Raw genomic sequence first — 57,286 nt, forward strand, 5'->3', positions numbered from 1 at the left:
GCCCGGTTACATTTCGAACCCGGAAGCTAAGCCTTACAGCGCCGATGGTACTGCAGGGGGGACCCTGTGGGAGAGTAGGACGCCGCCGAACAATCTTTGGAAAGGACCCCTGGTCCCCAGCGTTCAGCTGGGGACCAGGGGTCCTTTCGTTTTTTCAGGGCGCACCGGGTACCCGGTTGCGCGAGAATGACTTGCAGTACCGAAGACAGGAGTCACCGATGTCCACCAACTCTCCCGACGACCGACCGGAGCGCGACCAGCGGCGACGGGACAGCGGTGACCGCGGTGACCGTAGCGGTCAGCGCGGAGATCGCGGTGGGTTCCGCCGTGACAATCGTGGTGATGACCGCGGTGGGCAGCGTGGTGGTTTCCGTCGTGACGACCGGCGGGATGACCGTCGTGACGACCGGCGTGATGACAATCGCGGTGGTGGCGGGTACGGGCGTCGTGATGACCGTGACCGTGGGCCGCGTCGTGATGACCGTGACCGTGGTGGGGACCGTGGGCCGCGTCGTGATGAGCGGGGCGGCGGTGACCGTCCGCCCTTCCGCCGTGACGACCGGGGCGAGCGTCCGCCCTTCCGGCGTGATGACCGTGGTGACCGTCCCTCGTTCCGGCGTGATGACCGTGGCGATCGTCCCTCGTACCGTCGCGATGACCGGGGCGGCGACCGGGGTGGTGACCGTCCGCCCTTCCGCCGTGACGACCGGGGAGACCGGGGCGGTTTCGGCCGGCGCGAGGACAATCGTGGTGATGACCGCGGTGGGCAGCGTGGTGGTTTCCGTCGTGACGACCGGCGGGATGACCGTCGTGATGACCGGCGTGATGACAGTCGCGGTGGTGGCGGGTACGGGCGTCGTGATGACCGTGACCGTGGGCCGCGTCGTGATGACCGTGACCGTGGTGGGGACCGTGGGCCGCGTCGTGATGAGCGGGGCGGCGGTGACCGTCCGCCCTTCCGCCGTGACGACCGGGGCGAGCGTCCGCCCTTCCGGCGTGATGACCGTGGTGACCGTCCCTCGTTCCGGCGTGATGACCGTGGTGACCGTCCCTCGTACCGTCGCGATGACCGGAGCAGCGACCGGGGCGGTGACCGTCCGCCCTTCCGCCGTGACGACCGGGGCGAGCGTCCGCCCTTCCGTCGCGATGACCGGCGTGATGACCGCCGGGACGAGCGAGGTGGAGACCGTCCGTCCTACCGGCGTGATGACCGCGGTGACCGTGGTGGCTTCCGTCGTGACGACAATCGTGGTGAGCGCGGTGGTTTCGGCCGCCGTGAGGACAGCCGCGGCGACCGTGGTGGATACCGCGGCCGGGACGACCGTGGCGGACGCGGGCCCCGGCGCGACGACCGTGACGGGCGACCCGGCGGTTTCCGTGGGCGGGACGACCGGCACGGCGGTGGTGGCCGTTTCCGTGAGGAGCGGGACCGTGACCGCGAGCCGATCAAGCGCCTGCCGATCCCCGAGGAGGTCACGGGCGACGAGATCGACAAGGACGTACGGCAGGAGCTGCAGAGCCTGCCCAAGACGCTTGCCGAGGACGTCGCCAGGAACCTGGTGATGGTCGCCCGGCTCATCGACGAGGACCCGGAGACCGCGTACGCCTACTCCAGGATCGCCCTGCGTCTGGCGTCCCGTGTTGCTGCCGTCCGGGAGGCGGGTGGGTTCGCCGCGTACGCCAATCAGAAGTACAGCGAGGCCCTGGCCGAGTTCAGGGCCGCGCGGCGGATGACGGGGTCCGTCGAGCTGTGGCCGGTCATGGCCGACTGCGAGCGCGGGCTCGGCCGGCCGGAGAAGGCGCTGGACATGGCCGGTGCTCCCGAGGTGCACAAGCTGGACAAGGCCGGTCAGGTCGAGATGCGGCTCGTCGCGGCCGGTGCCCGGCGCGACATGGGGCAGCTGGACGCGGCCATCGTGACGCTGCAGAGCCCCGAGCTGGCCTCCAACTCCGTACAGCCCTGGACCGCGCGGCTGCGGTACGCCTACGCCGACGCGCTGCTGGCCGCCGGCCGGGAGCAGGAGGCGCGGGAGTGGTTCGCCAAGGCCGTGGAGTCCGACCGGGACGGCAGCACGGACGCCTCCGACCGGCTCGCCGAGCTGGACGGCGTGGAGTTCATGGACGCCCTTGACGAGCGGGAGGGCGAGAGCGGCGTGGCGGGCACCTCCGGGGACGCCGAGGCCGAGGCTGACGAAGAGGCCGGGCCCGGGCCCGAGGCCGAGGCCGAGGGCGCGAGCGGGACGACGGACGGCGAGAAGGACTGACGTCCGGGACACGACGACGAAGGGGCGGGACCGGTGCACGGTCCCGCCCCTTCGTCATGCCGGGTCACAGGTCCAGCGCGCGCAGTACCAGGCCCGAGGCCGGCTTCGGGCCGAAGGACGTCGACTTGCGGGGCATCGTGACGCCCTGCTGGGCCAGCTCGCGGACGACCTCCTCGCGGACCGGGTGCATCAGTACCGCCGTACCGCCGTCGCGTACCGCCTTCTCGACGGTGGCCGCCGTGTCGTGGATGTAGGAGATGTGGGCCGCCGAGTCGTCCGGGATGTGCCAGACGTGGGCGAGGAGGGTGGCGTGCAGAACCGTGGCGTCCAGGGTGCGCCAGGCCTCGGGGCGGTCGGTGGGGACCGTGCGGGCCAGCAGGGCGGGGTCCGGGCGGTCCACGAGATGGAAGGCGCCGTCGCCGGCGAGGAGGAAGGCGTTGCCCGCCTCGGCCGCCTTCGCCAGGACGTCCATGGACTCAGCCGGCGGCGTGTCGAGGCGGCGGACGCGGAAGTGGCCGTCCAGGGCGGTCACGGCGTCGCTCACCGGGAGGCCGTGCAGCAGGCGGTGGATGGCGCGGACCCGGAGCGGGTAGCGGGCCGTGTCGACCAGGAGGACCAGGCCGTGGTCCCAGGGGCTGGGGGAAGGGTGCTCCGCGCGGAGCGTGCGGTAGGTCGCCCAGCGGTGGTGGCCGTCGGCGATGAGAGCCTGGTGCCGCGCCAGCTCGGATTGGACACGGACCAGGTCGTCGGGGTCCGTCACCGACCACAGGCGGTGGCAGAAGCCGTCCTCCGTGGTCGTCGAGAGCAGCGGGGGCTGTTCGGCGGTGCGTTCCACGACGGTGGTCGTGGCCGCGGTGGGGCCGTCGCCGCGGTAGGTGAGGAGTAGGGGTTCGAGGTTGGCCCAGGTGGCTCGCATGAGGGCCGCGCGGTCGGCGACGACGTGCGGCATGACGTCCTCGTGCGGTAGGACGACCTGCTCCGACGGGTCCGACACGCGCAGGGCGCCGATGATGCCGCGTTGCAGCATGCCGTCGCCGTCGCGCTGTTCGTAGACGTACAGGCCGGGTTCGGGGTCGGCGGTGAGGACGCCTTCCGACATCCAGCGGCGCAGGGTGTCGGCGGCCTGTTCGTTGCGCGCTTCGGGCGTGGCGGCCTGGGGCAGGATCAGGCGGACGATGTTGTGCGGGTCGGCGGACTCGAGGTGGAGCAGGCCGTCGGGGCGGACCACGACGTCGTAGGGCGGGGACGTCACGGCGGCCAGGCTGCCGACCCGGTCGGGGTCGTAGCGGAGGCCTCGGAACGGGGTGAGTTCCAGGCCCCGGCGCGCCGTTGCTTCCGGGTGACCTGCTGTGTTCATCCCGGCATCGTACGTGTGTCAGTGGCATGGGGGATGATCGGGGGAAAGGCGTCGAACGAGGAGCGATGTGCAATGAGCCGGAGCGTCAGGACGAGGCCCGAGGGCAGTGGGCGGGGCCTGAGCGAGGCGTACGACACGGCGCTGCTCGACCTGGACGGCGTGGTGTACGCCGGGGGGAACGCGATCGCTCACGCGGTCGACTCGCTCGCCACGGCCCGCGCGGGCGGCATGCGCCTGGCGTACGTCACCAACAACGCGCTCCGGACTCCCGGCGCGGTGGCCGAGCACCTGACCGAGCTGGGCATACCGACCGCTGCCGACGACGTCATCACGTCGGCTCAGGCGGTGGCCCGGCTGATCGCCGAGCAGGTGCCCTCGGGCTCGCGGGTGCTGGTGATCGGCGGCGAGGGGTTGCGGGTGGCGCTGCGGGAGCGCGGGCTGGAGCCCGTGGAGTCGGCGGAGGACGATCCGGCGGCCGTCGTGCAGGGATTCGGCGGGCCGGAGCTGCCGTGGGGGCGGTTCGCGGAGGCCTGCTACGCCATCGCGCGCGGCGTGCCGTGGTACGCCTCCAACACCGACCTGACGATTCCGGGCGCCCGCGGGATCGCACCGGGCAACGGCGCGGCGGTGGAGGTCGTACGGATCGCCACCGGGGCTGAGCCGCAGGTGGCGGGGAAGCCGTTGCCTCCCATGCACCGGGAGACGATCCTGCGCACCGGCGCGCAGCGGCCGTTGGTGGTGGGCGACCGGCTGGACACGGACATCGAGGGCGCTTTCAACGGTGAGGTCGACTCGCTGCTCGTCCTGACCGGCGTGACCGACGGGGTGCAGCTGCTGGCCGCGCCGCCGCGGCACCGGCCGACGTATGTCGACGCCGATCTGCGCGGGCTGCTCACCGGGCAGCCGGAGGTCACGGGGGACGCGGCCGGGAGCGGCGGCTTCCAATGCGGCGGCTGGACGGCCACGGCCGGCGATGAGCGGCTGGAGCTGGAGGGCGAGGGCACGGCGCTGGACGGCTTGCGTGCGCTGTGCGCGGCGGCCTGGACGGCGGGCGGGGAGGCTGGGTGCGAGCTGGACTCGGGGAAGGCGCTGGCGCGACTGGGGTTGTGAGCCGTAGATGCGAGGCGCAGGAGTTGGGAGCATGGCGGGTGCCGGGCGGGGAGCATGCTCGGGATCGTGATCGGTTGGGAGGGTAGGCTAACCTAACTGCGTGTTGGTCGACAGTCCCCCAGAACAGCGCGCGGAGACCGCCCCCGCGCCGCCCCCCAAGCGACGTGTCCTGCGTGCCGTCGGACTGCCCGTCGCTCTGGCGGCCCTGGTGCTCCTCGCGTTGACGAGCATCGCCATCGGCGCCAAGGACCTGTCCCTTGCGCAGGTCTGGCACGGCCTGTTCCACGACTCGGGCGCGTACGGCGACGTAGTGGTGAGCGAGCGCCTGTCGCGGACCGCGCTCGGAGTGCTCGCCGGTGCCGCGCTGGGTCTCGCGGGAGCCGTGCTGCAGGCGCTCACCCGCAATCCGCTGGCCGACCCCGGCCTGCTCGGCATCAACGCGGGTGCCTCCGCGGCGGTCGTCACGGCCATCACCTTCTTCGGCGTCACCTCGCTGACCGGATACGTGTGGTTCGCCTTCGCCGGTGCCGCGGGGGTCGGCGCGCTCGTCTGGTTCCTGGGCGGCAGCCGGGGGGCCACGCCGGTGCGGCTGGTGCTGGCCGGCACCGCGATCAGCGCCGCGCTCTTCGGCTACCTCCAGGCCGTGATGATCATGGACGACGCGGCGCTGGGCAGGATGCGCTTCTGGACGGTCGGTTCGCTCGCCTCGGCGACGAACGGCACCATCAAGGAGGTGCTGCCGTTCTTCGTGGCGGGCACGGTCCTGGCCCTCGCGCTCGCCCGGCCGCTCAACGCCATGGAGATGGGCGACGACACGGCCAAGGCCCTCGGCGCCAACCTGAACCGGACCCGGGCGCTGTCCATGCTCGCCGCGACCGTACTGTGCGGGGCCGCGACCGCCGCCTGCGGGCCGATCGTGTTCGTCGGCCTGATGGTCCCGCACATTGTGCGCTCCTTCACCGGGCCCGACATGCGATGGATCCTGCCGTACGCCGCGATCCTGTCGCCCGTGCTGCTGCTCGGCGCGGACGTCCTGGGCCGGATCGTCGCCCGGCCCTCGGAGCTTCAGGTCGGCATCGTCACCGCCGTCCTGGGCGGGCCGGTCTTCATCTATCTCGTACGACGGCGGAGGACGGCCCAGCTGTGAGGAACGGGAAAGCCGTGGAGTCCGGGAAAGCCGTGGAGTCCGGGAAAGCCGTGGAGTCCGGGAAAGCCGTGGAGTCCGGGAAAGCCGTGGAGACCGGGAGTGCCGTGGAGACCGGGAAAGCCGTGAAGACCAACCGTGCTGTGCGAAGCCCGGGTGGGCTCTCGTTCCGTCTGGACGTTCGCGCCACCGTGGTCGTCGCCCTGTTGCTGGTCGTCGCGTTGGCGGCGAGCGTCGTACTGATCGGCACGGGCGATTTCGAGATACCGGCCGCCGACGTGCTCAGGACCCTGGTCGGCGAGGGCAACGCGAGCCAGGAGTTCATTGTCAACGAACTGCGGCTGCCGCGCGTCCTGGTCGGACTGCTGGTCGGCGCCGCGCTGGGGCTGGGCGGTGCGCTGTTCCAGGCCATCTCGCGCAATCCGCTCGGCAGTCCGGACGTGCTCGGCCTCGGGCAGGGCGCGACCGCCGGCGCCCTCACCATGATCGTCCTGTTCTCCGGCAGCTCGGCGCAGGTCACCGTCGGTGCGCTCGTGGGCGGACTGGTGACCGGCCTCGCCATCTATCTGCTCGCCTGGAAGCGGGGGGTGCACGGGTACCGGCTGGTCCTGGTCGGCATCGGCATGTCCGCGATCGTCACGGCGGTCAACGGCTATCTGCTCACCCGCGCCGACATCGTCGACGCCACCCGCGCCGTGGTCTGGATGACCGGTTCCCTCAGCGGCCGTGACTGGGGGCAGGTCTGGCCGCTGCTCGGGCTGTGCGCCGTGCTCGTCCCGCTCGTTCTCACCAACGGGCGGGCGCTGCGGATGATGGAGATGGGCGACGACGTCTCGTACGCCCTCGGAGTGCGCGTCGAGCGCGTGCGGGCGCTGCTGATGGTGGCCGCAGTGTTGCTCACCGCCGCGGCCACCGCCGCCGCGGGGCCGGTCAGCTTCGTCGCGCTCACCGCGCCGCAGCTCGCCCGGCGCCTGACCCGTTCGCCGGGCCCCAACCTGCTGCCGTCCCTGTGCATGGGCGCCGCCCTGCTCGTCAGCGCCGACTGGATCTCGCAGCGGGCCTTCGGGGCCGATCAGCTGCCCGTGGGTGTGGTCACCGGCGTGCTCGGCGGCGTCTATCTGCTGTGGCTGCTGGTCACCGAACGCAAGGCGGGCCGGATATGAGCGCCGGCACCGGTAACCGCAGCGGCCTGAACAACCAAAGGAGCAACGTGAGCCGCCTGACAGCCGAGAACGTCACCCTCGCCTATGACCAGCGCGTCATCGCGGAGAAGCTGTCGGTGGAGATACCCGACAACTCCTTCACGGTGATCGTCGGACCGAACGCGTGCGGCAAGTCGACCCTGCTGCGGGCCCTGTCGCGGATGCTCAGGCCCACCCAGGGCCGGGTTCTGCTCGACGGATCGGTGATCCAGTCGATGCCCGCGAAGCACGTCGCGCGGACCCTCGGCCTGCTGCCGCAGTCGTCCATCGCACCCGACGGGATCACCGTCGGCGACCTCGTCGGCCGGGGCCGGTACCCGCACCAGGGCATCCTGCGCCAGTGGTCGACCGAGGACGAGCGGGTCGTCCAGGAGTCGATGGCCCAGACCGGCGTCTCGGAACTCGCCGACCGCTACGTCGACGAGCTCTCCGGCGGTCAGCGTCAGCGCGTGTGGATCGCCATGGCGCTCGCCCAGCAGACCCCGCTGCTGCTGCTCGACGAACCGACGACGTACCTGGACATCCAGCACCAGATCGACGTCCTCGACCTGTGCGCGGAACTCCACGAGGAGCAGGGCCGCACGCTCGTGGCCGTCCTGCACGACCTCAACCACGCCGCCCGGTACGCCACCCACCTCATCGCCCTGCGCGGCGGAGAGATCATCGCCGAGGGCGCGCCGAGGGACATCGTCACGGCCGAACTGGTCGAGCGCGTCTTCGGGCTGCGCTGCCAGGTCATCGACGACCCGGAGACGGGTACGCCGCTGGTGGTGCCGGCCGCGCGCAGGGCACGGGGCGCGGGCAACACCCAGCTTGAGAAGTCGGGTGAGAAGTCGGACGAGAAGTCGGGTGAGAAGGCGGGCGAAAAGGTGGCGGCTACAAGAGCTTCCTGAGGCGGAACAGGTCCCGCAGGCCCGCCTCCAGCCTCACCCGGCCCGAGCCCCAGGCCTTGGCGAAGTTCAGCTCGCCGCCGACCAGTGCCACCAGGTCGTCGCCGGTCATCGCCAGCCTGATCTCGGCCTTCTCGCGCGGCGGGCCCTCGAGGGTCTCGCGTACGTCGATCCGGCCGTCCGCCATGCGCCCGGCGAAGGTGACGTCCAGGTCGGTGATGTGACAGCTCACCGAGCGGTCCAGCTCGGTGGCCGACCGCACGTCCCCTTCGGCGTCCCGCATGCTGTCCGAGAGCTTGTCGAGTGCGGCGCGGCACTCCTCAGTCGTCGCCATCGGGACCGACCGTACCGCAGCCGTACGCGGTAGCGTCGGGGCATGAGCGACGCAGTACCGGAGCCGGAGCCCCAGGGCGCGGAGCAGGCGCACGAGCCCGCGGCTCCCGCCCCCCTGGACGTCCCCCGCCCTCCCACCGGCAACGCCGAGGTGGACGCCGGGCTGGCGCGGCTGGCCGACGCCGACCACCTGACCACGGACGGACATGTCGAGGTGTACGAGGATGTACACCGGGGGCTGCGTGATGCGCTCACCGCGCTCGACGCCCGCCCGGGACCTCCGGCGCCCCCACGGCCTCACGAACACAGGAGCTGAACCGAACGTGGCAGGAGTCGCACGCCGCCGTCTCGACGCGGAGCTGGTCCGCCGCAAGCTGGCGCGCTCGCGCGAGCACGCGAGCCAGCTCATCGCCGCCGGGCGGGTCACCGTCGGCAAGACCGTCGCGACCAAGCCCGCCACGCAGGTGGAGACGGCCGCCGCGATCGTGGTGACCACCGACGACAGCGACCCCGACTACGTCTCGCGCGGCGGCCACAAGCTCGCCGGCGCCCTGTCGGCGTTCGTCCCGCAGGGGCTCGTCGTCGAGGGCCGGCGGGCGCTGGACGCCGGCGCGTCCACCGGAGGCTTCACCGACGTACTGCTGCGCTCGGGTGCCGCGCACGTCGTGGCCGTCGACGTCGGTTACGGACAACTCGCCTGGTCTCTCCGGCAGGATGAACGCGTCACCGTCAAGGACCGTACGAACGTACGCGAGTTGACGCCGGAAGCGATCGATGGGGAGCCCGTGGACCTTGTCGTGGGGGATCTGTCCTTCATCCCGCTCGGACTGGTACTGCCCGCCCTGGTGCGGTGCACCCGGCCGGACGCCGACCTGGTGATGATGGTGAAGCCGCAGTTCGAGGTGGGAAAGGAGCGGCTGGGCAGCGGGGGAGTGGTACGCAGTGCGCAGCTGCGGGCCGAGGCCGTGCGGGGAGTCGCCCGCAAGGCCTGGGAACTGGGACTCGGGGTGAAGGGGGTCGCCGCCAGCCCGCTGCCGGGTCCCTCCGGGAACGTCGAGTACTTTCTGTGGCTGCGGGCCGGGGCCGGTGAACTGGACCCGGCCGAAGTCGACCGTGCAGTGGCGGAGGGGCCGCGTTGACACAGAACCGAGCTCGTACTGTTTTCCTGCTCGCCCACACCGGGCGTCCCGCGGCCATCCGCAGTGCGGAGCTCGTGGTCAAGGGGCTGCTGAACGCCGGGCTGGGGGTGCGCGTGCTGGAGGCGGAGGCGTGCGATCTGCCGCTGCCGGGCGAGGTGGAGCTGGTCGGGGAGGCCACCCCGCAGTGCCTCGACGGGTGCGAGCTGCTGATCGTGCTGGGCGGCGACGGGACCCTGCTGCGCGGCGCCGAGTTCGCCCGCGCCTCCGGGGTGCCGATGCTCGGCGTCAACCTCGGCCGGGTCGGCTTCCTCGCGGAGGCCGAGCGCGACGACCTCGACAAGGTCGTCGACCGCGTCGTGAACCGGGCGTACGAGGTCGAGGAGCGGATGACCGTCGACGTCGTCGTGCACCGCAACGGCGACATCGTGCACACCGACTGGGCGCTGAACGAGGCCGCCGTGCAGAAGGCCGGTGCCGAGAAGCTGCTGGAAGTCGTGCTGGAGATCGACGGACGGCCGGTGACGGGGTTCGGCTGCGACGGCATCGTGCTGTCGACGCCGACCGGCTCGACGGCGTACGCCTTCTCCGCCGGGGGGCCGGTGGTGTGGCCCGAGGTCGAGGCCTTGCTGATGGTGCCGATCAGTGCGCACGCGTTGTTCGCGAAGCCGCTGGTGACCTCGCCGGATTCGGTGCTGGCGGTGGAGGTGCTGCCGCACATTCCGCCGGGAGTGCTGTGGTGCGACGGGCGGCGGACGGTGGAGCTGCCGCCGGGGGCGCGGGTGGAGGTGCGGCGGGGGGCGGTGCCCGTGCGGTTGGCCCGGCTGCATCATGCCTCGTTCACGGACCGGCTGGTGGCGAAGTTCGCGTTGCCGGTCTCCGGATGGCGCGGGGCGCCGCACTAGCGACCCCGATGGGGTGGTTCTCGCGGTCCTCGCCGCCGGCTGGTGCGGGCGCGTCATGGCTGGTCGCGCCCCGAGGCGCAGCCGCACCGGCAACGTCGACGCCCTTGAGCGGCAGGCGCTCCCCGGAGTGACATGGGCGGCCTGTGTGCGCTCCCCGCCCCCGACCTCGTAAGGTCGTGTCCGTGCTTGAGGAGATGCGGATACGGTCGCTCGGAGTCATCGACGACGCCGTGGTCGAGCTGTCACCCGGGTTCACCGCTGTCACCGGTGAGACGGGTGCCGGCAAGACCATGGTGGTCACCAGCCTGGGGCTGCTGCTGGGCGGACGCGCGGACGCGGCGCTCGTGCGGATCGGGGCGAAGAACGCGGTCGTCGAGGGGCGGATCGCCGTGCCCGGGGACGCCGCGGTCGCCGTCCGGGCCGAGGAGGCCGGGGCCGAGCTGGACGACGGGGCGCTGCTGGTCAGCCGTACCGTCTCCGCCGAGGGGCGGTCGCGCGCGCACCTGGGCGGGCGGTCCGTGCCCGTGGGGGTGCTCGCCGAGCTGGCCGACGAACTGGTGGCCGTGCACGGGCAGACCGACCAGCAGGGGCTGCTCAAGCTGTCCCGGCAGCGGCAGGCCCTGGACCGGTACGCGGGTGACGCGGTCGCCGGACCGCTCGCCAAGTACACCGAGGCCTACCGGCGGCTGCGAACCGTCGCCACGGAGCTGGACGAGATCACCACGCGCGCGCGTGAGCGGGCCCAGGAAGCCGACCTGCTTCGCTACGGCCTCGACGAGGTGTCGGCCGTCGAGCCGCGCGCCGGTGAGGACGTGGAGCTGGCGCAGGAGGCGGAGCGGCTGGGCCACGCCGAGGCGCTCGCGTCGGCGGCCACGGCCGCTCACGCCGCGCTGGCGGGTAATCCGGAGGACCCCGAGGGCGTGGACGCGGCGACGCTCGTCGCGGGCGCGCAGCGGGCCCTGGACGCCGTGCGGTCGCACGACCCGGCCCTGGCCGGCCTCGCCGAGCGGATCGGCGAGGTCGGGATCCTGCTGCGCGACGTGGCCGGGGAGCTGGCGGGGTACGCCGACGACCTGGACGCGGACCCGCTGCGGCTGGCTGCGGTCGAGGAGCGCCGGGCCGCGCTCACCGCGCTGACGCGGAAGTACGGCGAGGACGTCACCGCCGTGCTGACCTGGGCCGAGCAGAGCGCCGCGCGGTTGACCGAGCTGGACGGTGACGACGAGCGGATCGGCGAGCTGACCGCCGAGCGGGACGCGCTCAGGGCGGAACTGGGCGGGCTGGCGCAGGCGCTGACGGACGCGCGGACGGAGGCGGCCGATCGGTTCGCGGCCGCGGTGACCGCCGAGCTGGCCTCGCTCGCCATGCCCCACGCGCGCGTGTCGTTCGAGATCCGGCAGACCGAGGACCCGGAGGGCGTGGAGGTCGGCGGGCGCACGGTCGCTTACGGGCCGTCGGGCGCCGACGAGGTCGAGCTGCTGCTCGCCCCGCATCCGGGCGCGCCGCCGCGGCCGATCGCCAAGGGCGCGTCCGGCGGTGAGCTGTCGCGCGTCATGCTGGCCGTGGAGGTCGTGTTCGCGGGCACGGATCCGGTGCCGACGTACCTCTTCGACGAGGTCGACGCCGGTGTCGGCGGCAAGGCGGCGGTGGAGATCGGGCGGCGCCTCGCGCGCCTCGCGAAGAGCGCGCAGGTCGTGGTCGTCACGCACCTTCCGCAGGTGGCCGCGTTCGCCGACCGGCAGTTGCTGGTCGAGAAGACGAACGACGGGTCGGTGACCCGGTCCGGCGTGAAGGTGCTCGAGGGCGAGGAGCGGATCCGGGAGCTGTCCCGGATGCTGGCCGGTCAGGAGGACTCGGAGACGGCCCGGGCCCACGCGGAGGAACTCCTCGCGACGGCCAGGGCGGACGCGTAGGCCCGTCCGGCGGGTCGGGCCGATCGGCGGCGCTCCGCCGGCGAGGCGGGTGGGCGGAGCCAGGTGCGTGCACCCGCGCGGCGGAGGCGCCGATGACGTCGGCCGCCGCCGCGGCGGGCGGGCCTGCGGTGTGGCGGGCGGGCCTGCGGTGCGGCGGCCGGGCCTGCGGTGCGGTGGGCGGGCCTGCGGTGCGTCCGGCGCCGAAGCGGTGCCCCCGTCGGATCCGGTGGCCGTCGACTCGCCGGTTCCGGGGGCCGGTGCTGTGAGGCTTCCGCGGCTCCCGGTGGCCGCGCGCGGCCACCGGGAGCCCGCCCGGACCCGCCTTCGGGGGCGTCCGGCCCGGGCGGGCGCGGTGCCCGGTGAGCCGGGCCGGCGCCTTGAGGCGTCCGGCGGAAGGCACTCGCCGGGCTCCCGTAGGGTGGCCCGATGATCGACCGCGCTCGCCGGACCGGCACCTCCTTCGCCCTCGCCGCCGTTCTCGCGCGCACCGGCCTGACCGCGCTGCGCGCCGCGGCTCCGGGCGGCCGGGAACGCTGGGAGCGGAAGAACCACGCCGGACGGACCGTGGAGCTGTACGCCGGGCCCGCGTCCGCCGTGGCGGCGGCGGCGGCGGCGGCGGTGGGGACGGCGCGGGTGCGGCCCGCCGCCGGGATCGCCGTGCCGGCCGCCGGGGCCTGCGGGGGCTACGACGACGCGGTGGGCGCCGGGGATCCCCGGCGTGGGTTCCGGGCCCATCTGTCGGCGCTGCGGGACGGCGAGGTCACCAGCGGGGCGGTGAAGCTGCTCGGGATCTCCGCGGCCGGGCTCGCCGCGGGCGCGGTGCTGAGGGAACGGCCGCTGGACAAGGCGCTCGCGGGTGTCGTCATCGCCGGGGCGGCGCACTTCGTCAACCTCGTCGACGTACGCCCCGGGCGGGCCGGTGCGGCGGTCCTCGCCCTCGGGGCGCCGGGCTTGCTGCGCAAGGGACCCGGAGCGGAGACGGCCGCCGCCGCCATGGGGGCCGCCGCGGCCGTACTGCCCGACGACCTCGCCGAGCGCACGATGCTCGGCGACACCGGAGCGCACGCGCTGGGCGCGGCCCTGGGGGTGGCGGTGGTGGCCGGGAACGGCCGGGCGGCGCTTGCCGCGCACGCCGTCGCCCTCGTGGCCGCGGCGGCGTACGGGGAGAAGGTGAGCGAGGCGGCACGCTCACTCGTGTGAGTGAACCGCCCCGGTCCCGTTGCCCCGGCGGTCGCCCGCGCGGGACGGTCGTCGTTCCCGGAACACCCGTACGGCCTGGCATCCTTGACGGAGTGAGGCGCCGGAAGCCGCGCGGCGCGTCCCCTCCGCACCATCCTTCTGTACGTTCTTCGTGACCGCCCCCGCCGATCCAGGAGTTCCCGGCCACGTGACCCCCGTGAGCAGCCACTCACCGCACGGCCAGTCGCCGCTGCGCACCGTGCAGGTGCTGGGCGGCGGCAACGCCGGCAGCAGCACACACGTGCGCTCCCTGGCCGCGGGGCTCGTCGCACGGGGCGTGAAAGTAACGGTGTGCGCCCCCGCCGATGCGGAACGCACCTATGACTTCACCGGCGTCGGAGCCGACCACGTGCACGTGCCGCGCAGCAGCGATCCCGTGTCCGTGGCCGCGCTGCGGGCGGCGTGCGCGGACGCCGACCTCGTGCACGCGCACGGGCTGCACGCCTCCTTCCGCGCCGCGCTGGCTCTCGGCGGCCGCCGGATCCGCACCCCGTTCATCGTCACCTGGCACGACCGGGTCCATGCCGAGGGAGCGCGCGCCCAACTGCTGCGCGTGCTGGAACGACGGGTGATGAAGGCCGCCACCGTGGTGCTGGGGGCCACCTCGGAGCTGGTCGACCGGGCGCGGCGAACGGGCGCGCGGGACGCCCGGCTGGGCCCCGTCGCGCTCCCCGCCCGGCCGCGCCGGCCGGCCGAACCCGACGATCCCGACCGGCGGCGCCCGAAGATCCGGGCCGAACTCGGCGCCATCGGCCGGCCGTTGCTGATGGCGGTCGGCTCCCTGGAGGGCCACCGGGGCTACGACGTCCTGCTCGACGCCGCCCGTGTCTGGCGGCGGCTCGACCCGGTACCGCTGGTCGTCGTCGCCGGGGAGGGCCCCCTGCGCGCGGTGTTGCAGCGGCGGATCGAGGACGAGGGGCTGCCGGTGGTGCTCATCGGCAGCCGCGACGACGTCGGCGACCTTCTGGCGGCGGCCGACCTGGCCCTGCTTCCGAGCCGTCGGGAGGCGCGCTCCGTCCTCGCCCAGGAGGCCCTCCACGCGCGTGTGCCGCTCGTCGCGAGCGATGTGGGCGGCATCCCCGAACTCGTCGGCGACGCCGCCGAACTCGTCCCCGACGGGGACGCGCGGGCCCTCGCGGACACCGTCGTGCGGCTGCTCGCCGATCCCGGCCGGTGCGAGGAGCTCAAGGACAGGGGCGAAGGGCAGGCGGCCACCTGGCCGACCGAGGACGAGACCGTCGCCCAGGTCCTCAGTGTCTACGACGAGTTGACGCAGCCGACTCCGATGCTTTGAGCGCGCTGTTTCACGGCACGTGGCGGCGGGCGCGCAGGGCCAGGCTCAACGCCAGGACGGTGTGCGGGTCGTCGAGGTCGGTGCCCAGCAGCTCCCCGATCCGCGCCAGGCGGTTGTAGAGCGTCTGCCGGTTGAGGTGGAGCTCGCGCGCCGTCTCCGCCTTGCGGCCCGCGTGCGCCAGGTACGTCTGGAGGGTGGGCAGCAGAGGCGGCTTGGAGCGGTTGTCGTGGTCGCGCAGGGGGCCGATCGCCCGGTCCACGAAGGCCGCGAGGTCCGGATGCTCGCGCAGCCGCCACAGCAGCAGGTCGATGTCCAGGCGCCGGGCGTCGTACCAGGGCCGGTCGGTGAGACCCTGGGCCGCGGTCGCCGTCTCCGCCGCGTGCCTGAGGCCCGCCGACGCCGCCGCCCAGCCGCCGGCCACTCCGACGACCACGACGGGCGGCTGCGCCCCCGGCGGTTGCATCCCGGCCCGCTCCACGCCCGCCCGCAGTGCCGCCGAGACCCGGTCGGCGACCGCCGCCCGCTCCGACTCCGAGCGCAGGCCCAGCAGGAGCGGGACCCGGCCCTCCACCGGCCGTACGCCCAGCAGGACCGGCACCCCTACCGAGGCCAGCTCCTCGGCGACCGCGCGCGCCAGCACCGCCCAGCCGCCGCCGGCGGGGGACAGGCTCTCGCCGAGCCGCATCACCACGGGGAGCAGTGGGCCGGTGCCCGGTTTGAAGCCCAGGACGCGGGCCTGCGCCGGGGCGTCCTCCGCGGCGATCCGGCCCTCGGCGAGGTCGGTGAGGAAGTCGCCGCGCCCGCGCGCCGCCAGCTCCTCCTCCTGCCGCGCCTGCATCAGCACCACGGCGAGGATGCCCGCCGCCCGCTCCGCCGCCATCCGGTGCACCGGCGCCAGCGGGGACCGTACGGGCAGCAGGACGAGCCGTGCGCGTACCGACCCCGTGCCGGGTCCGCCGCCGGGCACGTCGACCAGGACCGAGCCCGCCGGGGGAGGGGCGTCCTTGTGCGGGCCGCGCAGCCCCTCCCAGACCTGGAGGGGGTCGGCGCCCTCGGGTCCGGAGCCGGCGGCGTACAGCAGGCGGCCGTCGGTGGTCTCCAGGAAGACCGGGTTGTCGCCGAAGTCGGCCAGGATGCCGAGTACCTGGGGCACACCGCCGCCGCCGAGGAGGGCCTCCGTGCAGCGGCGGTGCACCTCCTCGGCCCGCTGGAGCAGTGCGTAGTGGCCGTTGACGATCTCGGTGTGGATCTCCTCGGTGACCGTCACGAACGGCACCTCGCGGTGCAGCTGGACGAGCGGGAGGCCGGCCGCGCGCGCGGTGTCCACGAGGGCGGCGGGGAGTTTCGCGAAGCGCGGGCCGAGTTCCACGACCAGGGCCGCGATGCCGCGCTCGGCGAGGGTGCGGACGAAGGCGCGCTGTTCGGCGGGGCGGGTGCCGAGGCCGTAGCCCGTGGTCAGGAGGAGTTCGCCGCCCTTGAGGAGGGAGGCGATGTTGGGTACCTCGCCGGCGTGCACCCAGCGCACGGTGCGGTGCAGGCGGTCGGCGCCGGCGAGGGTCTCCGGGAGGCCGCTGCGGAGGCCGGGGAGTTCCAGGGCGCGCTGCACGGTGATCCCCGAGGGTGGGGGTGCGCTGGGGGTGTTCATGGAGCGGACGGTACCCGGGGGTGCCGGGCGGGGACATCTTCGGCGTCCCGTGCCGTTGCCCGAGCGGCGGTGTGGGGCGGGGGCGGTGGGCCGAGCCGCCCGGCGCTTGTCGGCTGCCCGCGTCACGTGTGCCGGAGGCGGGGCGCGCGGCCCGGCGCTACGGGGCTCCTTCCCCGGAGGGGACGGCCTCAGCGGCCACCCGTGCCGCACCTTGGGGCACCTCCCAGCCGTCCAGGCACTGGGGAGGCACGACTGCCCGCCGCCGGGCGGCGCGAGCGTCCGCAGCCATGCGGGACTGCCGGCCGCCAGGCGCCACGACTGCCCGCAGCTACGCGCCACGACTGCCCGCAGCTACGCGGCGCGGCTGCGGGCAGTGGCGGGGGTTCAGCCTCCGTACGCCCCGCTCGCCGTGAGGCGAAGTGCCGTGTCGATCAGCGGCACGTGGCTGAAGGCCTGGGGGAAGTTGCCGACCTGGCGCTGGAGGCGGGGGTCCCATTCCTCGGCCAGGAGGCCCACGTCGTTGCGCAGGGCGAGGAGCTTCTCGAAGAGCCTGCGGGCCTCGTCCACGCGGCCGATCATCGCCAAGTCGTCGGCCATCCAGAACGAGCAGGCGAGGAAGGCGCCCTCGTCGCCGGGCAGACCGTCGACGCCCTCGTCGCCGCCCTCCGTCGGGTAGCGCAGGATGAAACCGTCCGACGTGGACAGCTCACGCTGGATGGCCTCGATGGTGCCGATGACCCGCTTGTCGTCCGGGGGCAGGAAGCCCATCTGCGGGATCAGCAGCAGGGAGGCGTCCAGCTCCTGGGAGCCGTAGGACTGCGTGAAGGTGTTGCGTTCCTTGTCGTAGCCCTTCTCGCACACGTCGCGGTGGATGTCGTCGCGCAGCTGCTTCCAGCGCTCCAGCGGGCCGTCGGCGTCGCCGGACTCGATCAGCTTGATGGTGCGGTCGACGGCGACCCAGGCCATCACCTTGGAGTGCACGAAGTGGCGGCGCGGGCCGCGCACCTCCCAGATGCCCTCGTCCGGCTCCTGCCAGTGGTCCTCCAGGTAGCGGATCAGCTTGAGCTGGAGCAGCGACGCGTAGTCGTTGCGGGCCAGGCCCGTCATGTGCCCCAGGTGCAGGGCCTCGGTGACCTCGCCGTAGACGTCCAGCTGGAGCTGGTGCGCGGCGCCGTTGCCGACCCGCACCGGCGTCGAGCCCTCGTAGCCGGGCAGCCAGTCCAGCTCCGCCTCGCCGAGCTCGCGTTCACCGGCGATGCCGTACATGATCTGCAGGTTCTCCGGGTCGCCGGCGACCGCGCGCAGCAGCCACTCGCGCCAGGCGCGGGCCTCCTCGCGATAGCCGGTGCGCAGCAGCGAGGACAGGGTGATCGCCGCGTCGCGCAGCCAGGTGTAGCGGTAGTCCCAGTTGCGGACACCGCCGATGTCCTCCGGCAGTGAGGTGGTGGGCGCGGCGACGATGCCGCCGGTGGGGGCGTAGGTGAGGGCCTTCAGCGTGATCAGGGAGCGGACCACGGCCTCCCGGTAGGGGCCGTGGTACGTGCAGTGCTCGACCCAGTCGTGCCAGAAGTCCTCGGTGGCCACCAGCGACTGCTCGGGCTCGGGCAGCGCGGGCGGCTCCTTGTGCGAGGGCTCCCACGAGATGGTGAACGCGATCCGGTCACCCGGGGCGACCGTGAAGTCCGCGTACGTGGTGAGCGCCTTGCCGTAGGTCTCGGCCTCTGTGTCGAACCACACGGAGTCGGGGCCCGCGACGGCCACGGTGCGGCCCTCGTGCTTGTGCACCCAGGGGACCACACGGCCGTAGCTGAACCGCATCCGCAGCTCCGAGCGCATCGGCACCCGGCCGGAGACGCCCTCCACGATCCGGATCAGCTGCGGCGCGCCGTCGCGCGGCGGCATGAAATCGGTCACCCTGACCGTGCCGCGCGGGGTGTCCCACTCGGACTCCAGGATCAGCGAGTCGCCGCGGTAGGTCCGCCGGTCCGCGGTGGGCGGTTCGGCGCCGGGGGCGTAGGCGGGTCCGAGCCGCCAGAAGCCGTGTTCCCCGGTGCCCAGCAGACCGGCGAAGATGGCATGCGAGTCGAAGCGGGGCAGGCACAGCCAGTCGACTGTGCCGTCCCGGCAGACCAGGGCGGCGGTCTGCATGTCTCCGATGAGTGCGTAATCTTCGATGCGCCCGGCCACGTGCAACTCCAGTCGAACGGCCACGTCACCCCGCGTGGGGGCGGTCGCTAGTGCGGTCAAGGGTGGGGTCAGGGGTGTGTGTCATGCGTCGTTGAGCCATGAAGCAAAGCAGCCGTCCGGCCGTGAAGCCAAACGCTGTGCCGCAAACGACAATTGTTGTTCAACGAACTGACGAGCTCTCGTTGTTCCGGTGCTGACGGGCGAGGGGTGGTGCCATGTCGCCGGGCGGGCTCGGCAGCGAACGTCCGAGCAGGATACGACGCACGTAGATGATCTGTGTGCCGCTCCGGGCAACCCGGGTCCGCCGAACGAGTGACCACCGGGTGAGGAAACGGTGAGCCGCGCGCCTGAGTGTCCGGGCGTGCGCGGAGGGTGGCCGGAAGCCGCCGCGCCGAGGCGCTGATACGCTGGTAGCCCGTGGACCGGTGGGAGAAAAACCCCGGAACCGCAGCGACGGCGCCGCCGACGACGACCCGGGACGACCGGGTCGGACGACGAGCGCACCGCACCCCAGACCGCGACCACGGGAGCCCCCCTTTGGCCATGCCGCCCAAATCCTCGACGACCAAGCACATCTTCGTCACCGGGGGTGTCGCCTCCTCGCTCGGTAAGGGGCTGACCGCCTCCAGCCTCGGCATGCTGCTCAAGGCACGGGGTCTGCGCGTCGTGATGCAGAAGCTCGATCCGTACCTCAATGTCGACCCTGGCACGATGAACCCCTTCCAGCACGGTGAGGTGTTCGTCACCAACGACGGCGCTGAGACAGACCTGGACATCGGCCACTACGAGCGCTTCCTCGACCGCGACCTCGACGGCTCCGCCAACGTCACCACCGGCCAGGTGTACTCCACGGTGATCGCCAAGGAGCGGCGCGGCGAGTACCTGGGCGACACGGTGCAGGTCATCCCGCACATCACCAACGAGATCAAGCACCGCATCCGCCGCATGGCGACGGACGAGGTGGACGTCGTGATCACCGAGGTCGGCGGCACGGTCGGCGACATCGAGTCGCTGCCGTTCCTGGAGACGGTCCGCCAGGTCCGGCACGAGGTCGGCCGCGACAACGTCTTCGTCGTCCACATCTCGCTCCTGCCGTACATCGGCCCCTCCGGCGAGCTGAAGACGAAGCCGACCCAGCACTCCGTCGCGGCGCTGCGCAACATCGGTATCCAGCCGGACGCGATCGTGCTGCGCTGCGACCGCGAGGTGCCGACCGCGATCAAGCGCAAGATCTCCCTGATGTGCGACGTCGACGAGGCCGCCGTGGTGGCCTGCCCCGACGCCCGCTCGATCTACGACATCCCCAAGGTCATCCACACCGAGGGCCTGGACGCCTACGTCGTCCGCAAGATGGACCTGCCGTTCCGCGATGTGGACTGGACGACCTGGGACGACCTGCTCGACCGCGTCCACAACCCCGACCACGAGATCACCATGGCCCTGGTCGGCAAGTACATCGACCTGCCCGACGCCTACCTGTCGGTCACCGAGGCGCTGCGCGCGGGCGGCTTCGCCAACAAGGCCCGCGTGAAGATCAAGTGGGTCACGTCCGACGACTGCAAGACGGCGGCCGGCGCCAAGGCGCAGCTCGGTGACGTCGACGCCATCTGCATCCCGGGCGGCTTCGGCGACCGCGGCGTGCTCGGCAAGGTCGGCGCGATCCGCTACGCCCGCGAAAACAAGATCCCGCTCCTGGGTCTCTGCCTGGGCCTGCAGTGCATCGTCGTCGAGGCCGCGCGCAACCTGGCCGGCATCACGGACGCCAACTCCACCGAGTTCGACCCGGCCACCGCCCACCCGGTCATCTCCACCATGGCCGAGCAGCTGGACATCGTGGCCGGCGACGGCGACATGGGCGGCACGATGCGGCTCGGCATGTACCCGGCCAAGCTGGCCGAGGGCTCCATCGTGCGCGAGGTCCACGACGGCAAGGAGTACGTCGAGGAGCGGCACCGCCACCGCTACGAGGTGAACAACACCTACCGCGCGGAGCTGGAGAAGAAGGCCGGCATCCTCTTCTCGGGCACCTCCCCGGACGGCAAGCTCGTCGAGTACGTCGAGTACCCGCGCGACGTCCACCCCTACCTGGTCGCCACGCAGGCGCACCCGGAGCTGCGCTCGCGCCCGACCCGCCCGCACCCCCTCTTCGCCGGGCTGGTCAAGGCCGCGGTCGAGCGGAAGACGTCGAAGTAACACACCAGTTGTACGGTGGCCGGGGCGCGCGCATTCAACGGCGCGGGCCCCGGCTTTTCGCGTACGTCTGAAAGGGCAGGTCAGGCATGACGGGCAGCACGATCAGGGACATCCCCGAGAAGTGGGAGGTCCGGGCGACCGAGACCCCCTTCCGGGGCAACAAGACCTCCGTCCGCACGGACGACGTGGTCATGCCCGACGGCTCCGTGGTGACCCGCGACTACCAGGTCCATCCCGGCTCCGTGGCCGTCCTCGCCCTGGACGACGAGGGACGCGTGCTGGTCATCCGGCAGTACCGCCACCCGGTGCGCGAGAAGCTGTGGGAGATCCCGGCCGGCCTCCTCGACGTCCCCGGCGAGAACCCGCTGCACGCCGCCCAGCGCGAGCTGTACGAGGAGGCGCACGTCAAGGCCGAGGACTGGCGGGTGCTGACCGACGTGTACACCACCCCCGGCGGCTGTGACGAGGCCGTGCGGATCTTCCTCGCCCGCAACCTGTCCGAGGCCGAGGGCGAGCGCTTCGAGGTCGCGGACGAAGAGGCCGACATGGAGCTGGCGCGGGTGCCCGTGGCGGACCTGGTCCGGGGGGTGCTCACCGGGGAGCTGCACAACAACTGCCTGGTCGTGGGTGTGCTCTCGCTCGTGGCGGCGGAGCGGGGCGACGGGCTCGACACCCTCCGCCCCGCGGACGCGCCGTGGCCGGCGCGTCCGTTCGAGGCCTGAGCCCCGCCGGACACTCCTCGACGCCGCTCCTCGACGCCGCTCCTTGACGCCCGCCCGAGTTCCTTCGCCGTGGTGTGACCATCGGTTGATCCGATCGAGGGATGTGCCCGCCGCGCTCCGCCGGGAACGTAGCAGAGCGTGAACTAGGCTCTGGAAACGCCCGAACCGGGGTTCCGGCGGGCGCCGGAGTGCGGTGGGATCGGGAGTGTGGCCCGTGACGGATCAGGCGGTGGACACGGACGGCGTACGGCTGTCGGAGGACCCTGCTGAGGAGAATCGGTTCCTGGGCCGCACCCGGGAGCTGAAGGAGCTGCGCGCCGACATCGAGCGCGCGGGCCTGGACACCCTTTCCGGCCGCAAGGCGCCCCGCGCGCGCGTGCTGCTCATCGCGGGCCGGCCCGGATCCGGCCGCACCGCGCTCGCCGAGGAGCTGGTCGCGCAGGTCGCGGACGGTTACCCCGACGGCGTACTGCGCGCCCGGCTGAGCGAACCGGACGGTACGCGCGTGTCCGTCGGGCGGCTCGCCCGGGACCTGCTGGGCGAGCTGGACCGGCCCGCCCCGCCCGGGGCCGACGAGGACGACCTCACCGACGCCCTGCGCGCCGCCCTCGCCGACCGCAAGGCCCTGCTCCTGCTCGACGACGCCGCCGACGCCGAGCAGGTCGACGCCCTGCTGCCGGACACCCCGGACTGCCTGGCCGTCGCCGTCGCCGAGGGCCCGCTGACCGGAATCGCCGACGTACGCCCCTGCACCCTGGGCGGGCTGGACACCAAGTCGGCCGTGGAACTCCTGTCCCGGCACACCGGCTCCGTGCGCATCACCGTCGACCCCCGGGCCGCCGAGCAACTGGTCGAGGTCTGCCAGGCCCAGCCCGCCGCGCTGACCCTGGCCGGCGGCTGGCTCGCCGCCCGCCCCCAGGCGGCCGTCGCCGACCTCGCCAAGCACGTGCACGCGGAGGGCGACGAGGGCACCGCCCTCAGCCGCGTCTTCCGCCTCGCCTACGCGTCCCTGCCCAGCCCCGCCGCGCGGATGCTGCGGCTGCTCTCCCTCGCTCCGGCCGGGCTGGTCGACCCGCACACCGCCTCGGCGCTCGCCGGCTGCTCGGTCAACGGTGCCCGCACCACCCTGGACGACTTCGTCGCCCTCGGCGTGCTGCGGGCGGTCGACTCGCCGCTGCCCGAGTACGAGGTTCCCGGGTGCCTGCACGCTCAGCTGCGGGCCCTCGCCGAGACCCACGACCGGCCCGCGGAGCTTCAGCTCGCCCGCGCCCGCATGCTGGAGCGGACGGTGCGGCTGCTCCAGTCCTGCCGGGCGGCCACCGAGACCGACAGCCCGCAGGCCCGCGAGAAGCTCCTCGCCATGCCGCGCGCCCTGCGCTTCCCCCATCCGAGGGCCGCCGCCGACTGGCTGCGGGTCCGCCGGCCCGCCCTGCTGGCCGCGGCGCGGCTCGCGGTCGCCGACGGGGAGCTGGACACTCTCGCCCGGAGACTGATGTCCCAGCTGGTGCGGACCATGGTGGCCCACTTCGGCACCCACGCGGCGGCCCCCGACCTGTACGGCATCCACCGCCTCGTCCTCGACGTGGCCGAGCGCCGGGAGCTGCCCCGGGAGAGGGCGGCGGCCCTGCTGAACCTGGCCGACCTGGACGCCCGTACCGGCCGCACCGCCGAGGCCCTGGCGCGCTACCGGGCCGCGCTGGACGCCGGACGCGAGGCGAACGACCCGTACGCGACCGGCCGCGCGATGGAATCCGTAGGCGGCGCCCATCTCGAGCTCGGCGACTACGACCGGGCCGCCGACTGGTTCGGCCGGGCCCTCGCCCAGCGCCTCGCCCGGGACGAGCGCGCCGACGCCGCCCGCGTCTACGGCCGGCTCGCCACCGCCCACACCTACGCCGGCCGCTACGGCGAGGCGCTGCGGGGCTGGCGCGCCGCGGTCGCCGGGTACCGCAGGACGGGCGACGTGGCCGCGCACGCGCGGGCGTTGAGCGAGCTGGCCCGCGTCCAGGAGTACGCCGGGCGCCCCGAGGAGTCGCTGCGCACCTGCGAGGAGGCCGTCGACTGGGCCCGCCGGGCCGGGGACGTCCGGCTCCAGGCGGCGCTGCACCTGCGGCTGGCCGACACGCTCGACCACCTCGGTGACCCCGCCGCCGCCGGCCTGCACCGGAGCGCGGCGGATCGCATGCTGAGGGAAGATCCCGATGAGGCCTGCGAAATCCGCAGCGCATCGTCTGAAGATTGATACTTTGAAAGGCTAGACAGCGGGAACACCTTCATTAGACTGGCTCTGCCGCACGTTCTTGCGGTCTCTCCCGTTGTGCCCACGTGTGCGCGGGTATGTGTACAAATAGCCCAACCCTCTGAGCCAAGGACCGTGATCGACGTGAAGGTCGGTATCCCCCGCGAGGTCAAGAACAACGAGTTCCGGGTGGCCATCACCCCCGCCGGTGTGCACGAGCTGGTGCGCCACGGGCACCAGGTCGTCATCGAGCGCGAGGCCGGCGTCGGCTCCTCGATCCCGGACGCCGAGTACGTCGCCGCCGGCGCGCGGATACTCGACACCGCCGACGAGGTCTGGGCCACCGCCGACCTGGTGCTGAAGGTCAAGGAGCCCATCGCGGAGGAGTACCACCGCCTCCGCAAGGACCAGACGCTCTTCACCTACCTGCACCTGGCCGCCTCCAAGGAGTGCACGGACGCGCTCATCGAGTCCGGCACCACCGCCATCGCCTACGAGACGGTCGAGCTGCCCAGCCGCGCGCTGCCGCTGCTCGCCCCGATGTCCGAGGTCGCGGGCCGACTGGCCCCCCAGGTGGGCGCCTACCACCTGATGGCCGCCAACGGCGGCCGCGGCGTGCTGCCCGGCGGCGTCCCCGGCGTGCTGGCCGGCAAGGCCGTCGTCATCGGCGGCGGGGTCTCCGGCTGGAACGCGGCGCAGATCGCCATCGGCATGGGCTTCCACGTGACCCTGCTCGACAAGGACATCAACAAGCTCAAGGAAGCCGACAAGATCTTCGGCACGAAGATCCAGACGGTCGTCTCCAACGCCTTCGAGCTGGAGAAGGCCTGTCTGGAGGCCGACCTCGTGATCGGCGCCGTGCTGATCCCGGGTGCCAAGGCCCCCAAGCTGGTCACCAACGAGCTGGTGTCCCGGATGAAGCCCGGAAGTGTTCTTGTCGACATCGCGATCGACCAGGGCGGCTGCTTCGAGGACTCCCACCCGACCACGCACGCCGAGCCGACCTTCCCGGTCCACAACTCGGTCTTCTACTGCGTCGCCAACATGCCCGGCGCGGTGCCGAACACCTCCACCTACGCGCTGACCAACGCCACGCTGCCGTACATCGTGGAGCTGGCCGACCGCGGCTGGGCCGACGCGCTGCGCCGCGACCCCGCGCTGGCCAAGGGCCTCAACACCCATGACGGCAAGGTCGTTTACAAGGAGGTCGCCGAGGCGCACGGCCTCGAGCACGTCGAGCTCGCCGCCCTGCTCGCCTGAGCCTCCACGCGAGTCCCGGCGGCCGGTAAATCGGCTAAGTCATCAACCGGGAAAGGCGATACGTCAACAGTCGCCGTCAACCCCGCACACCCGGCCGGACCTTGCCCGACAAGGTCCGGCCGGGTGTGTGTATGGTCACTTTGCGATTCTGGGCCAACTCGCCTCGAACGTAACGCTTCAACCGATTCGCGCACCGGTGAAACCTGCCGTGCGACGGCCGTACGCCCTTGACAGAGGGATGTTTCATTGCCGACACATCGGGCCGGGTCCGGCGGATTGTGTTGCTGCGGACGGCCGACACGCCATAGAGTCGCCGAACGTCGGCATGGTGCCACGCTGACCTGTCTAGAAGTTTCCTGGTCACCAAGGAGGTAAGACGACTTGTGAATGAGTCGACATTTACTCCCGGGGGTGGTCAACCAGGAATGCCTGCACGGGCCCACGGCCCCGGGCGTCTCGAGGCTGTCGGCTCCGTCGCTGTACGCACCTTCGCAGCCCACCAGAGTCCACAGGCAACTCAGACAGCACACATGAGTATGGATGGCCAACACGTGAACGCCATGGCCGGCAACGGAAGTGGCGCGTCCCGCAACCACTTCGCCGACTACGACGAACTGCCCGAAGGGCACTTCTACGATCCGGACGCGGAGTACGAGCCCGATCCCGAGTACGCCGCCACGCTCGCGCCCGACGCGGCCCGCCAGCGCCGTGAGCGCATCGGTCCGACCGGACGCCCGCTGCCCTACTTCCCGATTCCGGGCCCGCTGACCGAACACGGTCCCGCGAAGATCATCGCGATGTGCAACCAGAAGGGCGGCGTCGGCAAGACCACGTCGACCATCAACCTGGGTGCCGCGCTCGCCGAGTACGGGCGCCGGGTGCTGCTCGTCGACTTCGACCCGCAGGGCGCGCTCTCGGTCGGTCTCGGCGTCAACCCGATGGAGCTCGACCTCACCGTCTACAACCTGCTCATGGAGCGGGGCATGGCGGCCGACGAGGTGCTGCTGAAGACCGCGGTCCCCAACATGGACCTGCTGCCCAGCAACATCGACCTGTCGGCGGCCGAGGTACAGCTGGTCAGCGAGGTCGCGCGCGAGTCCACGCTGCAGCGGGCGCTGAAGCCGCTGCTGGACGACTACGACTACATCGTGATCGACTGCCAGCCCTCGCTCGGCCTGCTCACGGTCAACGCGCTGACGGCCGCGCACAAGGTGATCGTGCCGCTGGAGTGCGAGTTCTTCGCGCTGCGTGGTGTGGCCCTGCTGACCGAGACGATCGAGAAGGTCCAGGAGCGGCTCAACCCCGACCTGGAGCTCGACGGCATCCTCGCCACGATGTACGACTCGCGCACGGTGCACAGCCGTGAGGTGCTCGCGCGTGTCGTCGAGGCGTTCGACGACCACGTCTACCACACGGTCATCGGGCGCACGGTCCGCTTCCCGGAGACCACGGTCGCCGGCGAGCCGATCACCACGTACGCCTCCAACTCCGTCGGTGCCGCCGCCTACCGCCAGCTCGCCAGGGAGGTGCTCGCCCGGTGTCACGCCGAGTGAGTCTGCCGGGGGCCGACGAACTCTTCCGTACGACAGGGGGAATGGCGCTCCAGGCGTCCTCCCCGCGGCGACCGGCCAACGGCGAAGCCCGGGTGCCGGCGCCGGCGGGGGAGAGCGATCAGGCCGCCGCCGAGGACGCACCGCAGTCGGTGCCCGCGCAGGGCGGGGACGGTGAGGGCGCGGAGCATGCCGCGGCGGACGCGGAACCGGGCTCGGCGGGCGAGTCGCGCAGCCGGGGCGCGGACCGCTCCGCGCGGGGCCCCGGGCCGGGAACGGGCGCGCAGGAAGGTTCTGCCGCCGCCGGCCAGTCCCGCAAGCGCGGCCGGGCCGCCGCACGCCGTCCCAGTGGCCGTGAGCGCCACGACGAGAAGATCACCGTGTATGTCTCCGCCGAGGAGCTCATGGACCTGGAGCACGCCCGCCTGGTGCTCCGGGGCGAGCACGGACTGGCCGTCGACCGCGGCCGCATCGTCCGCGAGGCGGTCGCCGTCGTCCTCGCCGATCTGGAGACCCGCGGGGACGCCAGCATCCTCGTACGACGGCTGCGCGGACGGTAGCGGTAGCCTGCGGGGGCCATGACCTCGAACGACGCCCCCCGCCCCGGCACCCGCGCCGGCCGCCGGCGTGCGCTGGGGCGAGGCCCCGGGGAACGCGTGGCTCCGCCGGGCCCGCCGCTCGCCGAGACGCCCGGGGCGCCCGAGACGCCCGAGGCGGCGCCGCCCGGGACCGAGTCGCCCGAGCCCGCGGCCGTGCGGGCGGCGCCGCCCGGGGAGCCGGCGGACACCACGGCTCCGGAGGCCCCACCGCGGACCGGCGCGACCTCTGAGGACACCCTCCACGCGGCGGACGGGCCGGAGGCGGAGCGCACCCGGCTGAAGGCCGAAACGCGCAATGAGCCGGAAGCCCCGGCGAGCCCGCGGCCGGACACCGCGCCGCGGCCGTCCGGCGCGGCGGCGGTGTCCGGCGTCCCGGCGGGAACGCCGCAGGCGTCCGCCGCGGTGCCCGCGTCCGCCGTCGTCCCGGGAACCGGGCCGCAGGCTTGCGCCGTCGCCGCGGAGGCCCCCGGGGCGGCGTACCGTCCCGCAGGCCGCGAGAGCGTGCCTCAGGTGGATCCAGAGCCCGGCGGGACGGTGGCGCACGGTGCGGCGGCGGGGACGGGCTCCGCGTCCGGGGAGCCGGCGGGCCCACCGCGAGGCGGGGCCGAGCGGCCGCCGGAGGCCGCAGACGCGCCCCGCGTCCCGGCCGAGGACGCGCCCGATGACGGGGGTGACGGTGGCGACGGTGTGTTCAAGGTGCGGCTCGCCAACTTCGAGGGGCCGTTCGACCTGCTCCTCCAGCTGATCTCCAAGCACAAGATGGACGTCACCGAGGTCGCGCTCTCCAGGGTGACCGACGAGTTCATGGCGCACATCCGGGCGATGGGACCGGACTGGGACCTCGACGAGACGACCGAGTTCCTCGTGGTCGCGGCCACGCTGCTCGACCTGAAGGCGGCCCGCCTGCTGCCCGCGGCCGAGGTGGAGGACGAGGCCGACCTGGCGCTGCTGGAGGCCCGCGACCTGCTCTTCGCGCGGCTGCTGCAGTACCGCGCGTACAAACAGATCGCGGAGATCTTCAACGAGCGGCTCGAAGCCGAGGCCCGCCGCTTTCCCCGTACCGTCGGCCTGGAGCCCCACCACGCCGAACTGCTGCCCGAGGTCGTCATCAGCATCGGGCCGGAGGGCTTCGCCAAGCTCGCCGTCAAGGCGATGCAGCCCAAGCCCAGGCCGCAGGTCTACGTCGAGCACATCCACGCGCCCCTGGTCAGCGTGCAGGAGCAGGCCGGGATCGTCGTCGCCCGGCTGAAGGAGCTGGGGGAGGCCAGTTTCCGCCTCCTGGTGGAGGACACCGAGGACACGCTGACGGTCGTCGCCCGGTTCCTCGCCCTCCTGGAGCTGTACCGGGAGAAGGCCGTCGAGCTGGACCAGGAGACCGCGCTCGGTGACCTGCTGGTGCGCTGGACGGGCGGGGACGCGGACACCGAGCCGGTGGTGACCGACGAGTTCGACCGGCCGCCGGAGAGGACCGAGGAGGAGCGGAAGACGTGAGTGAGGAGACCACGGAGGCCGTGGGCGGACCGGAGGCCGTCGCCGACCTCGAACTCAAGCCCGCGCTGGAAGCCGTCCTCATGGTCGTCGACGAACCCGCGACCGAGGAGCACCTCGCCCGGATACTCCAGCGGCCCCGGCGACAGATCGCCGACGCGTTGCGCGAGCTGGCCGACGAGTACACCGTCCAGGGCCGCGGCTTCGAGCTGCGCCTGATCGCGGGCGGCTGGCGCTTCTACAGCCGCCCGGGGTACGCCGCGGCCGTCGAGGGCTTCGTCCTGGACGGCCAGCACGCCCGCCTCACCCAGGCCGCCCTGGAGACTCTCGCGGTGGTCGCCTACCGCCAGCCGGTCAGCCGCGGCCGCGTCTCCGCGGTGCGCGGCGTGAACTGCGACGGCGTGATGCGCACCCTCCTGCAACGGGGTCTGGTCGAGGAGGCGGGCACGGAACCCGAAACAGGTGCGATCCTGTACGTGACGACGAACTACTTCCTGGAGCGGATGGGCCTGCGCGGCCTGGACGAGCTCCCGGAGCTCGCGCCCTTCCTCCCCGAGGCGGCGGCGATCGAGGCCGACACACTGGAAGGGGTCCCGTCGTTCGATCCGGACGCCCCGGATTCCGAGGACGCAGACGACAAGACGGAACTTTGATGCGAAGCAGCAGCGGCAGGAACAGCAGCGGAAACAACGGCGGGAGCCGTGGTGGCAACAGCGGCGGCCGCGGCGGGAGCAGCGGTGGCCGCGGTAACCCCCGCGGCGCCGGTGGCAACCGCGACAACAAGCAGGGCGGCCGTCCGAAGAACCCGCGCCCCGAGGAGCGGCGCTACGACGTGGGGCCCGGCGCCACGCACGAGGGCCCGAAGTCGGGCCGCGGCCCGGCGGCCCGCGGCGGCGCCAAGGGCGGGCCGAAGAAGCCCCTCCAGCGGGGGCGCTCGGTCCCGGCCACGTCCCGCGAGTACGAGGCACGGGCCGAGGAGCGCAACCGCGAGCGGTACGCGGGCAAGAAGGACGTCAGGCCGCCCAAGACCTTCCCGGGCGCCGAGCAGGAGGGCGAGCGGCTGCAGAAGGTCCTCGCGCGCGCGGGCTACGGCTCCCGGCGCTCCTGCGAGGAGCTGATCGAGCAGGCGCGGGTCGAGGTCAACGGCGAGATCGTCCTGGAGCAGGGCAGGCGGGTCGACCCGGAGAAGGACGAGGTCAAGGTCGACGGGCTGACCGTCGCGACCCAGTCGTACCAGTTCTTCTCGCTCAACAAGCCCGCCGGTGTCGTCTCCACCATGGAGGACCCGGACGGCCGGCAGTGCCTCGGCGACTACGTCACCAACCGCGAGACCCGGCTCTTCCACGTCGGCCGGCTGGACACCGAGACCGAGGGCGTCATCCTGCTCACCAACCACGGTGAGCTGGCGCACCGGCTGACCCACCCCCGGTACGGCGTGAAGAAGACCTACCTCGCGCACATCGTGGGCCCGATCCCGCGCGACCTCGGCAAGCGCCTCAAGGACGGCATCCAGCTGGAGGACGGGTACGCGCGCGCGGACCACTTCCGGGTCGTCGAGCAGACCGGCAAGAACTACCTGGTCGAGGTCACCCTCCACGAGGGCCGCAAGCACATCGTCCGCCGGATGCTGGCGGAGGCGGGCTTCCCCGTCGACAAGCTGGTGCGCACCGCCTTCGGTCCGATCACCCTGGGTGACCAGAAGTCGGGCTGGCTGCGCCGGCTGTCCAACACGGAGGTCGGGATGCTGATGCAGGAGGTCGAGCTCTGAGCGCTCGAGCGCCGCGAGGGTTGTGACGGGCCACCCACCCCCTTTATAGTCGCAGTGACTATTAAGGGGGTGGCCGCCTGTGCACGGCTACGAACACGGCTACGACAAGTACGCCTTCGAGCCCTTCGCCGTCACCGTCGACCTCGCCGTCCTCACGCTCCGCGCGGACGCGCTGCACGTGCTGCTCGTCGAGCGGGGACAGGAGCCGTACGCCGGCCGCTGGGCACTCCCCGGCGGCTTTCTGCTGCCGGACGAGTCGGCGGAGGCGGCGGCCCGCCGGGAGCTGGCCGAGGAGACCGGCCTGGCCGACGTGAGCACGCTGCACCTGGAGCAGCTGCGCACCTACAGCGAGCCCGGCCGCGATCCCCGGATGCGGGTCGTGTCGGTCGCGTTCGCCGCCCTGCTGCCCGACCCTCCCGAACCGCGCGGCGGCGGTGACGTGGCAGAGGCCCGCTGGGTGCCGTACGACAAGGCCCGCGACCTCGCCTTCGACCACGACCGGATCCTGGCCGACGCCCGGGAACGCGTCGGCGCCAAGCTGGAGTACAGCTGCCTGGCCACCGCCTTCTGCCCGGCCGAGTTCACGCTCGGCGAGTTGCAGCAGGTCTACGAGACCGTGTGGGGCGCCGCCCTCGACCGGCCCAACTTCCGCCGCAAGGTCCTCGCCACCCCGGGCTTCGTCGAATCCGTCCCGGGCGCCGCGCGCCTCACCGGCGGCCGTGGCAAACCGGCCGCTCTGTACCGCGCGGGTCCGGCCACCACCCTGCACCCGCCCCTGCTCCGCACCCCTCGGGAAGGACGCCCCGCATGACCACGGCCACCGTCACCAAGCGCGCCGCCACCGGGGCCCTCACCGGCCTCGCCCTCGGGGACGCGCTCGGCTTCCCGACCGAGTTCGACGACGTCCCGGCGATCCTCGCCAAGTGCGGGCCCTGGCGGGAGATGGAGCTGCCCCGGCCCGCGATCGTCACCGACGACACCCAGATGACGCTGGCGCTGGGGAAGGGGCTGCGGACGGCCGTGGACCACGGAGTCCTCGGGCCCGAGGCGATGGCGGAGCCCGTACGACAGGAGTTCATCGCATGGAACCGGTCGCCGGAGAACAACCGGGCCCCGGGCAACACCTGCCTCACGGCCTGTGACCTCCTGGAGCGTCCGGACCGCCCCTGGCAGGACGCCAGCCAGATCCACTCCAAGGGCTGCGGCGCCAACATGCGCGTCGCGCCGGTCGGGCTGGTCCCCGGTCTGAGTGACGAACAGCGCGCGGGCGCCGCCCAGTTGCAGTCCGCGCTCACCCACGGCCACCCCACCGCGCTCGCCGCCTCCGACCTCACCGCGCACGCCGTGCGGCTCCTCGCCGAGGGCGCCGAACCGACCGGACTGGTCGGACTGCTGAGGTCGTACGCCTACGACAACCGCACCCGCTACCACGAGCGCTGGCTCGGTGACCTGTGGACCCGCTCCCAGGACCCGACGCCCGAGCACTTCATCGCCCGCGGCTGGGACGAGTGCCTGGCGATACTCGACCGCCTCCGGCAGGCGGTGCGCACCGCCTCGCCGGAGACCGATCCCTGCCTGGTGGTCGGCGAGGGCTGGATCGCCGAAGAAGCGATGGCGGCCGGGCTGCTCTGCTTCCTGCTCTTCGTCGACGAGCCGCTGACCGCCCTGCGCCGCGGCGCCTGCACCTCGGGCGACTCCGACTCCATCGCCTGCCTCGCGGGCGCCTTCGCGGGCGCGCACCTGGGCGCCGACGCCTGGCCCGCCGAGTGGGCCGGCCGCATCGAGTACCGGGGCGACCTGCTGGCCCTGGGAGCGCTCTGGGACGCTTGAGCGCATGATCGAGGCCCTGGACATCGACCTGGCCCCGGTGGTGGCCGAGCAGCCCTTCCCGGTGCTGTTCGCCACCGTCTCCGGCGCCCACCTCTACGGCTTCCCCTCCCGAGACTCGGACGTCGACCTGCGCGGCGTCCACCTGCTGCCCGCCGCCGACCTGGTCGGGCTGCGCGAGCCGGAGGAGACCAGGTCGCGGATGTGGGACCGGGACGGCGTCGAGATGGACCTGGTCACGCACGACCTGCGCAAGTTCGTACGGCTGATGCTGCGGCGCAACGGCTATGTGCTGGAGCAGCTGCTGTCCCCGCTCGTCGTGCACACCACCGAAGCGCACCGGGAACTGGCCGCCCTCGCGCCGGGCGTCCTCACCAGCCACCACGCCCACCACTACCGGGGCTTCGCACAGACGCAGTGGCGGCTGTTCGAGAGGAACGGCGAGCTCAAACCGCTGCTGTACACCTTCCGGGTACTGCTCACCGGCATCCATCTGATGCGCGCGGGCGAGGTGCAGCCCCATCTGCCCACGCTCCTCGGCGAGGTCGACGCCGCCCCGGACTGCCTGCCGGAGCTGATCGCCGCCAAGGCCGAACGTGAGCACGCGGACGCCGGTGTCGACCACGCGCGCGTGCGCGCCGACGTGGAGCGGTTGCACGGCGTACTGGACGAGGCGCAGGCGGCGTCAGCGCTGTCCGACGCCGCCACCGCGTACGACGCCCTGCACGACTTCGTCGTACGGATCCGTCTGGTCCGTCCGGAGGGCTGAGGCGCGGCGGGTGCGGACGAGGAAGTCCTCGACGCGGCGCCGGTCCGGCTCCTCGGGCAGCGGGCTGCGCCGGGCGGCCTCCCCGCCCTCCTCGGCCAGCCGGTTCATCCGGGACTCGACCTCCGGCCAGGGCACCTCGCCGCGCTTCACGGCCAGCAGAGACTCACGCCGGTCGCCGACGTCGATGGTGAGCCTGCCCGTGCGCAGCAGGTCGCGGGCGGACATCAGCAGCCGCAGCAGGTGCATCGCGTGCTTCCAGCGCGGGGCGCCGTGCGTGCGCACGTCGGCGTCCAGCTTGCGGTGCTGGCCGTGCGCGTACCGGGTGAACGTCTCGTGGGCCCGGCGGGAGAGAAAGGCGTGGCGCAGGGCGAGCAGTTCACGGCCCGTGTCGTCGACGTGCTCGACGAGCGGGGAATGCAGGCACTCCAGGACGTTCGGGTTGGCGCGCAGGGCCAGCTCGCAGAAGCGCTCCAGCTCCCAGCTGAACTGCTCCTCGGCCGGCCCCTCCACGTGCGCCGGCGGTTTCTCGAAGCGCCAGAACAGCGGAGTGGGGGCGACGAACACGCCCCGGCGGTCGGTGTCGCTGTCCTCCGTCGCCAGACCGAAGGCGCGTGAACCCATGACGCAGGCGTAGATCGTGTGGTCGCGTACCAGGACCTCCGGGAGCGGCCCGGAGGCCCGAGGGCGCGCCGGGGCCTGCGGGGTCGCCGGGGTGTCGGGGTGCATGGCGGGAGCGTACGCGGGCGCCTCACGCCAGGCGGACCGAATTTCCCTCCACCTCGATCCGCTCCCCGGGCAGCGGCCTGGTGGCCGGGCCCTGTTCCACGGCGCCGTCGGTGATGCTGAACCGGCTGCCGTGGCAGGCGCAGTCGACGGTGCCGTCCCGCACGTCCGACACGAGGCAGTTCTGGTGGGTGCACACCGCCGAGAACGCCTTGAACTCGCCCTGTTCCGGCTGGGTCACCACGATCTTCTCGCCGGGGAAGACCTTGCCGCCGCCGACCGGGATGTCGCTCGTCGGCGCCAGTTCCCGACCGGGCGAGGCGGCCGAGGCGGCACCGTCACCGTCGCCGCCTCCGCAGCCCGCGGCGAGCGCCGCCGCGCCCGTGGAGAGGAGGACCGTACGGCGTGTCGGGCTGTGGGGCATGTCGTCACTCCGGGGTGCGGGGAGGGGAAGATTCCGGCCGGGGCCAGCGTCTCAGGAGGCGGGCGCCCCGGGCCGGTACGCGGCGGGCTGACTAGGCTGGACGGACCAAGAACCGATACACACGTCAGCAAGGAGCATCGCCGTGGCGGTACGAGCGGTCCGGGGCGCCGTCCAACTGGAGCGGGACGAGGCCGGGCACATGGACGAGCGGGTCGCGGCCCTGCTGACCGCCGTCCTGGAGCGCAACGGCCTGACCGGTGACGACCTGATCAGCATCTGGTTCACGGCCACCCCCGACCTGCACAGCGACTTCCCGGCCGCCGCGGCCCGCAAGCTCGGCATCACCGACGTCCCGCTGATCTGCGCACAGGAGCTGGACATCGAGGGGGCGATGCCCCGCGTCGTCCGGGTCCTCGCCCACATCGAGTCCGACCGGCCGCGTGCCGAGATCGCCCACGTCTACCTCGGCGCCGCCGCGGCCCTGCGCAAGGACATCGCCCAGTGAGAACCGCACTCGTCATCGGCACCGGCCTCATCGGCACCTCCGCCGCCCTCGCCCTGAGCGGGCGGGGTGTCACCGTCCACCTGGCCGACCGCGACCCCGAGCAGGTCCGGACGGCCGCCGCGCTGGGCGCCGGCACCGACGAGGTCCCGGACGGGCCGGTCGACCTCGCGATCGTCGCCGCCCCGCCGGCCCTGGTGGCCGACGTGCTCGCCGACGTCATGGCGCGCGGCGCCGCGCGTGGGTACATCGACGTGGCCAGCGTCAAGGGCGGCCCCCGGCGCGAGCTGGAGGCGCGGGGGCTCGACCTCGCGGCGTACATCGGCACGCACCCCATGTCCGGGCGCGAGAAGTCCGGGCCGCTGGCCGCCACCGGCGACCTCTTCGAGGGCCGCCCGTGGGTGCTGACCCCGACCCGGGACACCGACACGGAGGTGCTGAACCTCGCCCTGGAGCTGGTCTCGCACTGCCGAGCGGTGCCGGTGGTGATGGACGCCGACGCGCACGACCGTGCCGTGGCCCTCGTCTCCCACATGCCCCACCTGGTCTCCAGCATGGTCGCGGCCCGGCTGGAGCACGCCGAGGAGGCCGCCGTACGGCTGTGCGGGCAGGGCATCCGCGACGTGACCCGGATCGCCGCCTCCGACCCCCGGATGTGGATCGACATCCTCTCCGCCAACCCCGGGCCGGTCGCCGACCTGCTCACCGACGTCGCCGCCGACCTGGAGGAGACGGTGCGGGCGCTGCGCGCCCTGCAGTCCTGCGACGAGGACAAGCGCCGCGAGGGCGGCACCGGCATCGCCGAGGTGCTGCGGCGGGGCAACGCCGGACAGGTGCGGGTCCCGGGCAAGCACGGCAGCGCGCCCCGGGTGTACGAGACCGTGGCGGTCCTCATCGACGACCAGCCCGGCCAGCTGGCCCGCATCTTCGCGGACGCGGGACGGGCCGGGGTCAACATCGAGGACGTACGGATCGAGCACGCGACCGGGCAGCAGGCCGGTCTGATGCAGCTGATGGTCGAGCCCAAGGCCGCTCCGGTGCTGACCGCGGCCCTCAGGGACAGGGGCTGGGCGATCCGGCAGTGATCCCCCGGTTCCGGGCGGCTGTCGGAGGGGTCCCGGGAAGCCAGTAACCTTGTGCGGGACGCGTTCGCGTCCCGCACACCACCCACCGCACCGCACCAGGAAGGTGTCCCCTCGTGGAAAACGGCGCCGCCCCGACCGTCCCGGCCGTGATTGTCGCCATCGACGGCCCCTCCGGCACGGGCAAGTCGAGCACGTCGAAGGCCGTCGCCGCACAGCTCGGCCTGAGCTACCTGGACACCGGCGCCCAGTACCGGGCGATCACGTGGTGGATGGTCAACAACGGCATCGACACCGACGACCCGCACGCGGTCGCCGCCGCGGCGGGCAAGCCCGAGATCCTCTCCGGCACCGACCCGGCGGGCCCCGCCATCACGGTCGACGGCGTGGACGTGGCCGGCCCGATCCGCACCCAGGAGGTCACCTCCAAGGTCAGCGCGGTCAGCGCCGTCCCCGAGGTGCGGACGCGGATCACCGAGCTGCAGCGCACGATCGCGGCCGCCGCGCCGCGCGGCATCGTCGTCGAGGGCCGGGACATCGGGACGACCGTGCTGCCGGACGCCGACCTCAAGATCTTCCTCACCGCCTCGGCGGAGGCCCGCGCCGCCCGCCGCAGCGGCGAGCTCAAGGGCGCCGACGTCAACGTCACCCGCGAGGCCCTGATCAAGCGGGACGCGGCCGACTCCAGCCGCAAGGCGTCGCCGCTGGCCAAGGCCGACGACGCGGTCGAGGTGGACACCACCGACCTCACCCTCGAGCAGGTCATCGAGTGTGTCGTCACCCTCGTCGAGGAGAAGCGGGCGGCGAAGTGACCGCACCCTCCACCCCGCCCGTTCCCTCCGAGAAGGGCGCCGAGATCGGGCGGCGCATCGGCGTCGGCCTGATGTACGGGCTGTGGAAGCCGCGCGTGCTGGGCGCCTGGCGGGTGCCGGCGACCGGCCCGGTGATCTACGCCGTCAACCACTCGCACAACATCGACGGCCCGATGGTCATGGGCGTGGCACCCCGGCCGACGCACTTCCTGATCAAGAAGGAGGCGTTCATCGGCCCGCTGGACCCCTTCCTGCTCGGCATCGGCCAGGTGAAGGTGGATCGCTCGACCGCCGACCGCACCGCCATCACCCAGGCGCTCGGCATCCTGGGCAACGGCGGCGTGCTGGGCATCTTCCCGGAGGGCACCCGGGGCGAGGGCGACTTCGCCGCGCTGCGTGCCGGGCTCGCGTACTTCGCGGTCCGCAGCGGCGCGCCGATCGTCCCGGTCGCGGTGCTGGGAAGCACCGACCGGCCCGGACGGTTGATAAAGGCGCTGCCTCCGCTGCGCTCGCGCGTCGACGTGGTCTTCGGTGACCCCTTCGACGCGGGCGACGGCAGCGGGCGGCGGACCCGCAGGGCGCTGGACGAAGCGACCGAACGCATCCAGAAGCAGCTCACCGCGCACCTGGAAAACGCCAGGCGCCTCACCGGGCGCTAGGCGACACTGAGTAGTGGCCCGCCCGGCGAAGCAGGGTGCGCCACGATCACCACGATGAACGAGGTACGGACTTCATGAACGACCACATCCACTCCGAGGGCTCGGGCGAGGAGCACGACCACGGGGCGCTTGGCGACGCCGAATTCGAGGCGTTCATGGAGCTCGCCGCGGAAGAGGGCTTCGACGCCGAGGAGGTCGAGGGCGCGATCGAGGCGGCCGGGCACGGCCCGCTGCCCGTCCTCGCCGTCGTCGGCCGCCCCAATGTCGGCAAGTCGACCCTGGTGAACCGGATCATCGGCCGCCGCGAGGCCGTCGTCGAGGACAAGCCCGGCGTCACCCGCGACCGCGTCACCTACGAGGCCGAATGGGCCGGCCGCCGCTTCAAGGTCGTCGACACCGGCGGCTGGGAGCAGGACGTCCTCGGCATCGACGCCTCCGTGGCCGCGCAGGCCGAGTACGCGATCGAGGCCGCCGACGCGGTCGTCTTCGTCGTGGACGCCAAGGTCGGCGCCACCGACACCGACGAGGCGGTCGTACGGCTGCTGCGCAAGGCCGGCAAGCCCGTCGTGCTGTGCGCCAACAAGGTGGACGGCCAGAGCGGCGAGGCCGACGCCGCCTACCTGTGGTCGCTGGGGCTGGGGGAGCCGTCCCCGGTCTCCGCGCTGCACGGCCGCGGCACCGGCGACATGCTGGACCGGGTCCTGGAGGCCCTGCCCGAGGCTCCCGCCCAGACCTTCGGCACCGCCATCGGCGGCCCGCGCCGCATCGCCCTGATCGGCCGGCCCAACGTCGGCAAGTCCTCGCTGCTGAACAAGGTGGCGGGCGAGGACCGTGTCGTCGTCAACGAGATGGCCGGCACCACCCGCGACCCGGTCGACGAGCTGATCGAGCTGGGCGGCGTGACCTGGAAGTTCGTCGACACGGCGGGTATCCGCAAGCGCGTCCACCTCCAGCAGGGCGCCGACTACTACGCCTCGCTGCGCACCGCCGCCGCCGTCGAGAAGGCGGAGGTCGCCGTCGTCCTCATCGACGCCTCCGAGTCGATCTCGGTCCAGGACCAGCGGATCGTCACCATGGCCGTCGAGGCGGGCCGCGCGATCGTCGTCGCCTACAACAAGTGGGACACCCTCGACGAGGAGCGCCGCTACTACCTGGAGCGGGAGATCGAGACCGAGCTCGGCCAGGTGGCGTGGGCGCCGCGGGTCAACGTCTCCGCGCAGACCGGCCGGCACATGGAGAAGCTGGTCCCGGCGATCGAGACGGCCCTGGCCGGCTGGGAGACCCGCGTCCCGACGGGCCGGCTGAACGCCTTCCTCGGCGAGCTGGTCGCCGCCCACCCGCACCCGGTGCGCGGCGGCAAGCAGCCCCGCATCCTGTTCGGTACGCAGGCGGGCACCAAGCCGCCGCGGTTCGTGCTCTTCGCCTCCGGCTTCATCGAGGCGGGCTACCGGCGCTTCATCGAGCGCCGGCTGCGCGAGGAGTTCGGCTTCGACGGGACGCCGATCCACATCTCGGTGCGGGTGCGCGAGAAGCGCGGCGCGAAGAAGAAGTAGCGGCACCGCGAAAGACGACGAGTGGACCAAGCCGACGAGAGGGCGACCCCGGCCGGGGTCGCCCTCTCGTCGTTCAGGTGGCGGTCAGGCACCTCTGCGGGGAGCCGGTGGCAGCGCGGCCGGGACGTGGTGCGTGCCGACGCGCTGCCACACCGACTGCTGGCCGACGCGGGCGCTGTGGGCCCCCGCGCTGTAGGCGCTGTACGTGCCCCTGCTGCGCGGGATGCTCCGGAAGGACGTGAATCCCAGCTCCTCCTCGCCGCTGCGATCGCCCGGCAGTGATCGGAAGGACCTGACGTACTCGGCGTAGAGCGCGTCGTAGATCGGCGTGGCCGAGGGGCCGCCCTGGCGGTGGAAGGCGTCGTATGCGTACACGTATGTCCAAACGACCTTGCGCGGGAAGAGATGCGGCTCAGGCCGTGGGCGTCCGGCGGCCGCACGGACGGCGGTGCTCAGGTTCCCGCCAGCGGCAGTGCCGCCGCGACCAGCTGTCCGTTCGCCGCCGCCTTGTCCAGCGCGTCCCGCAGCAGGTCCTCGCGCGGCTGCCGGCCGATCGACCCGACGGGCGCCGCGAACATCAGCACCTGCTGGTGCTTGTTGGCCGCCGTGCGCCAGCCCTCGGTGACCTGGAGGGGCTGGTGCGCCTGCCACCAGGCCACCGGCCGGCCGCCGTTCGTCCCCGGCTGGAGCACCGCGTGCAGCTGGCCCATCGCGAGCAGTACCGACCAGCCGTGCAGCACGGCCGGCGCGGTGGACAGCTCGGTGACCGGCATGAAGCCCTGTTCGATGAGGAGCGGCAGGAAGTCGTCGCCGGCGCCGGCCGTGCCGGGGCGCGCGATGGGCGCGGTCGGTTCCACCACGAGGGCCGGGTGCAGCTCGCCGGCGATCAGGATCAGTCCGCTGGTGACGCCGAGCACGGCCTGCTCGGGTGCCACCTTCTCGGGCGCGGCCTGCTCGGGCCCGGGGCGGGCGTTGTCGGCGTTGATGGACTTCACGGCGCCCTGGAGCTGCTCCTCGGTGACCTTGACGACCTGTGAGGGCAGGCAGCCGGCGTGGGCGAAGGCGAGGACGGCGGTCTCGTCCCCGATGAAGAGAACGGTGCTGGTGCGCTCCTGCTCGCAGTCGCCCGGGGTGCGGCAGGACGTGCAGTCGTAGCTGCCCGGGGCGGACTCCCCGGCGAGCAGGCGGTCGGCTTCTTCGTCGCCGATCTCGGCGCGTACGTCGTCGCTGACGTCGAGCATGCGCGGCACGGGTGGCTCCCTCGGGATGCGGTGCGTGGCCGGACCGGGTGGCTCCCGGGCCGTGGTCCGGGCGGGTCCCCGGCTCATGCAAAGACAACGGGCGATCTGTGGCGGGAGTCACGCCCCATGGCCAACGGAATCGCACCATCCGGCGCACACGGTCAGCTGTCGGCCGGAATTGCTCACTCACGGTCAACTGGTGTGAAGCGCAAGGCTCTTGACCCGGTGAGGTGGGGCACAGGTCGCCGTGCCGGTTGGTCGATAAATCAGGAAATCAGCGAATGAAGTGGGTGTCCGAAAATGACCGCTACCTGGGGTAACAGCCTACTGGCCTGGAGTGACGAGCCGTTGGCTGATCCGGCCGGACGGGGCGGAGCGCGACGACCGCGTGCTGTACGCCGCCCCGTCTTCCGGCCGTGACCACATCGCAATCGGACACGGGCAACCAGAAGGCGGGGTTCCGGGTCTAACCGGACGACGAGAAGCCCAGGGAGGAACCGCACCGCATGACGCCGCCGGCCCCACCGGCCGCCCCGCTGCGCGCCGACTGCATCGGCGACTCCGCGGGCGGTCTGACCTTCGACGTCGCCGCGCACGACGACACCCGGGCGGCCCTCCTCATACTGCGCCGCCGCGAGACCGAGGCCGCCGGCGACACGGTCAGCCTGCCGCTGGCCCCGGCCGCCGAGGGCCGGCTGCGTGCCGCGCTGCCCAGCAGCGTGGCCCTCCCCGAGGGCCGCTGGGACGCCTACGCGCGCCTGGCCGACGGCGAGCCGCGGCGCCTGTTGCCAGGCGTCACCGACCTGCGCTCCCTCGCCGACCGCACCCCCGGCGAACTGCTCGGCCACGTGGCCGTCCGCATTCCGTACGCCACCCGGCAGGGCAATCTGACCGTCCGCAGCTGGCTGCGTGCCCCGCACGCGGAGACGGGGGAGCTGGCTGTCACCGACGGCGGGCTGACCGTACGGGGACGGGTGTACGGGACTCAGCTCGCCCCCGGCGCCCACGTCGAGCTGCGGGCCAGACCCGGCGCCCCGGAGGGCGGCGTACGCCGGCTGGCGGTCGCGGCCGACCGGGCGGAGTTCGGTTTCACCGTGCCCTACGACACCCTGGCGCCGGGCGAATGGGACCTGTGGCTGCGGCCCGCCGGTGAGCCGGGCCCGGTCGTGCGCCTCGCGCGGCTGCTGGACGACGTCGCCGACAAGCACCCCGTCTTCACCTATCCACGCGCGCGGGTGCGGACGCCGCACGGCCCGGTCGAGGCCGGACCGTACTACACCCGGGACAACGACCTGTCACTCTCGGTCACTCCACTGGAGTCGTGACGACCGCGGGCGAGAACGACAGCGGCGAGAACGACAGCGGAGAGAACGACAGCGGAGAGAACGACAGCGGCGAGAACGACCGGGCGGAAGGAACGACCGGGGGCGGAAACGGCCGCAGGCAGACTGCGGACCACCGCGGACAGAGCCTGTCCGCAACCGGCGGCAGACTCGGACCATGCTCGAGACCTCGGCACGGCTCCTGCGCCTGCTCTCCCTGCTCCAGGCCCACCGCGAGTGGTCCGGTACCGACCTGGCCGACCGACTCGGCGTCTCCCCGCGCACCGTGCGCAGGGACGTGGACCGGCTGCGCGAGCTCGGCTATCCGGTCAACGCCAGCCCCGGCACCGGCGGCGGCTACCAGCTGGGCGCGGGCGCCGAGCTGCCGCCGCTGCTGCTGGACGACGACGAGGCGGTCGCCGTCGCCGTGGGGCTGCGCACGGCCGCCGGACAGGGCATCGAGGGCATCGGCGAGAGCTCCGTCCGTGCCCTCGCCAAGCTGGAGCAGGTACTGCCGAACCGCCTGCGGCGCCGCGTGGGCGCCCTCAACGCCTTCACGGTGCCGATGCTGCGCGGACCCCGGCCCTCCGCCGTCGACCCGAACGTCCTGACCGAGCTGGCCAACCTGTGCCGGGACGGTGAGCGGCTGCGCTTCACCTACCGGGACCACGACGGCACCGACAGCCGCCGCACCGTGGAGCCCTACCGGCTGGTGTGCTCCGAGCGCCGCTGGTACCTGGTCGCCTTCGACCTCGACCGCGCGGACTGGCGCACCTTCCGGGTGGACCGCGTCACGCCGAAGCCGCCGCACGGTCCCCGCTTCCTCCCGCGCGAGCCGCCCGCCGAGGATCTGGCCGCCTACGTCTCCGAGGGCGTCTCCACGCGCGCGTACGCCACCCACGCGGTGGTCCGGCTCCCGGTGCCCCTGGCGGAGGCCGCCGAGCAGGTCTCGCCCACCGCGGGGGTCCTGGAGGCCGAGGGCCCGGACAGCTGCCTCCTGCGCACGGGCGCCGGGGGCGTCGACGTGATGGTGGTGCACCTGATGATGCTCGGCGTCGACTTCGAGGTGCTGGAGCCGGCCGCGCTGACGGAGGCGATCCGGACCGGACGCGACCGGCTCACGCGCGCCCTGTCCCGGTCCGAGCGGCCCGGGCCCGACGACGGAAACCTGTGAGCGGTCGATGTGTTTCCTGTGCTGATGTCCGGTCCCCGCAAGTCACCCGCAAGTCACCCGCAAGCCCGTTCGGCACCGTTCGAACGTGAAATGCGGGGCCAGTCGCCGGGCTGCTTCGAAGGCCTATTCCGTCCGCTTATTCGATGAGGCGGCGCGACACGCGGCAATTCAACTGGCATGCCCACGGAAGGCGTACAAAACCGTCCGTCCGTGTGACGGAGTTCGACCAAAACAGGGCCCGTGATCCTGTGACAGAAATGTGACCGTAGGTGCATCCGCGGCCCGTGTTACCGGCCTGGGCTTCCCCGGTCGTGGGGCAGGGCTTAGCGTGGCGGCATGGCACCGATTCCGACACCCCCGGCCGAACCACAGGACAGTCCGGACGCATACGTCGGCCTCGAATCCGGCGCGGCCGAACGGCTCGCGCGGGAGCGCGGCTGGTCGACGGTGCGGTCACTGGAACCCGGGACGGTCATCACCATGGAGTACCGCGTGGGCCGCCTCAACTTCGAGGTGAAGGACGGCCGTGTGGCGCGGTCCTGGAAGGGCTGACGCGCGGGGGAGAGGCTGTGCGTACCGGCCCCCGCGCCGTGGTGCGAGCGGTCAGCCGCCCGACAGGGGGCGCGCGGCCGGGGCCGCGCCTCGCGGGTGGCGGTCGGCGTGCGGCGGCCGGCGGCTGCCGGCCGGGCTCACCGGCGTACGGTCCGAGCGGGCCGTGTGCGGGCCCGGGGCGAGGTAGGCCGGGGCCCGGCCGCGGGAAGCGGCGACCGGCTCGTGGACCGGCGTCTCCTCCCGGCCGGGGGCGGCCGGCGTGACGACCACGGGCGGGCCGACCGGCCGCTTCCTCGCCGCCGTACGTCCGAGGCGGGCGAACCAGCGGTCGCGCAGGTCGAGGATCCGGGCCTCGGCCCGGGTGATCAGCGGCTCGAACCACGGCAGCGCCAGCAGGATCAGCAGCCCCGCCGCCCAGCCGAGGAGCACGTCGCTGAGCCAGTGCGTACCGAGGTAGACGGTGGACATGCCCACCCCGAGGGAAACGACCGCCGACAGGGCCGACAGCCAGCGCCGCGCCCTCGGCGTCGAGGCCAGATAGGCCAGGATGCCCCAGGTCACGACGGCGTTCGCGGTGTGACCGCTCGGAAATATATCGCCGCCGAGCCACATCTCGTTCGCGCCGATCGTGGTCGCGTAGTGCGGCCCGAGCCGGCCCATGCCGATCTTGGCGGCGCCCACCGTGACGTTCAGCAGGAGCAGGGAGACACCGAGCGCGAGCAGGGGTCGCAGGGTGTGCTGCCGCCAGGAGCGCCAGCCGAGCCAGGCCGTGACCATCACCGCGGTGGGGCCGCGCTGGCCCAGCACCACGTAGTAGTCGACGAACGCGTGGATCTCCGGCCACTGCTGGTAGGGCCGGAAGAACATGACCTGCCAGTCGAGCCGGACCAGCCACGAGGTGATGAGCACGGCCCACACGATCGCGATATAGAACGCGAGGGTCCCGGCGAGCAGCGCAATCCGGTGCCGGCTCATCTCCGGCACATCTAGGTGGGCCGGCCGTTCCGGCTCCCGGTCCAGTCTCGCGAACACCCGGTCCAGACGGGTGAGGTTCCGTTCGGTACGCACCCAATCGACGTTACAGCGAGTGAGGAGTGATCCCTGACGAATCAACGGCTTTGTGATGACGATGTGATGTGGGATTCCTCTCAGCGCCTGGTTTATTTTCGAGGAATCCCGCAATCCGGGCCCCTGTGGACTTCAATTCCTTTGATCGGCCCGGTCGGCGGTTTTATCGTGCTTATGAATTCGTTCACCGAATGCTGGTGCGGAATTCTCCCGGCGGCCATCGGGCGTTCCGGGCCGGTCAGGGCGGGCCGGAGCCGTTCAGCCAGAACGCCCCGTACACCGCCGACGCCACCGCGACACCCCCCACGACCAGCGCCGACCCGGAGGTTCGCAGTCGGGCCAGGGCGACGGCGAGGGGCAGCAGCAGCGGGAAGGCGGGCATCAGCAGCCGGGGCTTCGAGCCGAAGTAGCTCGACGCGCACAGGGCGAGGGCGGTGACGATCCCCGCGTACACCAGCAGCGCGAGCGGCTGGCGCTGCCGTACGCACACGACGTACAGCCAGACCAGCAGCGCGACCCCGACGATCAGCCCGACGCCCGCCAGGGCCGACGGGAAGGACGTGAACTTCCCGGCGACGAAACGGGCGAAGGCCACGCCTCCGTCGAAGCCGTTGCGCCAGCCGGCCTGGACGTCGAGATAGCCGAGCGGGCCCTGGCCCGTGCGGTGCCCGACCCACAGCACGTAACCGGCGGCGCCCAGGGGTGCGAGGAGCATGCCGAGCGCGCGCCGCGCGCCGTCACCGGGGGCGCGCTCCGGGCCGCGGGCGCCGTCCGGGACGGCATCGCTCCGGCTTCGCGCGAATGCCACGACGGCGGCCGCCCACACCGCCGCCGCCAACGCGAGCCCGACCGGGCGGGCCAGCCCGGCCGGCGCGGCCAGCGCTCCCGCAGTCACCCAGCGCCCGGTCAGCACGGCGTACAGCGACCAGGCGGCCAGCGCCGTGAACAGGGACTCGCTGTACGCCATCGACTGCACGATCCCGACCGGCAGCACGGCCCACAGCAGCACCGCGCACACACCGGCCCGGCGGCCGTACACGTGCTCCGCCACCGCGAAGATCCCCCAGGCCGCGGCGAGCGAGGCGAGCAGCGAGACGACGAACCCGGCGTCCGCGTGCGACAACGGCGTCACCGCCGCACCGAGCCGCTCCAGCCAGGGCAGCAGCGGGAAGAAGGCCAGGTCGGAGTGCACGTCGCCGTTCGGGAGGCGCACCTCGTAGCCGTAGCCCAGTTCGGCGACCCTGGTGTACCAGAGGGAGTCCCAGCGGGCGGTCAGCAGGGTGTACGCGCTCTTGTCGCGCGCGGCGCTCCACAGGGCCAGGGCGAGCAGGCCCAGGGCGCGTACGGCCGCGTAGCCGAGGAGCGCCGGGGCGGCCCGGCGCAGGGCACCGGGGCGGCCCGCCGTACGCGTTTCAAGATCGGTCACGGGCTCGATTATCCGCCGGGCGCGGTGGCCGCCCGCCGACCGGGGCAGCGGGGACGGCGGCCGCAGTGGCGCATGCCACACAGGTGACGGGGGATGTGTGAGGCCCGCCACGTGTGCGATGCCCTCTCTCGCGTACTCTGGCGAGTCACTCGCGTTCCGTTGCACGGCCCGGAGCCCCCGCTCCTCTCCGGCCGAGCCGCAGGGGAGTCCCCACCCCGCGCAGCCCGCCGGACGCGAGGGAACATCTTGGAGGTACGTACATGTCCGGGACGACCACGGCTGCCGCCGCGCTGCGCCGTCGGGCGGCCGGGGCCGGTGCCAACCGCTGGGTGGTCCTGGTCGTCCTCTGCGTCAGCCTGCTGCTCGTCGCCGTCGACGCGACCGTGCTGCACGTGGCGGTCCCCGCCGTCACCGAGGACCTGCGGCCCGGTGCGATCGAACTGCTCTGGATCGTCGACGTCTACCCGCTCGTCTGCGCCTCGCTGCTGATCCTGTTCGGCACGCTGGGCGACCGGGTGGGCCGCAGACGGGTCCTCCTGCTCGGCTACGCGCTCTTCGGCGTCGCCTCCGCGTTCGCGGCCCTCGCCGACAGCGCCCAGGTGCTGATCGCGGCCCGCGCGCTGCTCGGCGTCGGCGGCGCGATGATCATGCCGGCGACCCTGTCGATCCTGCGCCAGGTCTTCCCCGACCGGCGGGAGCGGGCGCTGGCCATCGGCATCTGGAGCGCCGTGGCCGCGGTCGGCGCGGCGGTCGGCCCGCTGCTCGGCGGCTTCCTGCTGGAGCACTTCTGGTGGGGCTCGGTCTTCCTCGTCAACATCCCGCTGATGCTGGTCAGCCTCCCGGTGGGGCGGCTGCTGCTGCCCGAGTCCAAGGGCGACGGCCGCGGGCCCTGGGACGTGGCCGGCGCGCTGATGGCGGCGGGCGGCCTGTTCGGCGTCGTCCTGGGCGTGAAGCGGCTGGGCGGCGGGGATCCGGTGGCGAGCGTGTTCACCGTGCTGCCGCTGGTGGTGGGCGCGGCCCTGCTGGTCGCCTTCGTACGGCGGCAGCGACGGCGTGCGCATCCGCTGGTGGACCTGGAGATGTTCCGGCGGCCGGCGTTCAGTACGTCGGTGGGGTGCATCGTGCTGGCGATGCTGGCGCTGGTGGGCCTGGAGCTGATCGCGGCCCAGTATCTGCAACTGGTGCTCGGGCTGTCCCCGCTGGAGACCGGGCTGCGGCTGGTGCCGCTGACCTTCGCGGCGATGGCGGCGGGGCTGGCGGGCGCGCGGCTGCTGCGGCGGTTCGGGCCGCGCCGGATGGTGTGCGCCGGGTTCTGCCTGACGGCCGTGGCGGTGCTGCTGCTGACGGCGATGGGCCGGGCCGACAACTGCGCCCTGATGCTGTCCGGGTTCGTGCTGCTCGGCTTCGGGCTGGAGACCACGCTCTTCGGGGCGTACGAGTCGATGCTGAGCGAGGCGCCGCAGGAGCAGGCCGGCGGGGCGGCGGCGATCGGGGAGACGTCGTACCAGCTGGGTGCCGGGATCGGGATCGCGCTGCTGGGCAGCGTGATGAACGCGGCGTACGCGCCCGGGCTGGCGGGTGGAGTGCCCGGGGTGCCGGCGCCGGCGTCGGTGGCGGCGGGGCATTCGCTGGGGGAGGCGTACGAGGTTGCCGCGCAGCTCGGGGGGCCTGCGGGGGTCGCTCTGCGGCGGGCGGCCGCCGATGCGTTCGTGCATGGGCTGCACGTGACGTTGGTGGTGAGTGCGGGATTGTTGTTGCTGGGCGCGGTGATGGCGTTGCGGTTGCCGCGGGTTATGCAGTGCGACGCGGTTTCCGTGCCGGCGCCTCGGGACGCGGTGGAGTCACGCGTCTCCGTGTGAGCGGTTCGGTCTCCCGCCGCGCGCACCCGTTCGCCGTGCGTCACCGGGTGGACGGCATCGGGTGGACGTCGCCGGCGGGGGCGCGCCGCCGGGGGAGTGGCACGGTGGACGTGCGAGGCGCCGCATCGTAACGTCGGCACGGAACCGCGACTAGCAGCGCTAGTTTTCACAGTCCCGGAGGGTGTCCCATGGCCTCGTCCCCCAAGTTGCCCGCGTTCGACCCCGCCGACCCCCTCGGCGTCGACGACCTCCTCGAACCGGAGGACCTGGCGGTCCGGGACACCGTTCGCACCTGGGCCACGGACCGCGTGCTGCCGTACATCGCGCAGTGGTACGAGAGCGGCGAGCTGCCCGGCATCCGGGACCTCGCCCGCGAACTGGGCTCCCTCGGCGCGCTCGGCATGTCGCTCGAGGGCTACGGCTGCGCCGGCGCGAGTGCCGTGCAGTACGGGCTCGCCTGCCTGGAGCTGGAGGCGGCCGACTCCGGCATCCGCTCGCTCGTCTCCGTGCAGGGCTCCCTCGCCATGTACGCCATCCACCGCTTCGGCAGCGAGGCGCAGAAGCGGGCCTGGCTGCCGCGCATGGCCGCCGGCGAGGTCATCGGCTGCTTCGGGCTGACCGAGCCCGACCACGGCTCGGACCCCGCCAACATGCGCACCCACGCCAAGCGCGAGGGCGGCGGGGACTGGGTGCTCGACGGGCGCAAGATGTGGATCACCAACGGGTCGGTGGCCGGTGTCGCCGTCGTCTGGGCGCAGACCGAGGAGGGAATCCGCGGCTTCGTCGTGCCCACCGACAGCCCCGGCTTCTCCGCGCCCGAGATCAAGCACAAGTGGTCGCTGCGCGCCAGCGTCACCAGCGAGCTCGTCCTCGACGGCGTACGGCTGCCCGCCGACGCCGTGCTGCCGGAGGCGACCGGTCTGCGCGGACCGCTCAGCTGCCTCTCCCACGCCCGCTACGGCATCGTCTGGGGCGCGATGGGCGCGGCCCGCAGCTCCTTCGAGGCGGCCGTGGAGTACGCGAAGACGCGGGAGCAGTTCGGGCGGCCCATCGGAGGGTTCCAGCTGACCCAGGCCAAGCTCGCCGACATGGCGGTCGAACTGCACAAGGGGATTCTGCTCGCCCACCACCTGGGGCGGCGCATGGACGCCGGCCGCCTGCGTCCCGAGCAGGTCAGCTTCGGCAAGCTCAACAACGTACGCGAGGCCATCGACATCTGCCGTACGGCCCGCACGATCCTCGGGGCCAACGGGATCTCCCTCGAGTACCCCGTGATGCGGCACGCGACGAACCTGGAATCGGTGCTCACCTACGAGGGCACCGTCGAGATGCACCAGCTGGTGCTGGGCAAGGCGCTCACCGGACTCGACGCCTTCCGGTAGGACTCCGGCGGCGGACCCGGTGGACCCGGCGGACCCGGTGGACCCGGCGGGCCGGTGGGCCCGGTGGACCCGGTAGACCGGCGGTGCGGGGCTGTGGTGTGCGGCCCCGCCTCAGCTCTGGTTGAAGAAACCGTCGGAACGGTGCGCGGCCGGCTCGCCGCTGATGACCTGGGTGTCGGCCGGGCTGAGCAGGAACACCCGGGTGGACACCCGCTCGATCGAACCGCGCAGACCGAAGATCAGTCCGGCCGCGAAGTCGACCACCCGCTTGGCGTCGGTGGCCTCCATGGCCGTCAGGTTCATGATGACCGGGACCCCGTCCCGGAACAGCTCGCCGATGGACCGTGCGTCCCGGAAGCTGTCCGGGGTGACGGTCGCGATGCGGCGGCCCTTCTCCTCGGCCACGTCCGAGGCCACCTTCACCCGCGGGTCCGTGACCCAGGCGTCCCCGGACTCGGTGCCCTCGGTGTAGTCGTCGTCGTAGTAACGCTCGTCATCGTTGTCGTCGACGAGGCCGAGCCACGCACTCGCCTTGCGTACCGATCCCATGGACGCCTCCTCTCACAGCGGTCTTTCGTGCTTCCGCATCCCTATGGTCATCCATGATGCGGACGTCGCGCCAAGTGGATAGACGCCGCCCGGGGGGTTTGTGACGGTACTGGTGCACAGCGAATCCGTCGAGAGTCCTTGTGTCCCAAGGGTCGTTTCCCAAACGGATGCTGACTGTGAGTGAAATATGATTCTTCCCGGCGGACGGGTGAGGCGGGGTGCGTACGGGTGAACGCGACGGTCGATACGATGCCGCAGCTCAACGTCGTACGGACCACGGGGGAATGTCGTGTTCGGAATCGTCAGGCCTTGCAGGCACCGGCTCGGGGAAAGCCTCACGAGTCAGTGGATGGCGCATTTGTGCGGGTTGTGCCTCGCCCTGCGCAAGGATCACGGCCAGTTCGCTCGGATCGTGACGAACTATGACGGGCTGCTCATATCGGTTTTGACGGAGGCTCAGGCCGGCCGTGGTGCCGGGGCGGACAGGGGTGCCGGGCGGCGTACGGCCGGGCCGTGTCCGCTGCGCGGGATGCGCACCGCGTCCGTCGCGCACGGTGACGGCGCCCGGCTCGCGGCGGCCGTGTCCCTGGTACTGGCCTCCGCCAAGGTGCGCGACCACGTCGCCGACCGGGACGGACTGCTGGCCCGTCGGCCGGTGGCCCTCGCCGCCCGCCGGATCGCCGGCGGCTGGGACGCCGCCGGGGCCCGGGGCGGGAGTGCCGTCGGGTTCGACACCGCCGTACTGGTCGACGCCGTGGACCGGCAGGGCGGTATCGAGGCGCTTGCCGGGCCCGGGACGCCCCTGCTCACCGTCACGGAGCCGACCGAGACCGCGACCGCCGCCGCGTTCGCGCACACCGCCCACCTCGCCGGGCGGCCGCGCAACGCGGAGCCGCTCGCCGAGGCCGGACGCCTCTTCGGCCGGCTCGCCCATCTCCTCGACGCCGTGGAGGACAAAGAAGCTGACGCCGCGTCGGGCGCCTGGAACCCGCTCACCGCCACGGGGACCTCGCTCACGCGGGCCCGGCGGCTGGCGGACGACGCCGTGCACGGGATACGGCTCGCACTGCGCGAGGCCGAGTTCGGTGACGGCCGGCTGGTGCACCGGCTGCTCGTGCACGAGCTGGGCAACTCCGTCGACCGCGCCTTCGGCACCGCCTCCTGCGCCCACGGCAGCCACCCGTACGCCCCGCCCGGCACTCCCGGAGCCCCGGGTGGGCCGGGTGGGCCGACGCCTCCGGAGCCGCCCCGCCGCGACCGGCGCGGACTGCTCGCGGGGTGCGCCGTGTGGCTGGGGCTGGCCTGTACGTGCCAGCTGTGCTGCGGCACGTACCACGACCCCTGGAGCGGGGAGCCGAAGGAGGGTTCGTGCACCAACTGCGACTGCAGCGGGTGCGGCGACTGCTGCAGTTGCTGCGAGTGCTGCGGCAACTGCTGCGGTGACGACGGGTGCGGGTGCGACGGCTGCGACTGCGGCTGCAGCTGCTGAGGCGGTCCGGTGTGCGAGGGTCGCCCCCATGACGACGGACGCATCCGCCGAGTGGAAGCGGTGGCACGAGCAGCGTGTCGCGGCGGTGTCGGCGCCGTACGGGCCGCTCGCGCTGACCGGCACGTACTGGCTGGAGGACTATCCGGACGGGCAACTTCCGGACATCCCCGGGAACTGGTCGGCGGACGGCGACGCGGTACTGCTGACGGCCACCGGAACGGCCGGGCTCACCGCGGACGGACTGCCCCTCGACGGTGAGGTACGGCTCACGGCCGACCCGGGACCGGCGAGCGCGGCCCGGGTGGCCTACGGCGAGCGGCGGATCGTCGTCCTGCTGCGCGAGGGCGTGTGGGGCGTGCGCGACTTCGACCCGGCCGCCGGGGCGCGCCGGGCGTTCCGGGGCATCGCGGCCACGCCCCACGATCCGCGCTGGTCGGTGCCGGGGCGCTGCACGCCGTACGCCACCGGGCGGCGCGGCGTGCGGGTGCCGAACGCGGACGGACGGGAGCGCGGGCTCGGTCTCGGCGGTGAGCTGTCCTTCATCCTGGAGGGGCGGCGCCGCACGCTCCAGGTGAGCGTCGAGCCGGACGGCTCGCTGTGGGCCGTCTTTGCCGACGCCACCAGCCCAAGCACCAGTTACCGCTTCCGGTTCCTGCGCCCGGCCGCGCCGGACGCCGAGGGCCGTACGGTGGTCGACTTCAACCGGGCGCTGCTGCCGCCGTGCGCGTTCGCCGACCACTTCGTCTGTCCCTTTCCGCCGCCGGGGAACACGCTGGACGCCCGTATCGAGGCCGGGGAACGCGAACCGCGCTGAGGTCCGCCGGGGGTCGACGGAAGTCGTTCAAAGGTTGACGGCCGAAAGGCACTCTTGCGCCGACCGGTCGTTCGGCCGAATACTCCAACCTCAGCGCTTGTCAGGGGCACGACGCATTTGGAACCCGGACGTCCACCCCTGACTGCGCCTCACGGGCCCAACCCCACAAAGAGGGCCCCCGACTTCCCCCGTGGAGGAACGAAAAGTGAGGATCAAGCGCACCACCCCCCGCAGCGGCATCACGAGACGGACCCGGCTGATCGCCGTATCCACCGGCATCGTGGCCGCGGCGGCGATCGCGATCCCCAGCGCGAACGCCGCACCCACCCCGGCCACCTTCAGCGCCGCCGAGCTGGGCAGCGCCAGCGGCGCGGTGCTCGAGGCGGACGTCCCGGGCACCGCCTGGGCCGTCGACAGCAAGTCCGGCCGGGTGCTTCTCACGGTCGACAGCACGGTCTCCCAGGCCGAGATCGCGAAGATCAAGAAGCAGGCCGGCGACAAGGCCGGCGCGCTCACGGTCAAGCGCACCCCCGGCACGTTCAACAAGCTCATCCAGGGCGGCGACGCCATCTACGCGAGCAGCTGGCGCTGCTCCCTGGGCTTCAACGTCCGCAGCAGCAGCGGCGCCGAGTACTTCCTGACCGCCGGTCACTGCACCGACGGCGCGGGCACCTGGTACTCCAACTCCGGGCGCACGTCGGTCATCGGCTCGACGGCCGGTTCCAGCTTCCCGGGCAACGACTACGGCATCGTGCGGTACTCGGGGTCGGTCAGCAGGCCCGGCACCGCGAACGGCGTGGACATCACCCGTGCGGCCACCCCGAGCGTGGGCACCACCGTCATCCGTGACGGTTCCACCACCGGCACCCACAGCGGGCGGGTCACCGCCCTGAACGCCACCGTCAACTACGGCGGCGGCGACGTCGTCGGCGGGCTGATCCAGACCACGGTCTGCGCCGAGCCCGGCGACTCGGGTGGCCCGCTCTACGGCAGCAACGGCACTGCGTACGGTCTCACCTCCGGCGGCAGCGGCAACTGCCGTTCCGGCGGTACGACGTTCTTCCAGCCGGTCACGGAGGCCCTGAGCGCCTACGGCGTCAGCGTCTACTAGTCCGGCCGTTCAACGGAACGCAGCCGACGGATCACGGGCCCCCGCACACCAACCGGTGTGCGGGGGCTCCCCCTTGCCCGCGCCGGGGTGCCGCCACCGCGTGTAGACGCACACTCGGAACCCTGTGCGCAAGAGGCGAATTCGAGACAGGGCCGAACCTTGCCGTCCGGTCCCCGGCTACTCGCTCGTAGCGTTTGCTGGAGTGTTCACCGCGCGAATCCTGCTGGACGGGACATGAATGGTGAAGGACGTGTGTGCGGGCTGAAGTTGTCGTGCGCACGTCCTGAAGTCGACCTTGTGTGCCCCCTGTGGGGTTGGGAGAGTTAGCGCTCGTCAACCAGCCTTCCGGTCCGCGAGGTCTCCACAACCTCCCGGGCCGACCCCCCACAGGAGGACATGAGTTGAAGCACCGACGCATACCCAGGCGGCGGGCCGCCGTGATCGGCGCGGGTATCACCGCACTGGTCGCCGCGGGAGTCACCTTCCAGAGTGCGAACGCCAGCGAGGCCCCGAAGGCCTCCGCCCCCGAGACCCTGTCGGTCACGGCGGCCGGAAAGCTCGCCTCCACGCTGCTCGGCGACCTCGGCACCGACGCGGCGGGCACCTACTACGACGCACAGGCGAAGAGCCTCGTGGTCAACGTGCTCGACGAGGCCGCCGCACAGACCGTCGAGGAGGCCGGCGCCAAGGCGAGAGTCGTCGAGAACTCGCTCGCCGAACTGAAGAGCGCGCGCACCACCCTCACCGAGGACGCCACCATCCCGGGCACCTCCTGGGCGACCGACCCGACCACCAACAAGGTCGTCGTCACCGCCGACCGCACGGTCTCGAAGGCCGAGTGGGCCAAGCTGACCAAGGTGGTCGACGAGCTCGGCGCCAAGGCCGAGCTCAAGCGGACCAAGGGTGAGTACAAGCCCTTCGTCGCGGGCGGCGACGCCATCACCGGCAACGGCGGGCGCTGCTCCCTCGGCTTCAACGTGACCAAGGGCGGGGAGCCGTACTTCCTCACCGCCGGCCACTGCACCGAGGGCATCACGAGCTGGTCGGACTCCTCCGGGAACGTGATCGGCGAGAACGAGGCGTCCAGCTTCCCGGACGACGACTACGGCCTCGTCAAGTACGCCGCCGGGGTGGACCACCCGAGCGAGGTGAACCTCTACGACGGCTCCTCCCAGGCCATCGCGGGTGCCACCGACGCCACCGTCGGCATGGAGGTGACCCGCAGCGGCTCCACCACCCAGGTGCACTCCGGCACGGTCACCGGCCTGGACGCCACCGTGAACTACGGCAACGGCGACATCGTCAACGGCCTGATCCAGACCGACGTCTGCGCCGAGCCCGGCGACAGCGGCGGCTCGCTCTTCTCGGGCGACCAGGCGGTCGGCCTCACCTCCGGCGGCAGCGGCGACTGCGCCTCCGGCGGCGAGACCTTCTTCCAGCCGGTGACGGAGGCCCTGTCGGCCACCGGTACGCAGATCGGCTGAGCGCACACACATCGCAAGCAGAAGTCCCGTCCCGCGCGCGAGGGGCGGGACTTCCGCGTGTGTGCGGGAGAGGGCTCCGCGTGTGTGCGAAGGGGCCTCCGCCTGCGTGCGGCGGGTCTGCGGATCGGCGGGTCTGCGGATCGGCCGGTCTGCGGGTCTGCGGGTCTGCGGGTCTGCGGGTCGGCCGGTCTGCGGGCCGGCCGGCCCCGTGGGTCAGCCGGCCTGGGTGGGCAGCTCGGCCTCCTGCCGACTGCGGCGCAGCGCGGCCGCCAGGATCGTGATCACCGTCCCCGCGACCGCCCACGCCCACAGCACCAGCAGGGAGACGGTCGTGTCGTTGCCCTTGAAGTAGGCGATCGAGCGGGCCGCCCAGGTGCCCGCGCCCGGTGGCAGCCAGGGGCCGATCCCCTTCCAGAACGGCGGCAGCATCGGCAGCGGGAAGGCGCCGCCCGCGCTCGGGTTGCCCGCGATCACCACGAGCAGGATCGCCAGTCCGATGCCGACGATCCCGAAGACGCCCTGGAGTGCGAGGGTGGCCGCGCCCACGGCGAACGTGATCAGCGCGCCGAGCCCCCACAGATCCACCACGCTGCCGGGCAGCGCGCCCAGGACCGGCCCGATGATCACCGCGCCGCCGAGCCCGCCGACGATCGACACCAGGGCCATCACGATCAGCCGGATCGCCGCGCGGCGCGGATTGGCGGGCCGGGCGCCGGTGCTGATCGCCAGGATCGAGGCGCACAGATAGCCGCCGACGCACCAGCCGACGACCAGGTAGAAGGACGACAGGCCGTCGAAGTCGTCGGCGGAGGCCGGGGCCACGTCGACGGTCCGCACCGTACGGTCCTCGGCCCGCTCCACCTTGGTGACCAAGCCCTCCAGGGTGGTGGCGAGGACGGTGCCGCCACCGGAGGCGACCAGCAGGGTGTCGGTGCGGCCGGAGGGGTCGACGACCAGGGCACCGTCGATCTCCCGGTTCTCGATCTGCCGCCGGGCGCTCGCCGCGTCGGCCACGGGGCGCGGATCCAGCGGCGACCCGGGCAGCCGCTCCAGTCTGCTCACCGTCCGTTCGGCGGCGGCCGGGGGCGCGACCACCCCGAAGGGCACGTCCTTCGGCTTCGGGTCGTGCAGTGCCCCCACATAGGAGGCGATGAACAGCAGCTGGAGCGCGATCACGCCGAGTACGAGCAGGGTGGCCCGCGGGGTGACGGCGTCCTTCACCTCACCGAGGAAGGAGCCGCCGCGGCGGTCGGTGACCGGGGTGTGCGACATGTCCCCACGGTCCGGGCCGGCGGGCGTTTGCGCAGGTGGGGCGGGGCCGAACGGATGTCGCACACACATTCGAAAATTGGTCTATGGTGGGGGTGAGGTAGTTGGGAACAGACGTTCGATAAGGCGTCGGGTTCATGAGATCGGAGGTGCGTGTGCCGGGTTTCACGCATCTGCACACCGTCTCCGGGTTCTCCGCCCGCTACGGCGCCTCCCACCCGGAGCGGCTGGCCGAGCGCGCCTTCGAGCGGGGCATGGACGCCCTCGCCCTCACCGACCGCGACACCCTCGCGGGCACGGTCCGTTTCGCCAAGGCCTGCGCGAAGGCGGGCGTCCGTCCGCTGTTCGGCGCGGAGCTGGCGTTGGCCGCCCCCGAGCCCGAAGCGGGACGCACGGAGACCTCCGCGCGCCGGGAGCGGCACCGCGTCCCCGTGCGCGGAGGCGCCTTCGTCGACGAGTCGGCCCCGCGGGTGACCTTCCTCGCCCGGGACGGCGCCCGCGGCTGGGCCGGCCTGTGCCGCCTCGTCTCAGCCGCCCACACGGCCGAGGGCACCCCCCTGCTGTCCTGGGCCGACAACCACGCCGACGGCCTGACCGTCCTGCTCGGCCCCGACTCCGACGTCGGCCGCGCCCTCGCCGCCGGCCGCCCCGACCGAGCCGTCCGGCTCCTCGCCCCCTGGCGGGAGGTCTACGGCGACGCCCTGCGCCTGGAGGCCGTCTGGCACGGCCGCGAAGGGACCGGCCCCGGCTCTCTGCGCCTGGCCGCCCGCACCGTCGGCTTCGCGGCCGAGCAGGGAATCCGGCCGGTGCTCGGCAACGCCGTCCGCTACGCCGACCCCGGCCAGGGCCCGGTCGCCGACGTCCTGGACGCCGCCCGCCGCCTGGTCCCCGTCGACGCCACCAGGGAACTGGACTCCGGCGAGGCCTGGCTCAAGGACCCGGGCGCCATGCGGCACGCCGCCGAGCGGATCGTCGAGTCCGCGGGCTTCCGGCGCGAGGTGGCCCACCGCCTGCTGGAGCAGACGCAGGCGACGGCCGCCGAGTGCCTGGTCGACCCCGAGGACGACCTCGGCATGGGCGCCGTCCACTTCCCCGAACCGCACCTCGTGGGAGCCGGCCGCCGCACCGCCCAGCGCGCGCTCGCCTCCCGGGCGGCGGCGGGCATGGTGCTGCGCGGCTACGACCGGCGCCGCGCGTACTGGGAGCGGATGCACCACGAGCTGGACATCATCGCCCACCACGGCTTCGCCTCGTACTTCCTCACCGTCGCCCAGGTCGTGGACGACGTACGGGACATGGGCATCCGGGTCGCCGCGCGCGGCTCCGGCGCGGGCTCGCTCGTCAACCACCTCCTCGGCATCGCGCACGCCGACCCGGTCGAACACGGGCTGCTGATGGAGCGCTTCCTGTCCAGGGAGCGGGTCGTGCTGCCCGACATCGACATCGACGTGGAGTCCGCGCGCCGCCTGGAGGTCTACCGCGCGATCATCGGCCGCTTCGGCACCGAGCGGGTGGCCACGGTCGCGATGCCGGAGACGTACCGCGTGCGCCATGCCATCCGCGACGTGGGCGCCGCCCTGTCCATGGACCCGGCCGAGATCGACCGCGTCGCCAAGTCCTTCCCGCACATCCGCGCCCGCGACGCCCGCGCCGCGCTGGAGGAGTTGCCCGAGCTGAGGCGGCTGGCGGGGGAGAAGGAGAAGTACGGGAAGCTCTGGGAGCTGGTGGAGGGCCTCGACGCCCTTCCGCGCGGCGTC

The 57,286-nt window shown here is 72.8% G+C and carries 51 protein-coding genes and 1 rRNA gene (1 of these 52 cut by a window edge); 39 read left to right on the forward strand and 13 right to left on the reverse strand.

Annotated features, from left to right (window positions below; all coding sequences use genetic code 11):
• Positions 1–91, forward strand: a 5S ribosomal RNA gene (rrf, locus tag ACZ4V1_RS27100); the annotation flags it as partial.
• A gap of 121 nt (positions 92–212) precedes the next feature.
• Here the strand turns inward: rrf and ACZ4V1_RS27105 are convergent.
• A complete protein-coding gene (locus ACZ4V1_RS27105) occupies positions 213–1,397 on the reverse strand; it encodes a hypothetical protein (protein ID WP_468341058.1) in 1,185 nt (394 codons plus the stop codon).
• Between the two features lie 57 nt (positions 1,398–1,454).
• On the opposite strand from ACZ4V1_RS27105, the gene ACZ4V1_RS27110 reads away from it, so the two are divergent.
• Positions 1,455–2,264, forward strand: coding sequence for a tetratricopeptide repeat protein (locus tag ACZ4V1_RS27110; protein WP_468341039.1), 810 nt, complete (start codon positions 1,455–1,457; stop codon positions 2,262–2,264).
• Between the two features lie 64 nt (positions 2,265–2,328).
• Here the strand turns inward: ACZ4V1_RS27110 and ACZ4V1_RS27115 are convergent, their stop codons facing one another.
• Entirely contained in the window at positions 2,329–3,621 is a 1,293-nt protein-coding gene (locus ACZ4V1_RS27115; RefSeq protein WP_468340719.1) for a DUF1015 domain-containing protein, read from the reverse strand.
• A 72-nt stretch (positions 3,622–3,693) separates the two neighbouring features.
• On the opposite strand from ACZ4V1_RS27115, the gene ACZ4V1_RS27120 reads away from it, so the two are divergent.
• From ACZ4V1_RS27120 to ACZ4V1_RS27135, 4 genes are all read left to right on the forward strand, one after another.
• Positions 3,694–4,731: an HAD hydrolase-like protein gene (locus ACZ4V1_RS27120; protein ID WP_468340722.1), complete on the forward strand. Its 1,038-nt coding sequence runs from the start codon at positions 3,694–3,696 to the stop codon at positions 4,729–4,731.
• Between the two features lie 100 nt (positions 4,732–4,831).
• A complete protein-coding gene (locus ACZ4V1_RS27125; RefSeq protein WP_468340724.1) occupies positions 4,832–5,878 on the forward strand; it encodes a FecCD family ABC transporter permease in 1,047 nt (348 codons plus the stop codon).
• Positions 5,879–6,000: 122 nt separating this feature from the next.
• Positions 6,001–7,038: a FecCD family ABC transporter permease gene (locus ACZ4V1_RS27130; RefSeq protein ID WP_468340727.1), complete on the forward strand. Its 1,038-nt coding sequence runs from the start codon at positions 6,001–6,003 to the stop codon at positions 7,036–7,038.
• Positions 7,035–7,970, forward strand: a complete 936-nt coding sequence (locus tag ACZ4V1_RS27135) for an ABC transporter ATP-binding protein (RefSeq protein ID WP_468340730.1) — start codon at positions 7,035–7,037, stop codon at positions 7,968–7,970. The genes ACZ4V1_RS27130 and ACZ4V1_RS27135 overlap by 4 nt, the downstream gene beginning before the upstream one ends.
• Here ACZ4V1_RS27135 and ACZ4V1_RS27140 read toward each other — a convergent pair.
• Positions 7,954–8,301, reverse strand: a complete 348-nt coding sequence (locus ACZ4V1_RS27140) for a sterol-binding protein (protein WP_468340733.1) — start codon at positions 8,299–8,301, stop codon at positions 7,954–7,956. The genes ACZ4V1_RS27135 and ACZ4V1_RS27140 overlap by 17 nt on opposite strands.
• 42 nt (positions 8,302–8,343) lie before the next feature.
• Between ACZ4V1_RS27140 and ACZ4V1_RS27145 the strand changes: the two genes are divergently transcribed.
• The 6 genes from ACZ4V1_RS27145 to ACZ4V1_RS27170 all read left to right on the forward strand — a co-directional run bounded on the left by ACZ4V1_RS27145 (position 8,344) and on the right by ACZ4V1_RS27170 (position 14,787).
• Positions 8,344–8,616, forward strand: a complete 273-nt coding sequence (locus ACZ4V1_RS27145) for a hypothetical protein (RefSeq protein ID WP_468340735.1) — start codon at positions 8,344–8,346, stop codon at positions 8,614–8,616.
• Between the two features lie 7 nt (positions 8,617–8,623).
• Positions 8,624–9,439 (forward strand): hemolysin, encoded by an 816-nt coding sequence (locus tag ACZ4V1_RS27150; protein WP_468340738.1) that lies wholly within the window; start codon positions 8,624–8,626, stop codon positions 9,437–9,439.
• Entirely contained in the window at positions 9,436–10,341 is a 906-nt protein-coding gene (locus ACZ4V1_RS27155) for an NAD kinase (protein ID WP_337307232.1), read from the forward strand. The genes ACZ4V1_RS27150 and ACZ4V1_RS27155 overlap by 4 nt, the downstream gene beginning before the upstream one ends.
• Positions 10,342–10,535: 194 nt before the next feature.
• The gene (gene recN, locus ACZ4V1_RS27160; protein WP_468341042.1) at positions 10,536–12,254 is read left to right on the forward strand and encodes a DNA repair protein RecN; all 1,719 of its coding nucleotides are present in this window, start codon (positions 10,536–10,538) and stop codon (positions 12,252–12,254) included.
• Positions 12,255–12,680: 426 nt separating this feature from the next.
• Positions 12,681–13,454, forward strand: a complete 774-nt coding sequence (locus ACZ4V1_RS27165; RefSeq protein ID WP_468340741.1) for a hypothetical protein — start codon at positions 12,681–12,683, stop codon at positions 13,452–13,454.
• A gap of 187 nt (positions 13,455–13,641) precedes the next feature.
• Positions 13,642–14,787, forward strand: coding sequence for a glycosyltransferase family 4 protein (locus ACZ4V1_RS27170; protein ID WP_468340744.1), 1,146 nt, complete (start codon positions 13,642–13,644; stop codon positions 14,785–14,787).
• Positions 14,788–14,797: 10 nt separating this feature from the next.
• On the opposite strand, the gene ACZ4V1_RS27175 is transcribed toward ACZ4V1_RS27170, so the two are convergent.
• Positions 14,798–16,432: a PucR family transcriptional regulator gene (locus ACZ4V1_RS27175; protein WP_468340747.1), complete on the reverse strand. Its 1,635-nt coding sequence runs from the start codon at positions 16,430–16,432 to the stop codon at positions 14,798–14,800.
• Between the two features lie 384 nt (positions 16,433–16,816).
• Entirely contained in the window at positions 16,817–18,619 is a 1,803-nt protein-coding gene (locus ACZ4V1_RS27180) for a glycoside hydrolase family 15 protein (protein WP_468341044.1), read from the reverse strand.
• Between the two features lie 543 nt (positions 18,620–19,162).
• On the opposite strand from ACZ4V1_RS27180, the gene ACZ4V1_RS27185 reads away from it, so the two are divergent.
• The 12 genes from ACZ4V1_RS27185 (at position 19,163) to ACZ4V1_RS27240 (ending at position 33,034) form a co-directional block, all read left to right on the forward strand.
• Complete coding sequence (locus ACZ4V1_RS27185; RefSeq protein ID WP_468340750.1) at positions 19,163–20,812, forward strand: CTP synthase; 1,650 nt, start codon at positions 19,163–19,165, stop codon at positions 20,810–20,812.
• A gap of 86 nt (positions 20,813–20,898) precedes the next feature.
• On the forward strand, positions 20,899–21,534 hold the full coding sequence (locus ACZ4V1_RS27190) for an NUDIX domain-containing protein (RefSeq protein WP_468340752.1): 636 nt from the start codon (positions 20,899–20,901) through the stop codon (positions 21,532–21,534).
• Between the two features lie 214 nt (positions 21,535–21,748).
• A complete protein-coding gene (locus tag ACZ4V1_RS27195) occupies positions 21,749–23,776 on the forward strand; it encodes a tetratricopeptide repeat protein (protein WP_468340755.1) in 2,028 nt (675 codons plus the stop codon).
• A 132-nt stretch (positions 23,777–23,908) separates the two neighbouring features.
• Positions 23,909–25,033, forward strand: coding sequence for an alanine dehydrogenase (gene ald / locus ACZ4V1_RS27200; protein WP_468340757.1), 1,125 nt, complete (start codon positions 23,909–23,911; stop codon positions 25,031–25,033).
• 425 nt (positions 25,034–25,458) lie between these two features.
• The gene (locus tag ACZ4V1_RS27205; protein WP_468340759.1) at positions 25,459–26,586 is read left to right on the forward strand and encodes a ParA family protein; all 1,128 of its coding nucleotides are present in this window, start codon (positions 25,459–25,461) and stop codon (positions 26,584–26,586) included.
• The gene (locus ACZ4V1_RS27210; protein ID WP_468341047.1) at positions 26,583–27,143 is read left to right on the forward strand and encodes a hypothetical protein; all 561 of its coding nucleotides are present in this window, start codon (positions 26,583–26,585) and stop codon (positions 27,141–27,143) included. Before ACZ4V1_RS27205 ends, ACZ4V1_RS27210 begins: the two co-directional genes overlap by 4 nt.
• A gap of 315 nt (positions 27,144–27,458) precedes the next feature.
• A complete protein-coding gene (locus tag ACZ4V1_RS27215; protein ID WP_468341050.1) occupies positions 27,459–28,673 on the forward strand; it encodes a segregation and condensation protein A in 1,215 nt (404 codons plus the stop codon).
• The gene (gene scpB / locus ACZ4V1_RS27220; RefSeq protein ID WP_468340762.1) at positions 28,670–29,323 is read left to right on the forward strand and encodes an SMC-Scp complex subunit ScpB; all 654 of its coding nucleotides are present in this window, start codon (positions 28,670–28,672) and stop codon (positions 29,321–29,323) included. The genes ACZ4V1_RS27215 and scpB overlap by 4 nt, the downstream gene beginning before the upstream one ends.
• Positions 29,323–30,438, forward strand: a complete 1,116-nt coding sequence (locus ACZ4V1_RS27225; protein WP_468340765.1) for a pseudouridine synthase — start codon at positions 29,323–29,325, stop codon at positions 30,436–30,438. Before scpB ends, ACZ4V1_RS27225 begins: the two co-directional genes overlap by 1 nt.
• A gap of 79 nt (positions 30,439–30,517) precedes the next feature.
• Positions 30,518–31,249, forward strand: coding sequence for an NUDIX hydrolase (locus ACZ4V1_RS27230; RefSeq protein WP_468340768.1), 732 nt, complete (start codon positions 30,518–30,520; stop codon positions 31,247–31,249).
• Positions 31,246–32,268, forward strand: a complete 1,023-nt coding sequence (locus ACZ4V1_RS27235) for an ADP-ribosylglycohydrolase family protein (protein WP_468340771.1) — start codon at positions 31,246–31,248, stop codon at positions 32,266–32,268. The genes ACZ4V1_RS27230 and ACZ4V1_RS27235 overlap by 4 nt, the downstream gene beginning before the upstream one ends.
• 4 nt (positions 32,269–32,272) lie before the next feature.
• Entirely contained in the window at positions 32,273–33,034 is a 762-nt protein-coding gene (locus tag ACZ4V1_RS27240; protein ID WP_468340774.1) for a nucleotidyltransferase domain-containing protein, read from the forward strand.
• Here the strand turns inward: ACZ4V1_RS27240 and ACZ4V1_RS27245 are convergent.
• A complete protein-coding gene (locus tag ACZ4V1_RS27245) occupies positions 32,951–33,655 on the reverse strand; it encodes a nucleotidyltransferase domain-containing protein (protein ID WP_468341052.1) in 705 nt (234 codons plus the stop codon). The two genes, ACZ4V1_RS27240 and ACZ4V1_RS27245, sit on opposite strands and share 84 nt — an antisense overlap.
• 127 nt (positions 33,656–33,782) lie before the next feature.
• The gene (locus ACZ4V1_RS27250; protein ID WP_468340776.1) at positions 33,783–34,181 is read right to left on the reverse strand and encodes a Rieske (2Fe-2S) protein; all 399 of its coding nucleotides are present in this window, start codon (positions 34,179–34,181) and stop codon (positions 33,783–33,785) included.
• A 142-nt stretch (positions 34,182–34,323) separates the two neighbouring features.
• Between ACZ4V1_RS27250 and aroH the strand changes: the two genes are divergently transcribed.
• The 5 genes from aroH to der all read left to right on the forward strand — a co-directional run bounded on the left by aroH (position 34,324) and on the right by der (position 38,789).
• Positions 34,324–34,686, forward strand: a complete 363-nt coding sequence (gene aroH / locus ACZ4V1_RS27255) for a chorismate mutase (RefSeq protein WP_468340779.1) — start codon at positions 34,324–34,326, stop codon at positions 34,684–34,686.
• The gene (locus ACZ4V1_RS27260) at positions 34,683–35,768 is read left to right on the forward strand and encodes a prephenate dehydrogenase (protein ID WP_468340781.1); all 1,086 of its coding nucleotides are present in this window, start codon (positions 34,683–34,685) and stop codon (positions 35,766–35,768) included. The genes aroH and ACZ4V1_RS27260 overlap by 4 nt, the downstream gene beginning before the upstream one ends.
• Before the next feature lie 113 nt (positions 35,769–35,881).
• Positions 35,882–36,577 (forward strand): (d)CMP kinase, encoded by a 696-nt coding sequence (gene cmk / locus ACZ4V1_RS27265; RefSeq protein ID WP_468340784.1) that lies wholly within the window; start codon positions 35,882–35,884, stop codon positions 36,575–36,577.
• Entirely contained in the window at positions 36,574–37,236 is a 663-nt protein-coding gene (locus ACZ4V1_RS27270) for a lysophospholipid acyltransferase family protein (protein WP_468340787.1), read from the forward strand. The genes cmk and ACZ4V1_RS27270 overlap by 4 nt, the downstream gene beginning before the upstream one ends.
• A 74-nt stretch (positions 37,237–37,310) precedes the next feature.
• Positions 37,311–38,789 carry a ribosome biogenesis GTPase Der gene (gene der, locus ACZ4V1_RS27275; protein ID WP_468340790.1) on the forward strand — a complete coding sequence of 493 codons (1,479 nt, stop codon included), beginning with the start codon at positions 37,311–37,313 and terminating at the stop codon, positions 38,787–38,789.
• 84 nt (positions 38,790–38,873) lie between these two features.
• Here the strand turns inward: der and ACZ4V1_RS27280 are convergent, their stop codons facing one another.
• Positions 38,874–39,164 carry a hypothetical protein gene (locus ACZ4V1_RS27280; RefSeq protein ID WP_053128507.1) on the reverse strand — a complete coding sequence of 97 codons (291 nt, stop codon included), beginning with the start codon at positions 39,162–39,164 and terminating at the stop codon, positions 38,874–38,876.
• A 77-nt stretch (positions 39,165–39,241) separates the two neighbouring features.
• On the reverse strand, positions 39,242–40,039 hold the full coding sequence (locus ACZ4V1_RS27285) for a hypothetical protein (protein WP_468340794.1): 798 nt from the start codon (positions 40,037–40,039) through the stop codon (positions 39,242–39,244).
• A gap of 497 nt (positions 40,040–40,536) precedes the next feature.
• On the opposite strand from ACZ4V1_RS27285, the gene ACZ4V1_RS27290 reads away from it, so the two are divergent.
• From ACZ4V1_RS27290 to ACZ4V1_RS27300, 3 genes are all read left to right on the forward strand, one after another.
• Entirely contained in the window at positions 40,537–41,355 is an 819-nt protein-coding gene (locus ACZ4V1_RS27290) for a hypothetical protein (protein WP_468340797.1), read from the forward strand.
• Between the two features lie 175 nt (positions 41,356–41,530).
• Positions 41,531–42,526, forward strand: a complete 996-nt coding sequence (locus ACZ4V1_RS27295) for a helix-turn-helix transcriptional regulator (RefSeq protein WP_468340800.1) — start codon at positions 41,531–41,533, stop codon at positions 42,524–42,526.
• A 336-nt stretch (positions 42,527–42,862) separates the two neighbouring features.
• A complete protein-coding gene (locus ACZ4V1_RS27300; RefSeq protein WP_468340802.1) occupies positions 42,863–43,078 on the forward strand; it encodes an I78 family peptidase inhibitor in 216 nt (71 codons plus the stop codon).
• A gap of 51 nt (positions 43,079–43,129) precedes the next feature.
• Here ACZ4V1_RS27300 and ACZ4V1_RS27305 read toward each other — a convergent pair whose 3' ends face one another.
• Together ACZ4V1_RS27305 and ACZ4V1_RS27310 are read right to left on the reverse strand one after the other, a co-directional pair.
• Entirely contained in the window at positions 43,130–44,146 is a 1,017-nt protein-coding gene (locus ACZ4V1_RS27305; protein WP_468340805.1) for a phosphatase PAP2 family protein, read from the reverse strand.
• A gap of 238 nt (positions 44,147–44,384) precedes the next feature.
• Positions 44,385–45,572 (reverse strand): glycosyltransferase family 39 protein, encoded by a 1,188-nt coding sequence (locus ACZ4V1_RS27310; protein WP_468340808.1) that lies wholly within the window; start codon positions 45,570–45,572, stop codon positions 44,385–44,387.
• A 260-nt stretch (positions 45,573–45,832) separates the two neighbouring features.
• On the opposite strand from ACZ4V1_RS27310, the gene ACZ4V1_RS27315 reads away from it, so the two are divergent.
• Both ACZ4V1_RS27315 and ACZ4V1_RS27320 read left to right on the forward strand, forming a co-directional pair.
• Entirely contained in the window at positions 45,833–47,431 is a 1,599-nt protein-coding gene (locus ACZ4V1_RS27315) for an MFS transporter (RefSeq protein WP_468340811.1), read from the forward strand.
• Positions 47,432–47,619: 188 nt separating this feature from the next.
• The gene (locus tag ACZ4V1_RS27320; RefSeq protein ID WP_468340814.1) at positions 47,620–48,813 is read left to right on the forward strand and encodes an acyl-CoA dehydrogenase family protein; all 1,194 of its coding nucleotides are present in this window, start codon (positions 47,620–47,622) and stop codon (positions 48,811–48,813) included.
• A 111-nt stretch (positions 48,814–48,924) separates the two neighbouring features.
• Here the strand turns inward: ACZ4V1_RS27320 and ACZ4V1_RS27325 are convergent, their stop codons facing one another.
• Complete coding sequence (locus tag ACZ4V1_RS27325) at positions 48,925–49,362, reverse strand: cell division protein SepF (RefSeq protein ID WP_468340817.1); 438 nt, start codon at positions 49,360–49,362, stop codon at positions 48,925–48,927.
• A gap of 289 nt (positions 49,363–49,651) precedes the next feature.
• On the opposite strand from ACZ4V1_RS27325, the gene ACZ4V1_RS27330 reads away from it, so the two are divergent.
• The 4 genes from ACZ4V1_RS27330 (at position 49,652) to ACZ4V1_RS27345 (ending at position 54,260) form a co-directional block, all read left to right on the forward strand.
• The gene (locus ACZ4V1_RS27330) at positions 49,652–50,851 is read left to right on the forward strand and encodes a DUF5685 family protein (RefSeq protein WP_468340820.1); all 1,200 of its coding nucleotides are present in this window, start codon (positions 49,652–49,654) and stop codon (positions 50,849–50,851) included.
• Positions 50,852–50,879: 28 nt separating this feature from the next.
• Positions 50,880–51,665 carry a DUF1684 domain-containing protein gene (locus ACZ4V1_RS27335; RefSeq protein ID WP_468340823.1) on the forward strand — a complete coding sequence of 262 codons (786 nt, stop codon included), beginning with the start codon at positions 50,880–50,882 and terminating at the stop codon, positions 51,663–51,665.
• Positions 51,666–51,870: 205 nt separating this feature from the next.
• Positions 51,871–52,776 carry a S1 family peptidase gene (locus ACZ4V1_RS27340; protein ID WP_468340826.1) on the forward strand — a complete coding sequence of 302 codons (906 nt, stop codon included), beginning with the start codon at positions 51,871–51,873 and terminating at the stop codon, positions 52,774–52,776.
• Between the two features lie 401 nt (positions 52,777–53,177).
• Positions 53,178–54,260 (forward strand): S1 family peptidase, encoded by a 1,083-nt coding sequence (locus tag ACZ4V1_RS27345; RefSeq protein WP_468340829.1) that lies wholly within the window; start codon positions 53,178–53,180, stop codon positions 54,258–54,260.
• 213 nt (positions 54,261–54,473) lie between these two features.
• Here the strand turns inward: ACZ4V1_RS27345 and ACZ4V1_RS27350 are convergent, their stop codons facing one another.
• Complete coding sequence (locus ACZ4V1_RS27350; RefSeq protein WP_468340832.1) at positions 54,474–55,532, reverse strand: ABC-2 transporter permease; 1,059 nt, start codon at positions 55,530–55,532, stop codon at positions 54,474–54,476.
• A 152-nt stretch (positions 55,533–55,684) separates the two neighbouring features.
• On the opposite strand from ACZ4V1_RS27350, the gene ACZ4V1_RS27355 reads away from it, so the two are divergent.
• Positions 55,685–57,286: the 5' portion of a DNA polymerase III subunit alpha gene (locus ACZ4V1_RS27355; RefSeq protein WP_468341055.1), read on the forward strand. It continues 1,926 nt past the right edge of the window; only the first 1,602 of its 3,528 coding nucleotides appear in the window; the start codon lies at positions 55,685–55,687; the stop codon falls past the right edge of the window.

Source organism: Streptomyces sp. NPDC028991 (assembly GCF_055564775.1).

Excerpts from the sequence above, each read along its gene's own strand:
- ACZ4V1_RS27115 (WP_468340719.1), bottom strand. The coding sequence starts at position 3,621 with ATGAACACAGCAGGTCACCCGGAAGCAACGGCGCGCCGGGGCCTGGAA.
- ACZ4V1_RS27120 (WP_468340722.1), top strand. The coding sequence starts at position 3,694 with ATGAGCCGGAGCGTCAGGACGAGGCCCGAGGGCAGTGGGCGGGGCCTG.
- ACZ4V1_RS27135 (WP_468340730.1), top strand. The coding sequence starts at position 7,035 with ATGAGCGCCGGCACCGGTAACCGCAGCGGCCTGAACAACCAAAGGAGC.
- ACZ4V1_RS27140 (WP_468340733.1), bottom strand. The coding sequence starts at position 8,301 with ATGGCGACGACTGAGGAGTGCCGCGCCGCACTCGACAAGCTCTCGGAC.
- ACZ4V1_RS27145 (WP_468340735.1), top strand. The coding sequence starts at position 8,344 with ATGAGCGACGCAGTACCGGAGCCGGAGCCCCAGGGCGCGGAGCAGGCG.
- recN (WP_468341042.1), top strand. The coding sequence starts at position 10,536 with ATGCGGATACGGTCGCTCGGAGTCATCGACGACGCCGTGGTCGAGCTG.
- ACZ4V1_RS27165 (WP_468340741.1), top strand. The coding sequence starts at position 12,681 with ATGATCGACCGCGCTCGCCGGACCGGCACCTCCTTCGCCCTCGCCGCC.
- ACZ4V1_RS27175 (WP_468340747.1), bottom strand. The coding sequence starts at position 16,432 with ATGAACACCCCCAGCGCACCCCCACCCTCGGGGATCACCGTGCAGCGC.
- ACZ4V1_RS27185 (WP_468340750.1), top strand. The coding sequence starts at position 19,163 with ATGCCGCCCAAATCCTCGACGACCAAGCACATCTTCGTCACCGGGGGT.
- ACZ4V1_RS27190 (WP_468340752.1), top strand. The coding sequence starts at position 20,899 with ATGACGGGCAGCACGATCAGGGACATCCCCGAGAAGTGGGAGGTCCGG.
- ACZ4V1_RS27205 (WP_468340759.1), top strand. The coding sequence starts at position 25,459 with ATGCCTGCACGGGCCCACGGCCCCGGGCGTCTCGAGGCTGTCGGCTCC.
- ACZ4V1_RS27225 (WP_468340765.1), top strand. The coding sequence starts at position 29,323 with ATGCGAAGCAGCAGCGGCAGGAACAGCAGCGGAAACAACGGCGGGAGC.
- ACZ4V1_RS27235 (WP_468340771.1), top strand. The coding sequence starts at position 31,246 with ATGACCACGGCCACCGTCACCAAGCGCGCCGCCACCGGGGCCCTCACC.
- ACZ4V1_RS27240 (WP_468340774.1), top strand. The coding sequence starts at position 32,273 with ATGATCGAGGCCCTGGACATCGACCTGGCCCCGGTGGTGGCCGAGCAG.
- ACZ4V1_RS27245 (WP_468341052.1), bottom strand. The coding sequence starts at position 33,655 with ATGGGTTCACGCGCCTTCGGTCTGGCGACGGAGGACAGCGACACCGAC.
- ACZ4V1_RS27250 (WP_468340776.1), bottom strand. The coding sequence starts at position 34,181 with ATGCCCCACAGCCCGACACGCCGTACGGTCCTCCTCTCCACGGGCGCG.
- der (WP_468340790.1), top strand. The coding sequence starts at position 37,311 with ATGAACGACCACATCCACTCCGAGGGCTCGGGCGAGGAGCACGACCAC.
- ACZ4V1_RS27290 (WP_468340797.1), top strand. The coding sequence starts at position 40,537 with ATGACGCCGCCGGCCCCACCGGCCGCCCCGCTGCGCGCCGACTGCATC.
- ACZ4V1_RS27295 (WP_468340800.1), top strand. The coding sequence starts at position 41,531 with ATGCTCGAGACCTCGGCACGGCTCCTGCGCCTGCTCTCCCTGCTCCAG.
- ACZ4V1_RS27300 (WP_468340802.1), top strand. The coding sequence starts at position 42,863 with ATGGCACCGATTCCGACACCCCCGGCCGAACCACAGGACAGTCCGGAC.
- ACZ4V1_RS27315 (WP_468340811.1), top strand. The coding sequence starts at position 45,833 with ATGTCCGGGACGACCACGGCTGCCGCCGCGCTGCGCCGTCGGGCGGCC.
- ACZ4V1_RS27320 (WP_468340814.1), top strand. The coding sequence starts at position 47,620 with ATGGCCTCGTCCCCCAAGTTGCCCGCGTTCGACCCCGCCGACCCCCTC.
- ACZ4V1_RS27325 (WP_468340817.1), bottom strand. The coding sequence starts at position 49,362 with ATGGGATCGGTACGCAAGGCGAGTGCGTGGCTCGGCCTCGTCGACGAC.
- ACZ4V1_RS27335 (WP_468340823.1), top strand. The coding sequence starts at position 50,880 with ATGACGACGGACGCATCCGCCGAGTGGAAGCGGTGGCACGAGCAGCGT.
- ACZ4V1_RS27350 (WP_468340832.1), bottom strand. The coding sequence starts at position 55,532 with ATGTCGCACACCCCGGTCACCGACCGCCGCGGCGGCTCCTTCCTCGGT.